The sequence below is a fragment of the Shinella sp. 838 genome (assembly GCF_029623935.1).
Lineage (GTDB): Bacteria > Pseudomonadota > Alphaproteobacteria > Rhizobiales > Rhizobiaceae > Shinella.
The window spans coordinates 113626-171296 of record NZ_JARSBQ010000009.1 but is presented as its reverse complement, the minus strand read 5'-3'; the positions used below and the strand labels follow the sequence as shown (position 1 = coordinate 171296).

At 62.8% G+C, this 57671-nt stretch carries 49 protein-coding genes and 1 tRNA gene; 19 read left to right on the top strand and 31 right to left on the bottom strand.

Annotated features, from left to right (window positions below; translation table 11 throughout):
• Positions 1–439: 439 nt before the first annotated feature.
• The 11 genes from P9A16_RS23880 to P9A16_RS23830 all read right to left on the bottom strand — a co-directional run bounded on the left by P9A16_RS23880 (position 440) and on the right by P9A16_RS23830 (position 12686).
• Positions 440–1138, bottom strand: coding sequence for an SDR family NAD(P)-dependent oxidoreductase (locus tag P9A16_RS23880; RefSeq protein WP_023513748.1), 699 nt, complete (start codon positions 1136–1138; stop codon positions 440–442).
• 4 nt (positions 1139–1142) lie between these two features.
• Positions 1143–2597 (bottom strand): NAD-dependent succinate-semialdehyde dehydrogenase, encoded by a 1455-nt coding sequence (locus P9A16_RS23875; protein ID WP_023513747.1) that lies wholly within the window; start codon positions 2595–2597, stop codon positions 1143–1145.
• Positions 2594–3898, bottom strand: coding sequence for a 4-aminobutyrate--2-oxoglutarate transaminase (gene gabT / locus P9A16_RS23870; protein WP_278025951.1), 1305 nt, complete (start codon positions 3896–3898; stop codon positions 2594–2596). The genes P9A16_RS23875 and gabT overlap by 4 nt, the downstream gene beginning before the upstream one ends.
• Positions 3899–3994: 96 nt before the next feature.
• Positions 3995–4186, bottom strand: a complete 192-nt coding sequence (locus P9A16_RS23865) for a hypothetical protein (RefSeq protein ID WP_023513745.1) — start codon at positions 4184–4186, stop codon at positions 3995–3997.
• A gap of 4 nt (positions 4187–4190) precedes the next feature.
• Positions 4191–5888 carry a hydantoinase B/oxoprolinase family protein gene (locus tag P9A16_RS23860; protein WP_024269909.1) on the bottom strand — a complete coding sequence of 566 codons (1698 nt, stop codon included), beginning with the start codon at positions 5886–5888 and terminating at the stop codon, positions 4191–4193.
• A gap of 11 nt (positions 5889–5899) precedes the next feature.
• Positions 5900–7930, bottom strand: a complete 2031-nt coding sequence (locus P9A16_RS23855) for a hydantoinase/oxoprolinase family protein (RefSeq protein WP_023514952.1) — start codon at positions 7928–7930, stop codon at positions 5900–5902.
• 25 nt (positions 7931–7955) lie between these two features.
• Positions 7956–8660 carry a GntR family transcriptional regulator gene (locus P9A16_RS23850; protein WP_023514951.1) on the bottom strand — a complete coding sequence of 235 codons (705 nt, stop codon included), beginning with the start codon at positions 8658–8660 and terminating at the stop codon, positions 7956–7958.
• A complete protein-coding gene (locus tag P9A16_RS23845) occupies positions 8653–9711 on the bottom strand; it encodes a branched-chain amino acid ABC transporter permease (RefSeq protein ID WP_023514950.1) in 1059 nt (352 codons plus the stop codon). The genes P9A16_RS23850 and P9A16_RS23845 overlap by 8 nt, the downstream gene beginning before the upstream one ends.
• Complete coding sequence (locus P9A16_RS23840; protein WP_023514949.1) at positions 9711–10625, bottom strand: branched-chain amino acid ABC transporter permease; 915 nt, start codon at positions 10623–10625, stop codon at positions 9711–9713. The genes P9A16_RS23845 and P9A16_RS23840 overlap by 1 nt, the downstream gene beginning before the upstream one ends.
• A gap of 12 nt (positions 10626–10637) precedes the next feature.
• Positions 10638–11393: an ABC transporter ATP-binding protein gene (locus tag P9A16_RS23835; RefSeq protein ID WP_023514948.1), complete on the bottom strand. Its 756-nt coding sequence runs from the start codon at positions 11391–11393 to the stop codon at positions 10638–10640.
• Positions 11394–11489: 96 nt separating this feature from the next.
• Entirely contained in the window at positions 11490–12686 is a 1197-nt protein-coding gene (locus tag P9A16_RS23830) for an ABC transporter substrate-binding protein (RefSeq protein ID WP_023514947.1), read from the bottom strand.
• A gap of 163 nt (positions 12687–12849) precedes the next feature.
• Here P9A16_RS23830 and P9A16_RS23825 point away from each other — a divergent pair, with 163 nt between their 5' ends.
• The gene (locus tag P9A16_RS23825) at positions 12850–13578 is read left to right on the top strand and encodes an ABC transporter ATP-binding protein (protein ID WP_024269908.1); all 729 of its coding nucleotides are present in this window, start codon (positions 12850–12852) and stop codon (positions 13576–13578) included.
• Positions 13579–13665: 87 nt separating this feature from the next.
• Positions 13666–14850, top strand: a complete 1185-nt coding sequence (gene lhgO, locus P9A16_RS23820) for an L-2-hydroxyglutarate oxidase (RefSeq protein ID WP_197032856.1) — start codon at positions 13666–13668, stop codon at positions 14848–14850.
• Between the two features lie 182 nt (positions 14851–15032).
• On the opposite strand, the gene P9A16_RS23815 is transcribed toward lhgO, so the two are convergent.
• The 7 genes from P9A16_RS23815 to P9A16_RS23785 are packed head-to-tail and all read right to left on the bottom strand — an operon-like array spanning position 15033 to position 22106.
• The gene (locus P9A16_RS23815) at positions 15033–16349 is read right to left on the bottom strand and encodes a M20 family metallopeptidase (protein ID WP_023514394.1); all 1317 of its coding nucleotides are present in this window, start codon (positions 16347–16349) and stop codon (positions 15033–15035) included.
• Positions 16350–16351: 2 nt separating this feature from the next.
• Positions 16352–17308: an ABC transporter permease gene (locus tag P9A16_RS23810; RefSeq protein ID WP_023514395.1), complete on the bottom strand. Its 957-nt coding sequence runs from the start codon at positions 17306–17308 to the stop codon at positions 16352–16354.
• The gene (locus P9A16_RS23805; RefSeq protein WP_278025950.1) at positions 17305–18282 is read right to left on the bottom strand and encodes an ABC transporter permease; all 978 of its coding nucleotides are present in this window, start codon (positions 18280–18282) and stop codon (positions 17305–17307) included. The genes P9A16_RS23810 and P9A16_RS23805 overlap by 4 nt, the downstream gene beginning before the upstream one ends.
• An 18-nt stretch (positions 18283–18300) precedes the next feature.
• Positions 18301–19287, bottom strand: a complete 987-nt coding sequence (locus P9A16_RS23800; protein ID WP_023514397.1) for an autoinducer 2 ABC transporter substrate-binding protein — start codon at positions 19285–19287, stop codon at positions 18301–18303.
• A 31-nt stretch (positions 19288–19318) separates the two neighbouring features.
• Positions 19319–20092, bottom strand: a complete 774-nt coding sequence (locus tag P9A16_RS23795; RefSeq protein WP_023514398.1) for an ATP-binding cassette domain-containing protein — start codon at positions 20090–20092, stop codon at positions 19319–19321.
• A 21-nt stretch (positions 20093–20113) separates the two neighbouring features.
• On the bottom strand, positions 20114–20887 hold the full coding sequence (locus P9A16_RS23790) for a glutamine amidotransferase (protein WP_023514399.1): 774 nt from the start codon (positions 20885–20887) through the stop codon (positions 20114–20116).
• A gap of 40 nt (positions 20888–20927) precedes the next feature.
• Positions 20928–22106 (bottom strand): carbohydrate kinase family protein, encoded by a 1179-nt coding sequence (locus P9A16_RS23785; RefSeq protein ID WP_023514400.1) that lies wholly within the window; start codon positions 22104–22106, stop codon positions 20928–20930.
• Positions 22107–22523: 417 nt separating this feature from the next.
• On the opposite strand from P9A16_RS23785, the gene P9A16_RS23780 reads away from it, so the two are divergent.
• Positions 22524–24020 (top strand): methyl-accepting chemotaxis protein, encoded by a 1497-nt coding sequence (locus P9A16_RS23780; RefSeq protein ID WP_023514104.1) that lies wholly within the window; start codon positions 22524–22526, stop codon positions 24018–24020.
• Positions 24021–24073: 53 nt separating this feature from the next.
• On the opposite strand, the gene P9A16_RS23775 is transcribed toward P9A16_RS23780, so the two are convergent.
• On the bottom strand, positions 24074–24754 hold the full coding sequence (locus tag P9A16_RS23775; RefSeq protein WP_024269905.1) for a Crp/Fnr family transcriptional regulator: 681 nt from the start codon (positions 24752–24754) through the stop codon (positions 24074–24076).
• A gap of 143 nt (positions 24755–24897) precedes the next feature.
• Here P9A16_RS23775 and P9A16_RS23770 point away from each other — a divergent pair, with 143 nt between their 5' ends.
• Complete coding sequence (locus P9A16_RS23770) at positions 24898–27186, top strand: putative bifunctional diguanylate cyclase/phosphodiesterase (protein ID WP_278025949.1); 2289 nt, start codon at positions 24898–24900, stop codon at positions 27184–27186.
• 152 nt (positions 27187–27338) lie between these two features.
• Here P9A16_RS23770 and selD read toward each other — a convergent pair whose 3' ends face one another.
• Entirely contained in the window at positions 27339–28394 is a 1056-nt protein-coding gene (selD, locus tag P9A16_RS23765) for a selenide, water dikinase SelD (RefSeq protein ID WP_023513824.1), read from the bottom strand.
• A gap of 171 nt (positions 28395–28565) precedes the next feature.
• Here selD and fdnG point away from each other — a divergent pair, with 171 nt between their 5' ends.
• The 7 genes from fdnG (at position 28566) to P9A16_RS23730 (ending at position 37692) form a co-directional block, all read left to right on the top strand.
• Positions 28566–31649 carry a formate dehydrogenase-N subunit alpha gene (gene fdnG, locus P9A16_RS23760; protein ID WP_278025948.1) on the top strand — a complete coding sequence of 1028 codons (3084 nt, stop codon included), beginning with the start codon at positions 28566–28568 and terminating at the stop codon, positions 31647–31649.
• Positions 31646–32632 (top strand): formate dehydrogenase subunit beta, encoded by a 987-nt coding sequence (gene fdxH / locus P9A16_RS23755; protein WP_024269902.1) that lies wholly within the window; start codon positions 31646–31648, stop codon positions 32630–32632. Before fdnG ends, fdxH begins: the two co-directional genes overlap by 4 nt.
• Positions 32632–33321, top strand: a complete 690-nt coding sequence (locus P9A16_RS23750) for a formate dehydrogenase subunit gamma (protein ID WP_023512732.1) — start codon at positions 32632–32634, stop codon at positions 33319–33321. The genes fdxH and P9A16_RS23750 overlap by 1 nt, the downstream gene beginning before the upstream one ends.
• Before the next feature lie 31 nt (positions 33322–33352).
• Positions 33353–34264 carry a formate dehydrogenase accessory protein FdhE gene (gene fdhE / locus P9A16_RS23745; RefSeq protein ID WP_023512733.1) on the top strand — a complete coding sequence of 304 codons (912 nt, stop codon included), beginning with the start codon at positions 33353–33355 and terminating at the stop codon, positions 34262–34264.
• Complete coding sequence (gene selA / locus P9A16_RS23740) at positions 34264–35640, top strand: L-seryl-tRNA(Sec) selenium transferase (RefSeq protein WP_023512734.1); 1377 nt, start codon at positions 34264–34266, stop codon at positions 35638–35640. The genes fdhE and selA overlap by 1 nt, the downstream gene beginning before the upstream one ends.
• Positions 35637–37541 carry a selenocysteine-specific translation elongation factor gene (gene selB / locus P9A16_RS23735; protein ID WP_023512735.1) on the top strand — a complete coding sequence of 635 codons (1905 nt, stop codon included), beginning with the start codon at positions 35637–35639 and terminating at the stop codon, positions 37539–37541. The genes selA and selB overlap by 4 nt, the downstream gene beginning before the upstream one ends.
• Positions 37542–37596: 55 nt before the next feature.
• Positions 37597–37692 (top strand) — tRNA-Sec (locus tag P9A16_RS23730).
• On the opposite strand, the gene P9A16_RS23725 is transcribed toward P9A16_RS23730, so the two are convergent.
• From P9A16_RS23725 to P9A16_RS23690, 8 genes are all read right to left on the bottom strand, one after another.
• Complete coding sequence (locus P9A16_RS23725) at positions 37693–38691, bottom strand: ROK family protein (protein ID WP_050746047.1); 999 nt, start codon at positions 38689–38691, stop codon at positions 37693–37695.
• Positions 38692–38705: 14 nt separating this feature from the next.
• Positions 38706–39407 (bottom strand): ribulose-phosphate 3-epimerase, encoded by a 702-nt coding sequence (locus P9A16_RS23720; RefSeq protein ID WP_023512737.1) that lies wholly within the window; start codon positions 39405–39407, stop codon positions 38706–38708.
• Between the two features lie 3 nt (positions 39408–39410).
• Positions 39411–40214, bottom strand: coding sequence for an alpha/beta fold hydrolase (locus tag P9A16_RS23715; protein WP_023512738.1), 804 nt, complete (start codon positions 40212–40214; stop codon positions 39411–39413).
• Entirely contained in the window at positions 40211–41044 is an 834-nt protein-coding gene (locus tag P9A16_RS23710; protein WP_023512739.1) for a sugar phosphate isomerase/epimerase family protein, read from the bottom strand. The genes P9A16_RS23715 and P9A16_RS23710 overlap by 4 nt, the downstream gene beginning before the upstream one ends.
• Positions 41044–42120, bottom strand: coding sequence for a Gfo/Idh/MocA family protein (locus P9A16_RS23705; protein WP_023512740.1), 1077 nt, complete (start codon positions 42118–42120; stop codon positions 41044–41046). Before P9A16_RS23705 ends, P9A16_RS23710 begins: the two co-directional genes overlap by 1 nt.
• Positions 42121–42206: 86 nt before the next feature.
• Positions 42207–43352, bottom strand: coding sequence for an ABC transporter ATP-binding protein (locus P9A16_RS23700; protein WP_037404728.1), 1146 nt, complete (start codon positions 43350–43352; stop codon positions 42207–42209).
• A 326-nt stretch (positions 43353–43678) separates the two neighbouring features.
• Entirely contained in the window at positions 43679–44608 is a 930-nt protein-coding gene (locus P9A16_RS23695; protein ID WP_023514339.1) for a PfkB family carbohydrate kinase, read from the bottom strand.
• 3 nt (positions 44609–44611) lie between these two features.
• The gene (locus P9A16_RS23690) at positions 44612–45412 is read right to left on the bottom strand and encodes a class I fructose-bisphosphate aldolase (protein ID WP_023514338.1); all 801 of its coding nucleotides are present in this window, start codon (positions 45410–45412) and stop codon (positions 44612–44614) included.
• Positions 45413–45615: 203 nt separating this feature from the next.
• Between P9A16_RS23690 and P9A16_RS23685 the strand changes: the two genes are divergently transcribed.
• On the top strand, positions 45616–46377 hold the full coding sequence (locus P9A16_RS23685; RefSeq protein ID WP_024269900.1) for a DeoR/GlpR family DNA-binding transcription regulator: 762 nt from the start codon (positions 45616–45618) through the stop codon (positions 46375–46377).
• 59 nt (positions 46378–46436) lie between these two features.
• On the opposite strand, the gene P9A16_RS23680 is transcribed toward P9A16_RS23685, so the two are convergent.
• Complete coding sequence (locus P9A16_RS23680; RefSeq protein ID WP_023515645.1) at positions 46437–47255, bottom strand: sugar phosphate isomerase/epimerase family protein; 819 nt, start codon at positions 47253–47255, stop codon at positions 46437–46439.
• Between the two features lie 261 nt (positions 47256–47516).
• On the opposite strand from P9A16_RS23680, the gene P9A16_RS23675 reads away from it, so the two are divergent.
• Complete coding sequence (locus P9A16_RS23675) at positions 47517–48665, top strand: Gfo/Idh/MocA family protein (protein ID WP_024269899.1); 1149 nt, start codon at positions 47517–47519, stop codon at positions 48663–48665.
• A complete protein-coding gene (locus P9A16_RS23670; RefSeq protein WP_023511987.1) occupies positions 48662–49597 on the top strand; it encodes an alpha/beta hydrolase in 936 nt (311 codons plus the stop codon). The genes P9A16_RS23675 and P9A16_RS23670 overlap by 4 nt, the downstream gene beginning before the upstream one ends.
• Positions 49598–49607: 10 nt before the next feature.
• Here the strand turns inward: P9A16_RS23670 and P9A16_RS23665 are convergent, their stop codons facing one another.
• The gene (locus P9A16_RS23665) at positions 49608–50642 is read right to left on the bottom strand and encodes a LacI family DNA-binding transcriptional regulator (RefSeq protein WP_024269898.1); all 1035 of its coding nucleotides are present in this window, start codon (positions 50640–50642) and stop codon (positions 49608–49610) included.
• Positions 50643–50969: 327 nt separating this feature from the next.
• On the opposite strand from P9A16_RS23665, the gene P9A16_RS23660 reads away from it, so the two are divergent.
• From P9A16_RS23660 to P9A16_RS23650, 3 genes are all read left to right on the top strand, one after another.
• A complete protein-coding gene (locus tag P9A16_RS23660; RefSeq protein ID WP_023517359.1) occupies positions 50970–52217 on the top strand; it encodes an ABC transporter substrate-binding protein in 1248 nt (415 codons plus the stop codon).
• Between the two features lie 83 nt (positions 52218–52300).
• Positions 52301–53239, top strand: a complete 939-nt coding sequence (locus tag P9A16_RS23655; protein ID WP_024269897.1) for a carbohydrate ABC transporter permease — start codon at positions 52301–52303, stop codon at positions 53237–53239.
• Positions 53240–53245: 6 nt separating this feature from the next.
• On the top strand, positions 53246–54091 hold the full coding sequence (locus tag P9A16_RS23650) for a carbohydrate ABC transporter permease (RefSeq protein ID WP_024269896.1): 846 nt from the start codon (positions 53246–53248) through the stop codon (positions 54089–54091).
• 55 nt (positions 54092–54146) lie between these two features.
• On the opposite strand, the gene P9A16_RS23645 is transcribed toward P9A16_RS23650, so the two are convergent.
• The gene (locus tag P9A16_RS23645) at positions 54147–55559 is read right to left on the bottom strand and encodes an MFS transporter (protein ID WP_156031754.1); all 1413 of its coding nucleotides are present in this window, start codon (positions 55557–55559) and stop codon (positions 54147–54149) included.
• Positions 55560–55766: 207 nt separating this feature from the next.
• On the opposite strand from P9A16_RS23645, the gene P9A16_RS23640 reads away from it, so the two are divergent.
• The gene (locus tag P9A16_RS23640; RefSeq protein ID WP_023515914.1) at positions 55767–56588 is read left to right on the top strand and encodes an SDR family NAD(P)-dependent oxidoreductase; all 822 of its coding nucleotides are present in this window, start codon (positions 55767–55769) and stop codon (positions 56586–56588) included.
• A gap of 82 nt (positions 56589–56670) precedes the next feature.
• A complete protein-coding gene (locus P9A16_RS23635) occupies positions 56671–57621 on the top strand; it encodes a GlxA family transcriptional regulator (RefSeq protein WP_024269894.1) in 951 nt (316 codons plus the stop codon).
• Positions 57622–57671 lie beyond the last annotated feature (50 nt).

The window sequence follows — 57671 nt, the reverse complement described above, 5'->3', positions numbered from 1 at the left end:
TTGGATTCCGGCAACGCGGCAACGTAACCATGCTGCCGGAATTCTTAGAGCGCTCCGGCTTGCCGTCGTCACCGGGATTTTTACGAACGCGGCGCCTACCGTGCCACCCTTGCTTCCCGCAGAGGCAGCCGCACTTGGCAATTGCAGTGTATTGTCATCCGCCGTGGTGCTTCGAACGGCGATTGGGATCTCGGCTGAGCCGTTCTTCGGGTATCCATGATTTCAATATTCGCTGGCGCAGGGTTCAAGCCGAAAAAGCCTGTGGGTCCACCGCTCCTTGCAGTCTTTTCTTCCAGGAGCCTCCGCTACAAACCGTTGCGGATCCCGTAGGCGACCCCGCCCGCCACCCACGGCAAAGGCAAATCACCTGGCAAGATCTCCAGCGAAGAACCCAACTCTCAGGTCGTACAAACGCGCAGGATCCGCCCCTCGGAACTTGCTACCAAGCCACGATCTTGTTGTTGAAATCGACAAAATGCACCCCGCCCGTGCCTGCGCGAGCGACCAGGGTCTCGACGATACCAGCCGCACTGGTTTCGATGTCCAAAGGCGCAGCGTCGCCACCCATATCGGTGCGCACCCAGCCGGGCGAAACGGCAAGATAGGTCCGGCCATCGGTGTGGCGGGCGGCAAAGCTTTTCATCAACTGATTGAGAGCCGCCTTGCTGGCGCGGTAGATCTCCCAGGCGCCGCCGGCATTGCCGCTGACGCTGCCCATGCTGGACGACATGGCGGCCACCACGCCTGCCGGTTTCACCTGATCGTGCAGTGCAGCGATGACGCGTAGCGGCGCGAGTGCATTGGTGAGCATCACGTCGATGAAGTCCTCGACGGGCGCATCCTCGACGGCTGCAGCCGGATCCCGGGCAATACCGGCATTCATGAAAAGCACATCCAGCACTCGCCCGTCGAGTTCGCGTCGCACCCGCGCGATATCGTCGGCGACCATGATATCGAGCATCAGGATCGACAACCGATCCCCGGCCGCCAAAGCATCGAGCGCCAAGCGGCCGCGAGCGTCGCGCACGGTCGCAACGACGTCCCAGCCCTTGGCAAGAAAGGCTTTCGCCAGGCCCAACCCAAGGCCGCGCGAGGCTCCGACGATCAATGCGACCTTGCGATCCACTACTTCCGACATCTGGCTATGCCCTCTTCAGCCCGCCAAAGCAGGCATATTTCAGCTCCACATATTCCTCGATACCATATTTGGAGCCTTCGCGACCAAAACCGCTTTCCTTGATGCCGCCGAAGGGAGCGAGTTCGGTGGAGATCAGGCCTTCGTTGATGCCGACCATGCCGAATTGCAGCTCTTCGAGCACATGCCAGATGCGGTTGACGTCGCGCGCGTAGAAATACGCCATCAGGCCGTAGCGCGTGTCGTTGGCGAGGCGGATGACTTCGGCTTCCTCCTTGAAGCGGAAGACTGGGGCGACCGGGCCGAAAGCTTCTTCCTGCGCGAGCCGCATCGAGGCCTGCATGCCGCTCAGCACCGTCGGCTCGAACCAGGTGCCGCCGAGTGCATGCGGCTTGCCGCCGGTTTCGACACGGGCGCCATGGCCGACGGCGTCACCGATCAGTTCCGCCACCTTCGCGACGGCCTTGGTATTGATGAGCGGCCCCTGCACCACCTCCGGCGCAGCACCGTCTCCCACCTTCAGCTTCGCGACTTCTTCCGTCAGCTTCGCCACGAAGGCATCGTGGATGCCATCCTGCACATAGATGCGGTTGGTGCAGACGCAGGTTTGGCCGGAATTGCGGAACTTTGACGCGATGGCGCCGGCAACGGCGAGGTCAAGGTCGGCGTCGTCGAAGACGATGAAGGGCGCATTGCCGCCGAGTTCCAGCGACAGCTTTTTGAGCGTGTCAGAGCACTGCCGCATCAACAACTTGCCGACGGCGGTTGAACCGGTGAAGGAGAGTTTTCGGATGACCGGATGCTCGCAGAGCAGGCGGCCGATGCCCGCAGAATCTTTCGACGGCACGATGTTGAGCACGCCGGCCGGAATGCCGGAATGCCGGGCAAGCTCGGCCATGGCCAACGCCGTCAGCGGCGTTTCCTCGGAAGGTTTGACGACCATGGTGCAGCCGGCCGCAAGCGCTGCCGCCGCCTTGCGGGTGATCATCGCCAGCGGAAAATTCCAGGGCGTGATGGCGGCGCAGACGCCGATCGGCTGTTTCAGCACCACGAAACGCCGGTCACGACCGGCCGAGGGGATGACGTCGCCATAGACGCGCTTGGCCTCTTCGGAAAACCAGTCGACGAAGGAGGCGCCGAACGCCACCTCGCCCCGCGCCTCGTAGAGCGGCTTGCCCTGCTCGGCGGTGATCAGCCGGGCAAGGTCTTCGGTGTGGGTGGTGATAAGGTCGAACCAGGCGCGCAGCAGTTTTGCGCGTTCCTTGGCCGGGCGGTCGCGCCAGTCGACCTGCGCGCGCTCGGCGGCAAGGATGGCGCGCTCGACGTCGGACGCCGCGAGGTCGGCGACGCGGGCGAGAACCTCGCCCGTCGCCGGATTGCGCACCTCGAAGGTCGCGCCCGTCTCCGCCCCGGCCCAGGCGCCGTCGATGAAGGCCAGGTCGTGCAGCAGCGCGAGCGTCATTGCCCGGCCTCCACCTTTTCCAGCGCCGCCCGCAGGCTGTCCTTGAGGATGGCGATGCCTTCGTCGAGATGGTCGAAGGGGATGGTCAGCGGTGTGAGCACACGCACGACATTGCTATGCACGCCGCAGGAGAGCAGCAGCAGACCCTTTTCGGCGGCGGTGTGCGTGATGGCCTTCACCAGTTCCGGCCAGGGCTGGCGCGTCTCGCGGTCGCGCACGAACTCGATCGCCACCATGGCGCCGAGGCCGCGCACCTCGCCGATGCAAGCAAACTCGTTGCCCTCCTGCCAGTCCTCGAAGACCGCCTTCAGCCGGCTGCCGACCTCGTTGGCGCGGTCGATCAGCTTTTCGTCCTCGATGATCTCCATCACGGCGAGCGAGGCCGCACAGGAAAGCGGATTGCCGGCGAAGGTGGAGCCGACGCCGCCCATCGGGATCTTATCCATGACATCGGCGCGGCCGGTGACGGCAGCGATCGGGAAACCGCCGCCGAGGCCCTTGGCCATGGTGACGATATCGGCGGCGACGCCGGCATGTTCCATCGCGAACATTTTGCCGGTGCGGGCAAAACCCGTCTGGATTTCGTCGGCGATCAGCAGGATGCCGTGTTTGTCGCAGATCTCGCGCAGCGTGCGCAGGAAGGTGACGGGCGCCGGATAGAACCCGCCCTCGCCCTGCACCGGCTCAACGAAAATGCCGGCAACGCGGGTCGGATCGACCTCGGAGCGGAAGAAGCGATCAAGGGCCGTCAGCGATTCCTGCTCGGAAATGCCGTGATAGGGAATCGGGAACGGCAGGTGGAAGACGTCAGGCACCAGCGGACCGAAGCCGGCCTTGTAGGGCGTGGTCTTGCCGGTCAGCGTCATCGCCATCAGCGTGCGGCCGTGGAAGGCGCCGGAAAAGGCCACGAAGGCCGAGCGGCCGGTCGCGGCGCGGGCGATCTTGGCAGCGTTCTCGATGGCTTCAGCGCCGGTGGAGACGAGAAACGTCTTCTTCGGGAAATCGCCCGGCACCAGGTCGTTCAGCTTCTCGCAGGCCGCGACATAATCGATATAGGGCGTGGTCTGGAACGAGGTGTGCGTGACCTTGTCGAGCTGGTTGCGCACACGCTCGACCACCTTCGGATGGCGGTGGCCGGTGTTGTTGACGGCGATGCCGGCGGCAAAGTCTATGTAGCGCTTGCCCTCGACGTCCCACAGTTCGGCGTTCTCCGCCTTCTCGATATAGACGTCGAGATGTTTCGACAGGCCAGCCGGAATAGCGGCAGCGCGCCGCGCCGTGAAGGCAGCGTTCGTGGACATGGATGTCTCCTTGGACAGTTTGTTATGGCGCGGCGCTATCGCGGCGCTTCAAGTTGGCCGGCCCCATTCTCTCGGACGGGGCCGGCGCATCAATTCCTAGACGGCCGCCTTGGCGCGGCGGGCGTCCCGGGCAAGCTTCCAGTCGACGCATTCCTCGGAGCAATAAATGCTCCCGTCATGCACCTTCTTGCGGGCGGAATCCTCGGCCGAGGCCTCGTAGATCAGCACGCCGCAATTGGCGCATTTCGTGTAGCTTTCGATGTAAAGCCCGTTCAGCGAAAACTTCATGGTCTCAGGCCTCCTGGTAGCCGTAATGTTTCTGGGCGGCCGCCTTGGAGACGTAGCCCTCGCGGACATCCTCTGCGACCGCTGCCGGGTCACGCTTTGCCGGTTCGCCGTAACCGCCACCGCCGGGCGTGACGAGCCGCACGCGGTCGCCGCGGCGGATCGAGACGTTGGAATAGCGGCTGGTCGAGGCCTTGCCATAGGCTTCGCGCATCGTCTGCCAGTCCTCGCGGCCGTTCTTCATGACCAGCGTCGCGCCGACGCCGCCTTCCGTGCCGCCGTTGAGGCCCCAGGGGGCGAGCAGGTGGCGATCGGTCATCTGCGAGCAGATGATCTCGTCGTTGAGGCACAGCATCTGCTTGGAATAGCCGACGCCGCCGCGGTATTCGCCGGCACCGCCGGCATCGACGTTGAAGGCGAGGCTTTCGATGCGCCAGGGGAAGCGCGTCTCGTAGACTTCGACCGGCGTGATGCGGCAATTGCCGTTGATCGAGTCGACGCCGTCATTGCCATCCGCAAAGGCACGCCCGCCCCAGCCGACCGCTTCGAGATCGTAGCAGGCGAAATACTCGCCCGTATCGGCATCGACGCCGCCGAAGACGAAGTTGCAGTGTGTCGCCCCTTCCGCCGCCATCACCCGGTTGGGCACGGCCGGCGCCATGGCGCCGAGGATCGTGCCGACGATGCGCGGATGCGTTTCGGTGTTGCCACCGACTTCCGGTGCCGGGAAATCGACATTGACGATGGTGCCGGGCGGCGCCATCACGCGGATCGGCCGGAAGCAGCCGGAGTTGCGCGGGATGGTCGGGTCGGTCATGTGCAGCACGGCGTTGTAGGCAGCCGAGGTGGCGACGCCGAGCGTGGCGTTGATCGGGCCGGAGGCCTGCGGCGAGGAGCCGTGATAGTCGACGATGATCTCGCCGCCGCGCTTGTGCACTTCCACGGCGACCGTGTAGGTGCGGTCGGCATCGATGCCGTCGCTCTCGATCGTATCCGAGAAGGCGTAGATGCCGTCGGGGATCGCCTCCAGCTCTGCGCGCATGCGGCGTTCCGAATAGAGCAGCAGATCGTTGACGGTCTCCTTGATCTTCTCCTTGCCGTACTTCTTGTAGATTTGCGTCATCTGCTTTTCGCCGAGATCGACGGCGGCGATGAGGGCGCGCAGATCCCCGTAGTTGACGCGCGGTGTGCGCACGTTGGCGAGCAGCAGCTTCCAGACCTCGATATTGTCCTTGCCGCGTTTCTTGATCTTCACCGGCGGAATGCGAAGGCCTTCCTGAAAAATTTCCGTCGCCTCGCCGCAGAAGCCACCCGGCGCCATGCCCCCGACCTCGGCGATATGGCCGATGGCGACCGCAAAGCCCATGATCTCGCCGTCGACGAAGATCGGCTTGAAGAAGGTGTGCTCCGGCGTGTGCAGGCCGCCGCGGTAGGGGTCGTTGTGGAGGATGACGTCGCCCTCCTCGATCTCGCCGATCGGGATTTCCTTGAGGCACGACTTGACGAGCAGCGGCATGCCGCCGATCTGCGCCGGGCAATAGTCAGCGACGGCGATCATGTCGCCGTTCATGTCTGCAAGGCCGCAGGTGAAATCGAGCGCCTCGTTGAAGATCGTCGAATAGGACGTCTTCATCAGCACGATCCCCATCTCCTTGCAGAGCGAGACCATGCTGGATTCCAGGATGTTCATCGTAACGAAGTCCATGACGGTACTCCTCAGGCCGAAATGATCAGATTGCCGAGCCGGTCGACGCGGAGCGTCTGTTTCGGCTGCAGGATGGTGACGGAGGCGCTTTCCTCGATGATGGCGGGACCGGCGACAGTCTGGCCCTGCTTGAAGGTGCCGCGGTCGTAGGTCTTCACCTCGTGCCAGCCGTCCTCGAAGCGCACCTTGCGGCTGCCGGAAGAGGCAGGCGTGCCCTCGCCCTTTTCGAGCTCCCGCATCTGCGGTTTTTCGGAAACGGCAACGGCCACGACCTTGAGATTGACCGTCTCGATGGTTTCACCGGGGATGGAGAAGCCGAAGCGGTTCTGGTGCTCTTCGTGGAACCGCTCCCAGAGGTCGGCAATCGTTTCCTCCGTGAATTGGTTGGCGGGAAAACTCAGTTCCAGCTCGTGGTTCTGGCCGAAATAGCGGGCCTCGATGGAACGGTAGATCTCCACCTTTTGCTGGTAGCCCTGGGAAACCAGCTCGGCGATCGCGCCATCCACCAGTTCCGTCATCGCCGCCGTGGCGCGGGCACCGTCGAAATATTTCGAGATCTGCTGCACGGTGCGATGCCGGTCGACGCGGGCATCGGTCATGATGAAACCGAAGGCCGAGAACTGGCCGGGATAGTTCGGCACGATGCCCTGCGGAATGCCGGAAATATCCATCAGGTCGCAGATATGCACCGGACCCGCGCCGCCCGAGGCGACGAGCGAGAAATCGCGCGGATCGAGACCGCGCTGCAAAAGGACGGCACGCAGCGCGCCCAGCATGTTGTTGTTGGCGATCTGCACCATGGCGAAGGCCGCCGCATCGACCTCAAGGCCGAGCTGGTCGGCGATCGCCTTGACCGCACGATGCGCCGCCTCGGCGTCGAGCTTCATCTTGCCGCCGAGGAAGTAGTCGGGGTTGATGCGGCCGAGCACGACGTTCGCATCGGTCACGGTGGCATTCTCGCCGCCGCGGCCGTAGCAGGCGGGTCCCGGTGCGGCGCCGGCCGATTGCGGGCCCATGCGCAGCATGCCACCCTTGTCGATCCAGGCGATGGAGCCGCCGCCGGCGCCGATCGTGTGGATGTCGATCATCGGGATTTGGATCGGCAGGCCCCATTCGATTTCGAAATTGGTCGTGACATGCTCCATGCCGTCGACGACGGTCGAGCAATCGGTCGAAGTGCCGCCCATGTCGAAGGTGACGAGGTTCTTGATGCCGGTGAGTTCGGAGAGAACGCGGGTGGCGACGACCGCGCCGGTCGGGCCGGACAGCGTCATCTGCACCGGCGCTTCGGCGGCACCCTTCAGAGTGGATTCACCGCCGTTCGACTTGATCACGCCGATCCTGTCGCCGATGCCGATGGCGTCGAGGCGCTTCTGCATGCGGTGGAAATTGTCGGAGACGATGGGCTTCAGGTAGGCGTCGGCGATGGTGGTCGAGGCGCGGTCGTATTCCTTCCACTTCGGCAGCACGTCATAGGAAATCGAGATCGGCATGCCGGGCAGGTCTTCCGCAAGGATATCGCGGATGCGCTGCTCGTGGCTCGGGTCGATATAGGAGAACAGGGTGCAAATGGCGATGGCTTCGATCGTGCCGTCCGCCTTGATTGTCGCGGCGAGTTCGCGGACAGCGGCTTCGTCAAGCGGCGTGACCTGCTCGCCCTTGGCGCTGAAACGGCCGCCGATCTCGTAGGTGTCGGCGCGCTTCATCAGCGGCTTGGTCTTGATCCAGGTGATGTCGTAGTGGCTGCGGCGGTCGCCGCGCTGGATGAAGGGAACATCGCGAAAGCCCGTCGTGGTGACATAGGCGACCTTGGCGCCGCGGCGCGTCAGGAGTGCATTGGTGGCGATCGTCGTGCCGAGGCGGATCTTGTCGACACTGGCGACGTCTTCCACCTGCCCGAGGCCTTGGAGCACGCCTTCGATCGGTTCGGAGGGCGTCGTCAGGTTCTTCCAGTTTTCGATTGTGCCCGTCGCCGCATCGTAGGAGACGAAGTCGGTGAACGTCCCCCCGATGTCGATGCCGATGATTTTGTTGTCAGGCATTGTTCCCTCTTTTCTCATGGATGGATCAGGACGAGCGGGGTTTTTCCCGCTCGTAAGCTTCAAGCAGATGGCGCCAGGAATCGCGGATGTGATCGCGAATGGCGTCCATCGCCTTTTCGGAATTGCGGCTGCGCAGCGCCTCGACGACCGGCCAGTGATCGACCGCCGCCGCCATCTGGCTCTCGAACTGGCGCTCGGCGATGGTGATCAGCATCTGCACTTCGGCCTGGATGTTGGTAAAGGCGTGCAGCGTCTGGCGGTTCTTCGAGAGCTTGCAGATCTCGAGATGGAAGGCGAGGTCGTTTTCGACGAGGGCGATTTCGTCATTCGTTTTGGCCGCCGCGACCATGGCGTCGACGAAGCCGGCGATGCGGTTGATGTCGGCATCCGTCATCTGCGGCAGCGCCTGCTCCACGGCAAAACGCTCGACCACGACGCGGAAGGAAAAGATCTCGTCAATATCGTTGCGCAGGAAGGTGCGCACGAAGGTACCCTTGCGGGGGACCGCGACGAGCAGGCCGCGCTCTTCCAGCCGGCGGATCGCTTCGCGGATGGGATTGCGGCTGATACCGAGCTGGCGGGCCAGCTCCGCCTCGTTGATGCGTTGGCCGGGCTGAAGACGACCGAAGATCAGTTCGCGCACGAGAAAGGTCGAAACCTGGTCGGAGAGCATGCGGTTGTCGATGATGCCGACCGGTTCGTCCGTATTGAAGAGGAGGTTGTTAGCCATTGATGAGCCCTTTCTCGCGTTTTTCCTGCCCCGGCAGGGTCATTTCTCGCCCTGCCATGATTCCGTCTTTGCGGAAGACCAGTATCAACAGCATAAAGGCCGCGATGATAAGCTCCTGCGTTCCGGCCGGCAGCGACCACTGCTCGCCGCCGATCGAAATCCCGCCTTCAAGCCGACGGAAGATATCGACCATCGCCGTGATGACGACGACGCCGACCACAGCACCCGCAAGGCTGCCCATGCCGCCGACGATGAGCATGGCAAGCGCCAGGAAGGTGAAACTCAGGAAGAAACTGTTGATCGAGACAGTCCCGAGATAGTGGGCCTGCAACACCCCGCCGAGGCCGACCATGAAACCCGAGAGCGTGAAGGCGATCAGCCGCGACCAGTAGAGCGAGATGCCGGATGCCGCCGCCGCCACCTCGTCTTCGCGCGTCGCCCGGATCGCCAGGCCGAAGGCGGAGGCCTGGTAGAGATAGGCGACGATGATGGCGAACACCGCGCAGCCGAGTGCCAGCCAGGCCGTCACATAGGTCGGCAGGCCGACGATCGAGGCCGAGCCCATCGTGACGCTGTCCCAGTTGGAATAGACAACGTTCAGGATGAACAGCACGGCGAGCGTGGAGATCGAGGCTGCCAGACCGGTGAGCCGCATGATGACGAGGCCGGTGAGGAAGGCCGCACCGCCGGCAAGCAACACCGAAACCACGGCGGACGGCAGCAGCGGAATGCTCTGGTCGCGCAGGAACGGCGGCAGGCCGGACATGGTGATCGGCTTCAGCATCTCGCAGCAGGTCTGCCAGGCCGAGGCGTAGGCGGCGATGGCCATGAAGGTGGCATGTCCGAAGGAGATGATGCCGGAATTGCCGACGAAGACGTAGAGCCCGACGACGATGACAATGCTGATCAGCATTTCGATGACGGTGCGCTGGATGGAGAGGCCGCCGAACTGGCCTGTCACCACCACGATGATCGCAAGCGGTAAGACGAGGGCAAGCACCGGAAACCAGAAGCGGCCGATCGTTGCGAAGGACATGGTATCGCTCTTCATTATACGCGCTCCTTCGCGGCGCTGGTGACGATCAGGCCCTGCGGGCGCACGAGGAGGATCAAGATGACCATCATGAACACGCCTGCATCACGGAAGGGGCGCAGGTCCGCCGGCAGATAGGTTTGCAGAAGCACGCTGGCGACGCCGACCAGGAACCCGCCAAGTGCCGCGCCCGGCAGCGAGCCCATGCCGCCGATGACGGTGGCGAAGAAGGCGTAGACGACGGGCATCAGGCCCATGCGCAGGTCGAGTGTGCCGGTCTGGATCGTCAGGAGCAGCGATACGGCGCCGCCGAGCAGGCCGGAAATGGCGAAGGCGAGTGCGATCACCCGGTTTGCCGGCATGCCGAGCAGGCGGGCCATCTGGAAATTTTCCGCCGCCGCCCGCATCTGGATGCCGAGCGGCGTCTTCTTGAGGAAGAGCACGAGCGCGACGAGCAGGCCGGCAGTGACGACCATGGTGAGGAGCTGGATGCCGGGAACGCGCACGCCGCCAATCTCCACCGCATTGGCCAACCCCTGCCCGATGCCGACCGATTTCGGCCGGCCGGTGTGGATGAGCATGACGAGGTTCTGCAGGAAATAGCTGACGGCGAAGGAGGAGATCAGCAGCGTCGACGGATTGGAATTGCGCAACGGCCGGAAGGCGACGCGCTCGGTGAGGAGCGCCAGCACGACGACCACGAACAGCACGCCTCCGATCATCAGCGCTGCGGGCAGCGCACCAAGCAGCAGCGGCGGTGTGACGCTCGCCGTCGGCACGACCAGCGCATAGGCGCCGATGGTGATGTAGTCGGCCTGGGCGAAATTGACGAGCCGCATGACGCCGAAGACGAGGCCGATCGCCAGGGCGACGAGGGCATAGAGGCTGCCCAGCGCGATGGCATCGACGAGAACCTGAACGATATTGGCCATGGCGTCCTGTTCCTAGATCGCAAGCGTGCTGTCTGTCGCCTTCTCGCCCAGATAGGCGCGGCGGACGGCGGGGTTTTTCTGGATGTCCTGGGGCGAGCCCTCGGCGAGGCTCTGGCCGCCGTCGAGCACATGGATGCGCTGGCACACGCCCATGATCACCTTCATATTGTGTTCGATCAGCAACACGCCGCAGCCGAAGCGCGCCGGCAGCTCGGCAATCACCTCCATCAGCGCCTCGCATTCCGTGTCGTTCATGCCGGAGGCCGGCTCGTCGAGCAGCGCGAAGGACGGCTGCAAGGCGAGCGCCCGGGCAATGCTGACACGGCGCTCATCGCCATAGGAAAGGCTGTCGCAGCGGTGCTCGGCCTTTTTCGCAAGGCCCATCCAGTCGAGGATTTCGCGCGCCCGCTCTAGGGCCGCCTTGCGTGAAAGCCCGCTGCCAATCGCGGCGACCGAAAGGTTCTGCTCCACCGTCATCGCCCGAAAGAGACGCGCCGCCTGGAAACTGCGGCCGACGCCGGCCTGGGCGATCTTGCGGGCGGTGAGCTTGGAAACGTCGATGCCGTCGAGGCTGATGCTGCCGCTGGTCGGGCGCTGGAAGCCGCTCAGGACATTGACCATGGTCGTCTTGCCGGCGCCGTTCGGGCCGATCAGGCCGAGCACTTCGCCGCGCCGGATCTCCAGGTCGACCCCGCTCAAGGCCCGGATACCGCCAAAGGCGACGGCAACGCCGCGGGCTTCCAGCCGTTCTTTCGATGGACGTGACATATCGGGCGAGACCTATTCGTAAGCTCGGCTATGAATTTGCTTGGAGATTTTGGTGCCGTCGGCTGCACCGCCATGCAGCCGACGGATCGCTGCCGGTTACTGACCGACGCGGAACAGGAGCTTCATGTCCGGCTTGAACGAATTCCGGTAGACTTCCACGGCGCGGAAGGAGTCATTCTCGACCTTCATGATCAGCCAGGGACGGTCGACCTGGATATGAAGCTGATCGGTGAAGGATGTCGGGCCGGCGGTGAACGGCTGGTCCTTGAAGGTGTTCATGACGCCGACCACGGCTTCGGACTCGGTCGTCTTCGCCTCACCCACCGCAAAGGCCCACTGTTCGATGAGGCTGTAGCCGAGCACCGAATAGGAGGAGACCGGCGGCTCGCCGTAACGCGCCTTGTGGCTTTCGAGGAACGTGTTCATTTCCGGCCGCGGGTCGTCACCGTAGAGCGACATGAAGGCGGGCAGGTAGAAGTCCTTGAGGCCCGGCACGGCGTTCAGCCAGTAGTTGTCGACCATCGCCGTGTTGGCGAGGATCGGCAGATCGATGCCGGCAGCGCGAAGCTGGCGCACGGCGGACGCCCCGCCCGGCGTGAACGAGCAGACGAAGACCGCATCTGGCTGCGTTGCCAGGCCCTTGAGACGGGTGATCTGCGAGGCGATCGACGGGTCGTCGTTCTTGAACGTGTCGTTGCCGAGGATCGTTTCCTCGCCGCCACCGGCCGCCCAGGCCGCGCGGAAACCGGCACAGGCCGACTTGTTGTATTCGATCGTCAGGTCTTCCAGCACGTAGACCGACTTCAGGTTCATCTTCTTCTGGCCGTATTCGGCAATGGCGATGCCTTCCGATTGCGCCGCGCTGTTGGCGGTGAAGGCGAGCGGGCCAACGCCCTGCACGCCCATCTTCGGATCGGCCGCGCACAGGCTAAAGGCGATCTTGCCCGCCTGTTTGGCGGCAAGCGCCGCCGGTGCGCCGAAATCGTAGTCGCAGGAGACGACCAGCATATCGATGCCGCCATCGACGAGCTGTGCGCCGACGGTTGCGGCGCGGGCCTGCTCCGTCTTGGTGTCCATGACGGAATATTCGATCTGGCGACCCAGCAGGCCGCCGGCCTTGTTGATTTCCTCGATCTTCATGACGGCGGCCTTGAAAGGCGCGCTGTCATAGTTCGAAAGCCAGCCGGATTCCGCGATGGCAAAGCCGATCTTGATCGGCTCTTCGGCCTGAACGCTGGTCACCGGCAACAGGAGGGCGATTGCGGCCGAGGCGGCCACAGCAACAGATTTCATCGTCGTTCCCCTTCAGCCGTGGCGTTGCCCGGCCTGATTTTTTGCACATAGTCCTCTGTGGACAGAAGACAGAATGCGGGTTAGATTTTTTTTGTCAACGGCAAAAAACGGTGTGGTCCTGCGATTTCCATCCGAGATCACAACCGCGCCAAAGGGGAACGACATGCTTGAAATCTGCGGCCTCACCGCCGGCTACGGCCGGCTTGCTGCCTTGAAATCCGTCGATCTTGAGGTTCGAAAGGACGAGATCGTCTTCGTCGTCGGCCCCAACGGGGCCGGCAAGTCCACGCTTCTGAAGACGATTTCCGGACTCATGGCGCCGACCGGCGGCACGCTTACCTTCAGGGGCGAAAGCGTATCCGGCCAACCGCCGGAAAAACTGTGCCGCAAGGGGCTCGCACTCGTGCCAGAGGGCCGGAGCATTTTCCGCACTTTGACGGTGCAGGAGAACCTCTTGCTCGGTGGTATGATCCGCAAGGACAAGGCAGAAGCGGCGGTCGACCTGGAACGTGTGCTCACCATTTTCCCGATTCTGAGGAACCGCTATCGCGGCATTGCCGGCCATCTGTCTGGCGGTGAGCAGCAGCAGCTCGCCATCGCACGCGCCATTCTGCAACGGCCCTCACTGATGATGATCGACGAGCCATCGCTTGGCCTCGCCCCCCTCGTCATCGATCAGGTCTACGACAGCCTGCGCCAGCTCAATGCCGACGGCTTGACGCTTCTCGTCGTCGAACAATCCACCGCCCGCATTCTCGACCTTGCTTCGCGCATCTATGTGCTGCGCAATGGGCATGTGGCGCTGGAGGGGACGGCAAGCGATCTTGCAGACGGCCACGCGTTGGAAGAAGCTTACTTCGGCTACAGCAATCACGAAGCAGCACGCGGATAGGCAGGCGGACGCTTCGTTTACACCCAATTCCAGGCAGGAAATTGCGACGCGCTTTCGCGAAAAATTGCCTCAAGGACACGACATATGATCTTCGACTACTGCATTGTCGGCGGCGGCATCGTTGGATTGGCAACGGCAATGCGCCTTCTCGAAAACAAGCCGGGCAGCAGCCTCATCCTCATCGAAAAGGAGGACGCGCTCGGCAAGCATCAGACCGGCCACAACAGCGGCGTCATCCACGCCGGCATCTACTATCCGCCCGGCAGTCTCAAGGCGGAACTCTGCCGCAAGGGCGCTGAAGCCACCAAGGCCTTCTGCAGCGAAAACGGCATCCGGTTTGAGGTCTGCGGAAAGCTGCTCGTCGCCACCTCCGATCTTGAGATACAACGCATGGACGCTCTTTATGAGCGATCAAAGCAGAACACGATCGAGGTGCATCGCGTCAGCGAAGGCGAACTGCGGGAGCGCGAACCGCATATTCGCGGTCGCGGGGCGCTCTTCGTCCCTTCGACCGGGATCGTCAGCTATGCCGAGGTCTGCCAGGCGATGGGACGGCGCATCAAGGCACTCGGCGGCAATATCCGCCTTTCGACACGCATCACGGGCATCCGCGAGACGATCGATGTCGTCGATATCACCTCCGACGGGCAGACATGGCAGGCGAAAAAACTGGTCGCCTGCGCCGGCCTGCAATCAGATCGGCTTGCGGTGCTTGCCGGCCTTTCGATCGAGCACCGCATCGTGCCGTTTCGGGGGGAATATTTTCGCCTGCCTGCCGACAAGAACGACATCGTCCGCCACCTCATTTACCCCATCCCGGATCCCGATTTGCCCTTCCTCGGCGTGCATCTCACACGCATGATCGACGGCAGCGTGACGGTCGGGCCCAATGCCGTCATCGGTTTCGCGCGCGAGGGCTATCCGCGCCTTTCCATCAACCTTGCCGACATGGCCGACTACGCCTTGTTCCCCGGCTTCTGGAAAACCGTGTTCGCCAACCGGAAATCGGCCGTGACGGAACTGCTCAACTCGCTCTGGAAACCGGGCTATCTGGCGGAGTGCAAAAAATACTGCCCGAGCCTGACGCTTTCGGACCTTCTGCCCTATGAAGCCGGCATACGTGCCCAGGCCGTGCGCAAGGACGGCACGCTCATTCACGACTTCCTCTTCGCGGAAACGGACCGCATGCTGCACGTCTGCAACGCTCCCTCACCCGCAGCCACCTCGGCCATCCCGATTGCGGAGATGATCGTGGGCCGGCTTGGAAACTAGGCAGGCCTGGTCGATGCGGCCTTGAAAAGGCCGGAACGGCAGGCTGCCGAACGGGAACGAGCAAAGGAGTGCCCTCGCCCCGACAACGGGACGGGGGCACATTGAACATGTCGCATTTTCCGGGCGGCCGTGGGAATCACTCGCAAATTGCGGACCGGAAGCGGACTTCGGGGGAATGCCCTTCAATTGCACCATTTTTGAACGGCAAGGGCGATCGCCTTGGTGCAGTCGACAAGGTCGCGCACGGAGACACGTTCATTTGGCTGGTGCGCCTGCGCCGGATCGCCAGGACCGAAATTTACCGTCGGCGTGTTGCCGAGCCCTGTCGGAAGACCGATGTCGCTGTGGGCGCCGAAACCTGACAGAACCGGTGACAGATCGGCAGTCGCGACCGCCTCCTGGAAGATCGAGACGAATGGGCTGTCGGCCGGGATTTCCGCACAATCGGCATCGAGGATCCACTCGACACGGGCAGGATGCGCCCGCAGATAGGGGTCGGCCTGGCAGACATGGCGGACGTGCTCCTCGATCTCGCGCTTCACATGACCGCCGAGACCGAATTCGTCCTTCTCGCTCGGCAGGTATTGCGCGTCGATGATGATCTCGGCACGGCCGGCCATCGAGGACGGGTGTTCGCCGGCACTCATCTGCGTAACGATGATCTGGTTCGGCAGGTCCATCAGCGGGTGGTTCTTCTTCGGGTCGAACATCCAGCGGCGGTTCAGGATATCGATACCGTCGAGCATTTGGCGGCAGAGCTGCACGGCATCGACCGGTCCGCTCGTATACCAGGCATTCGGCGTCAGCTCGGCATGACCACCGATCCCATCAATGATGATCCTGCCCCAGAGAATACCGTGGCAAAGCGGCGCGATGCGGTTTGCCGTCGGCTCGGTCATGATGCCGGCATCAGCCTTGAAACCACGATCGACCATCGCAAGTGAGCCCATGCCGCCGATCTCCTCGTCCACCACCGTGGTGAAGACGACATCGCCTTTCAGCTCAAGTCCCATTTCCTTGAGAATTTCGACCGCCATCAGCATGCAGGCGACGCCGCCCTTCATGTCGACGGTGCCGCGGCCGTGCAGGAAGCCATCCTTCAAGACGGGGGTGAACGGATCGGTCGTCCAATGCTCGGCCGCACCCGGCGGCACAACGTCGATATGCCCGGTCAGCATGATCGAGCGACCACCACCGGTTCCCTTCAGAACGCCGCCGAGATTCGGACGCCCCTCGAAGGTACGACCCTTGTTGGCGCCGGGGCGCCCCTGGTACTTGGCATAGAGCGCCGGGCCGTCCGGGTCCCAGAGGTCGGTCGCAAAGCCGAGTGCCTGCAGCCGCTTCTGCAGATAGAGCTGGCAGTCGCGCTCACCAGGTCCCGCCTCCTTTGGGTTCGACTTCACGATCGACGCGAAGGAGACGAGATCGCTCAGTGTCCTGACGATGCGCTCTTCGGCGGCCTCGACGCGATCGGCGATCTGCTGTTCGATGGATGACATGCTTAACTCCAGCGTTTTGAAAGACGGTCGACCAGCAGCACGGCGATCAGGAGTGACCCGACGATGCCGACCTGCCAGACGGTGTTGACGTTAAGTTGCAGAAGCCCGGTCTTCAGCGTGACAAGCAGGATAACCGCGGCGATAACCCCGCCGACCCCGCCCACGCCACCGGTGATGGCGACACCGCCCAGCATGACGGCCGTCAGCGATTCAAGCTCCAGGTTCTGCCCGATATTGGGTCGCGCGCTTCCGAGCCAGGCAAGAGAAACCAACCCCGCCACACCCCCGAAGAAGCCGCTCAGTCCGTAGACGAGGAGACGGGCGCGATCGACGGGAATGCCGACGAGGCGCGCCGATCGCTCGTTGAAGCCCATGGCGAACAGCCACCGTCCCCAGGCGCTGTAGAGCAGCAGCACCGCGGCGATTGCGAAGACGGGCAAGACCAGCGTGACGAAGGGCATCGGCAGCGTGAACACCATGCCGCGGCCCCAGGGAAGCAGCCAGGCAGGTACGCCGGCTTGCGCCGCCCCTCCGGTCAGCGCAAGCGCGAGGCCGGAATAGACGAAGAGTGTGCCGAGCGTCGCAATCAGCGGCAGGATCCTCAGGCGGGTGACGAGAAAGCCGTTCACCAGGCCAAGCAGCAGGCCGGTGACGACGCAGGCGACCGGCAGAAACACCGGTGGCAGCCCCGCCTTGACCGCGAGCATGGCGAGCACGACCGACAGTGAGACGATACCGCCGACCGACAAGTCGATACCGGCACCGCCAGCAAGGATGACAAGGCACTGGCCGAGCGAAACGAGCGCCAGGATGGTGGAGAACTGCAGGACCGTCGTTACCGTGGACGCGCTGAACATCGTCGGCTTGAGGGCCGCAAAAAGCACGATGACGATGCCCCAAAGAACGGTGAGCAGAAGGAGGATACGGCTGGAGGCGGCCGGTTTGAGAAGGCTCTTCATCGCGGCATCCACTTCGTCTTCATCTCGCCGAGGCGCGACACCGGCACCTCAAGCGCAAGCACACCGATCAGCAGCGCGCCGGTCACAACCGGTTGCCAGAGCGAAGGCACGCCGACCAGCAGAAGGCCGTTCTGCAAGACACGCAGCAGGATGACACCGAGCGCCGTGCCAAGAAGACTACAGCGCCCACCCAGGATGCTCGTGCCGCCGAGTACGACGGCCGCGATGGCGTCGAGCGCCAGTGTGCTGCCGATCGCCATTTCGACGTTCCGGTAATTCGCCACGTAGAAACTGGCGGCAAGGCCCGTCAGCGCGCCACTGACCACGAAGGTGGCGACCCTGACCTTGTTCACCGGCACGCCCGACAGACGCGCCTTCTCTTCGGCATTGCCGATCGAGAGCAGATGGGGCCCATAGGCGGTGCGCCGCAGTGCCAGCCAGACCGCAAGATAGGCGAGCCCGATGACGAAGACAGAGAGCGGGATGCCGAACAACGCCCTCGACAGCAGCTCCATCAGGCCCGCAGGCAGGCCGGACAACCACTGGCCGCCGAGAAGCACGAAGACCCCCATGCGGTAAACGCCGAGCAGGCCGAGTGTGCCGACGATGGCCGGCACACGGCCGAGGACGACGACGAGCGCCGTCACCATGCCGAGGCCTGCGCCTGTCACCGGGCCGACCAGCAAGGCCAGCGCCGGCGCCACCGACGCCAGCAGGGCATGGGAGACAGCGATGGCGGCAAGCCCCATGAGGATGCCGATCGACACGTCGATACTTCCCATCGCGAGCAGCAGGGTCATGCCGAGACCAGCCAGCATCAGCTCTGTGCTGTTGCGGACGATGGTCGCTGCATTGCCTGCCGTCGCGAAGTAGGGCGAGGCGACAGAAAAGACGATCGAGGCGAGAATGACGGCGCCGAGCAGCGCCCATTCACGTCCGCCGATGGCGAAAAGACGGAGACTTGACGGTCGCATCGCAGAAACGACCCGGCCTTAGAAGTCGAACTTGTCGACGTTGTCAGCGGTAAAGACGGCCGGCGGGCCAAGCAGCAGTACACCGCTGTCGGCATTGTAGGTGACCGGCGAGGCAAAACCCGGCACGGTGTTCTCAGCCTCAAAGGCCTTGCCGTCGATCAGCTGCTTGCCGGCCCAGACTGTCAGGTAGCCGAGCTGGGCGGGATCCCAAAGCACAGAGAAGCCGAAGGAACCGCTCTTGATGTAGGCGCGCGCGGTGTTCGGGCTGCAGTAGCCGGTCCCCACGACAGCACCGATCTTGCCGGCCGTTTCGATCGCCTGGGCGACGCCCGGGCAAGTCGAGGAAGCAACCGCGATGATGCCCTTCAGATCGGGATTGGCGGTCATCAGATCACCGGCGATCTGTGCCGCACGCTGGGCCGTGCCGCCGGCATATTGCGGCTCGAGCAGCGTCAACTTCGGATATTTCTCCTTCGCCTGTTTCTGCATGAAGCCGATCCAGGCATTGAGGTTGGAGGCCGTCGCCTCGCCCGAGACGATGCCGATCTTGGCATCGTCGCCCACGCGCTTGACCAGTTCGTCGATGATCGTGGCACCCAGCCCCTCGTCTGTGGCCTGTGCGACATAGACCGCGCGACCGCTGTCCGGCGCATCGCTGTCGCTGGTGAAGAGCTTGACGCCCTTTGCATTCGCCGCCTCGACCACTGGTGCGATGGCGGAGGCATCGAGCACGCTGACGGAAACGGCATTGACGCCCTGGTCAATGAGATTCTGCACGATCTGCAGCTGATCGACCGGGTTGGTATCGACGGGACCCGAATAGATGAATTCGACCCCCAGCTCTTCCGCCGCGCGCTTGCCGCCGGCCTCCATGGCATTGAAATACGGAATGCCGATCAGCTGCGGCACGAAGGCGACCTTCGGCTTGTCTTGCGCAAAAGCGGTGGCGCCGATGGCAAGCGTCAATGCGGAAGCGGCGAGAACCTGCTTGAATTTCGGGAACATCTGGAACCTCTCTGGAACGGTTGGACGCGCTTTATCGATTGTTTTGTTCAAGCGCCCGCACGTCGGGATGGGCGCCTGTGATGAGGGAAACGATCTCTTCGGGGGTGGTTTCCTCTTTCCTCCGCTCGGCGACCTTTCGGCCCCGGCGGAAGACGACCATGCGGTCGGCAACCTCGAAGACATCGGCTATGTTGTGGCTGATCAGGACCACGGCGCAGCCGCGACCGGCGAGCCGGCGGGTGAGCTGCAGCACCTTGCGCGTTTCGGCGACGGCAAGCGCCGCGGTCGGCTCGTCCATGATGACGAGCCTGGCATTGAGATTGAGCGCCCGGCAGATGGCAACCGCCTGGCGCTGGCCGCCCGAGAGACTGCCGACAGGCGCCTCCGGGTCGGAAATATGAGCGTCGAGCTCGTGGAGCAGGCCGTCCACCCGGTCCCGCATTGCCTTGCGCCGCAGGAACGGAATGCCGAGAACCGAGTGTTTGAGTTCTCGCCCGAGAAAGACGTTCTCGGAGATCGACAGGTTTTCTGACAGGGCGAGCTCCTGAAAGATCGTCGCAATACCGGAGTTCGCAGCGTCTTTCGGCGAGGCGAACTGGACCGACTGGCCTTCGACCAGCAAATCCCCGTCACTTTGCGGATGTGCGCCGGCGAGAATCTTGATGAAGGTTGATTTGCCGGCGCCGTTGTCACCGAGAAGCGCCAGGACCTCGCCGCCGTTGATGTCGAGATCGACATCCTTCAGCGCGGTGAGCGCGCCGAAGCGTTTGGTAATTCCCGTTGCGCGGAGAAATGGAACGGTCATCGAACTATCCCCTGCGATGGATCACTTGGCGCCACTGGCCCAGCGAAGAATGTTCTTCCAGATCGCCGCGTACCCGGGCCAGGCGACAAACTCGTTCGGCACCCAGTGCGGTCCGATGTCCGAAGTCCAGGCGACGGTGCGGCCCCTGCCATAGTTGCCGGTCACGAGAAGCGGGTGACCGCCCTCCTCTTCAGGCAGTCGGGCGAGTACTTCGACGCCGTCGTCGTCCTTGGCGGCCACCTCGTTCGCACCGAGGAGCAGCGGCCATTCACCTTCGATACCGTCGAGGATCGGATGGTTCTTCGGGCCTGTGACGACAGCCTTGAACCCGTCCGGGATTTCCAACCGGTCGTCATAGGGAAGGCAGGTGACAGGCAGTGCCTCCTCTACCGGCGTGCGGCGCCAGCGGGCCTTGCCGTCGATGCCCTGGAACGAGAAGTAGCCACCCGCCATCACCAGGCCACCGCCGGCCGCAGTCCACTCGCGAATGATCTTCAGCCGATTGGGAACCGCCTTGCCGTGCAGCCAGACGGACGGGGGCAGGAGCAGCGAATTGGCGCCGATATCGGACAGCAGGATGACCTGATAGGCGGAAAGCCCTTCCAGCGTGAAGGGGAACTTTTCGACGCAGTCATGCGCCGTCATATAGGTGACGTCGAATTCCTCACCTTGAAGCGCGGCGACCAGCGGCTCGGCACCCAGATGGAAGGTCACGCTGCCGAACTGGTCGAACCCCTTGTAATGGGTCGCCGAGCTGACCCAGCTCTCTCCCACCAGCAAAACCTTCGTCACCATGTCGCTCTCCTTATCTTTGCGTTCCGTATTGTCTTGAAAATCAAACAGCCTTCGCCTCCACGGCGGAAAGCAACGCCTCAAGTTCGCCTGCGCTCGCCGGGTGTCCCTGCGCCCCTTCCGCCGTCGTCGTCAGGCTGGCACCGACAGCGGCGTGGCGCGCTGCGTCCACCAGAGGGCGGCCATGCAGCCAAAGGCTCAGGAATATTCCGGCAAAAGCGTCGCCTGCGCCCGTCGCATCGACCCGGCTGACCGGCAGGGCAGGAACTTCGATCGGCGGACCACCGCTCTTGCGGAAGACGACGGCGCCGAATTCACCAAGCGTCAGCACGACGTCGCCGCGCGGCTTTACCCGTGCGATCGTGCGTCCGGCTTCCTCGATCATCGAGGCGAGCGGCGTGCGGATGGCGAAAACCTCGCGCAGTGTGTCGTCGTTGATGAAAGTCAGGTCCACCTGGCTGATCATGCGGGCAAAAGCGTCCGGATTGCGCGATCCCTCCGGCAGGCCCGCCGTATGCAGGCTGACATTCCAGCCCGCATCGTGAAACCGGCTGATCGACGGCATCATCCGCTCGTAATGAAACCCTTCGATATGCAGGCAGGAACGCACCGCACCGGGCGTGATGTCGAGATTGGCGGTGAGGTCGACCTCGCTGAGCTCGAAGGTCTCGTGAATGATCGTCCGGCCGCCATTGGCTTCGATGATCACCATAGCGCGTGGCAAGCGCCCACTGGCCGGCCGACGGATCGGCAACACGTTCACGCCTCGCGCCAGAAGCTCGGCCATCGCCCACTCGCTGTCGGCGTCGTCGCCAACAGCGGTGGCGAGATCGATCTGCAATCCATAGGGATCACCGACGGCAGCAGCGGCGACGGCGAGGTTTGCAGCCGGGCCGCCGAGCGCCTTGTCGATATGGCTTGCCGCGACCCGGTCATCGCGGTGCGGCAATACCGGCACCCGGCAGAGATAGTCGACGCAGATATGACCGACGACCAGGAGGCGCGGATGCCCCTCGGCCTTCTGCACCGCCCGCGCGGACATCATCGGCAACGAGCGGGCAAACACACTCGGACGGTAGGCAAGCTTCTGAACCGCCTCCTGGATCTTTTCGGCGGTCTCCGCTTTGACGGGAACCGTTCCATTCAGAAAATTGGACACCGTGCCGACGGAAACCCCGGCAGCGCGAGCAACATCCGTAATGGTGGGACGTCCTTTTTTCATCACTTCCCCGCCAATTGAAACGCTTCAAAGCGTAGGAGCGGTTCAAGCAAGCGTCAAAGCAATTTTATTCCAAGTTTTTTTGTATAAATTCACCATCGCGCAGTAAATTTTATGTATCAAAGTATTTCATACTCAAAACCGCCTGGATTGAATTTATTTCAATCCACTTTTCGTTGCCGAGGCATGATGCTCCCAGCAGGCACACAGATCCAGCAGACCACGCATCCCGTTGAACTGGTCCTGAGTGGCGCGCCAGTGGCTTCGGGCACCCGCATGTTCCACTGGAGAAGACCAATACTCGGCCGGACCAAGGCAGACACCACCTGCTACAACCCAAAATAGGTAACGTAACGTTAACCTTCAGAAATGTACGGTATCGTACGTACGGAATCGTTCATTGAACCTGAGGGGAGGACAATGGCCAAAGACGATGCAGCGGGTGGGGAATTGCAGGAAAGGCTTGATTTCATCGGGCTTGGACCGCGTGAGCGGCAGTTGCTCAAAGCGGTTGCCGACCGCGTCATGAAGGAAACACGGCCAGCACTGGATATCTTCTACGACAAGGTTCGCGCGACGCCGCAGACACTTCGGTTTTTCGCCGGCAACGAGAAGATGGCAGAGGCGGGTAAGCGCCAGGAAGGCCACTGGGCCCTTATCCTGAGCGGCGGTTACACGCCCGAATATCTCGATGCCGTCCGGGCGATCGGCTCGGTCCACGCTCGTATCGGCCTTGCGCCCCAATGGTATATAGGCGGCTACGCACTGGTTCTCGACCATCTCGTCAAGGCGCTTCTCGCCCCGACGGCCCTTCCCAGCAAGCGCAAGCTCTTCTCGCGTCGGCCGGGCGCTGTGACGACCGGCCTTGGCGAAGAAGTCGCCGTCGTGGTGAAGGCGGCCCTCCTCGACATGGAACTGGCCATCTCTGTGTATCTCGACAAGCTGGAGGAGCGCCGGCAGGCGGCCGAGCAGCAGGAAGAGGAAACGCTGGGCCGGGTTGCCGCTGCCTTGCAGCAGCTCGCCCAAGGAGATCTGGGCGTTTCCATCGATGTCGCCGCTTCGGCGCGGTCAGGGCATCTGGTCGAAAACTTCAACGACATGGTGGACGATCTTCGCGCGATCATCCTTTCGGTGCGGGACGCCTCCGGAAACATCAGAAACGGCACAACCGAGATCGCCAGCGCCTCGGAAACGGCAAGCCGTCAGTGCGAGCGGCAGGCAGCCGCGCTGGAGCAGATTGCGACGGCAATTGCCGAACTGGCCACCGGCAGCCAGATGACGACGGACAGCGCCGCAGGAGCCTCGCGCGCCGTCGCCGAAATTCGCGGCCAATCGGAAGCCAGCACCGTGTTGGCCGGCAAGACCGTCGCAGCCATCGGGGAGATCGACGCGTCGTCGCGCAAGGTGTCCCAGATCGTCAAGGTCATCGACGAAATCGCGTTCCAGACCAATCTTCTTGCACTCAATGCCGGCGTTGAAGCGGCGCGTGCCGGTGAAGCCGGAAAGGGCTTTGCCGTCGTCGCGCAGGAGGTACGCGCCCTTGCCCAGCGGTCGGCGGATGCCGCCAGGGAAATAGCCGCGCTGATCAAATCGAGCTCCGATCAGGTCGCCGAGGGCGTGAAACTTGTCGGCGAAACACGGGAATGGCTGACCGGCATCACCAACGCCGTCCAGAAGATGGACGAACTCGTTGGCGGCATCGCCACCTCAACGCAGACACAGGCCAACGGAATCCGCGAGATTTCCACGGCGATCGCACAGATCGACGAGGCAACACAGCAAAATGCGGCGATGATCGAGGAAAACAGTTCTGCCAGTCGCGCCCTCGCGCGCGAGGCAGAAGGGCTCGCAAGCGTTGTCGACCGGTTCCGCACCTCTCGCGAGGCCATCATTCCGCCGCTGGCGATGACGGCATGACAATCCGCGCGACCGTCACCCCCACGCGCCGAAAAGGCGCTTTCCACACAGCCTTACAGCGATGCAAGACGGATGCGCTCGTAGCACTCGCAGGCTCGCTCGTGCAGGACTGCCCGGTTGGTCACCCGCAGCGATCCGCGATGGTAGGAGATCGCGCCGGCATTCATGAGGTCGGTACAGATGGCATTGACCGTCGCCCGACGCAGCGCAAGCAACATGGCGATCGCCTCCTGGGTCACGCTGTAGGTATCGCCCTCGACCCTGTCATGCGCATGCAGCAACCAGCGGGCAACGCGCTGTTCGGCGGTGTGCAGGCTGTTGCAGGCAACGGACTCCATCAGTTGCACCGTGTGCGACTTGGCGTATCGCAGCATGATTTCGCGGACGCACTGGAATTCTTCGAGCGCAACGTCGAGATCGGCAATCGTCACCCAGGAGGCCTGGCCGGGCACCTGCACGACCGAGCGGCCGAGCGAGCTGCCGCCGCCCATGATCAGGCTGAAGCCAAGGAATCCCTCAGGGCCGATCGAGGATTTCTCGACGCTTCTGCCGTTGCTCATCTCTGCGATGATCGACACGACGCCTTCATGGGGGAAGACGACATGCGTGACAGGCGCGCCATCTTCGAAAATGACGTCGCCGGTGTTCATCGGCTTGATGTCTGCATGCGTTCGAAAGAATTCCTGCGCCTGCGGCCGGATGGAGTCGAGGATCCTGTTACGCAGTGGGCCCATAGAATTGTCTTTTTCTTTCAATGGGTCAGCCCCGAATTTACCTGTCAAAATTCCTTAATAACCCAATAACCTAAATCAATCCCTAATATAACATGGTGCCCGCACCGGCATGATGTGCGGCCTGTTCCCTGCTGGAGCCGTCAATGGAAGATCTGCCATTGCATGAATTGTCAGAATACATGCAGCCATCCGACATATTCGAGCACCAATCCGAGCGCGACGAGATTTTGAAGGGGAGCGGAATCATCGGCATGCTACAGCAAAACGCCAGCGCCCGCACAGATGACAAGGGAAGCGGCCTGACAAAGCTGCTGGGCGCCTATCAGGCGGCGCTTGATCGGCACGCCATCGTCGCCGTCACGGACCGGCGCAGCAGGATCCTCTCCGCCAACAGGCAATTCTGCGCAGTAAGCGGCTACCGGGAAGACGAGCTTATCGGGCAACCGCACCGTCTCGTCAATTCCGGGCACCACCCGAAGGCGTTTTTCGAGGGCATGTGGAGAACGATCGCCTATGGTCAGGTCTGGCACGGAGAGATCTGCAACCGTGCCAAGGATGGCAATCTTTATTGGGTGGATACAACCATCGTGCCACTGGTCGGTTCCGATGGACGGGTAGAGGCCTATATCTCGATCCGCTACGATATCACCAAGCGCAAAGCCGCCGAACAGGCCTTGCACGAGGAGGTCGAACGGCGACGCGGTACCGAGGCGTTGCTTGTCGATGTCATGGAAACGGTGCCAGACGGGATTGCCGCCTTTGATGCGAACGACCGCCTCGTGCTCTTCAATCGCTCCTATGCAAACCTTCACATGCATCCTGCAGAAGCGATCCGGATCGGCGCGAGCTTTGAATCGATCCTGCAGCACGGCCTGGCGAAGGGGCAGTACGTTCTGCCGCGCAATACGGGCGAGTCCCATCAGGCCTGGCTTCGCGCGCGGCTGCGCGCGCATCGCAATCCCGGCCGAAGCACGGTACAGGAGCTTGCCGACGGCCGGTGGATACAGATCCGTGAGCGCCGCTCCACCTCAGGCCACATCGTCGGAACACGTACCGACATTACCGAATTGAAGCGGTCGGAATCGGCCATCAAGTTCCTGGCCGAACACGATCCGCTTACCGGGCTCCTGAACAGATCGGTACTCTCCCAGAGGCTCGAAGAGGCGGTCACGGCCTGTCGGCGCAATCAAACCAGCGGCCTGCTCGTGGTCATGGACCTCGACGGTTTCAAGCAGATCAACGACTCCATGGGGCACGCAGCCGGCGACGCGTTGCTCAAGACCATTGCACAGCGGTTGACGGAAGCCTTCCGCCGCTCGGACACGGTCGTGCGGCTCGGTGGTGACGAGTTCGCCGTCGTCGTGCCGCAGCTCGGCAGGCGTGACAGTATCGACGCCCTCGCGCAGCGGCTGCTGGCCGCGGTCCAGCGCCCGGCAATGGTCCAGCGCCGTAGCCTTGCCCCGCGGCTCAGTCTCGGCATCGCACGGTTCCCCCAAGACGGCCACGCGCTGGAGGTTTTGCTGCGCAAGGCCGACATGGCCCTCTATCGTGCCAAGGCTGAGGGTCGCGGGACCTATCGCATCTTCACCCGTGCCATGCGCGCCCATGTCGAGCAGCGCCGCCGCCTTACCGCAGCGCTGACCAGCGCGGTGGCGCGCGGCGCGATTGACGTCGCGCTGCAGCCGCAATTTACGCTCTCCGATCACAGGCTCACCGGCTTCGAGGCGTTGGCGCGCTGGACGAACGAAGGGCGCGCGGTCAGCCCTTCCGACTTCATCGCCATCGCCGAAGAAAGCGGTCTGATCGGCGATCTCGGCAATCTGGTCCTGAACAAGGCCCTGGAGGCGATCGGCAGCCTACGGCAAAACGGCATGGAGACAGGCCCGGTCGCCATCAACATCGCCTCCGCACAAATACGGCAGGTCGGCTTTGTGCCTATGCTGCAGGCCGCCGTTCATCGCCATGGCCTGACGCCGGGCGACGTCGAAATCGAATTGACCGAGAACATCCTGCTCGATGAAGCCGGTGATGAGATCGCCCGGAGGCTGAAGACCCTGCGCACCGCCGGTTTCTCCATTGCCCTTGACGACTTTGGAACCGGCTATGCCTCGCTCTCCCACCTCGGCCGCTTTCCCATCGACCGCATCAAGATCGACCGCGGCTTTGTGTCCCGCATGAGCAGCGCGCAGGACACCTGTACGATCGTTCGCGCAATCATCGGTCTTGCCCACGCGCTTGGCATGACGGTGGTCGCAGAAGGTATCGAAACGCAGGCGCAGCTGGAACAGTTGCTGGCCTATGGCTGCGATTTTGGCCAGGGCTACCTGTTTTCTCCGCCTCTTGCGCCAGAGCAGCTGATGGCCCGCCTCGGCGACGGGCTGGATTTCAAACTGGCGCGCGGCCTTTGCGAACCTGACCAACCGCCCCGATAGACCGCCACAGGCTCCTTTGGCTAACCGTACTGGCCGCCGGAAGCGGTGGCACTTCAAAACTTGTTCATCGGCACGAGGCAAGCATCGCCGCCGCCGTCCCAACGATCTGGTACTGCTGCCATCACGGCGTAGGCTGCTGATTGGGTGAGGCTTCAGACGATCGAGAGCCCGGCCTTTCCCTGCACGGCTTCGCCGATGGCCACCGCGCTAAAGCCGTGCTGGGCAAAGATATCGAGAACCGCCGCGGTCCCAGCCGCGTCACAGGCAACGAGCAGGCCGCCGCTCGTCTGGGGGTCGCAGAGAAGAGCCTGATCAATGGTGGTCATGTCACGAACGAAGGCCACATCCGCGGCGTAGCTTGCCCAGTTGCGCCCGGACGCGCCGGTGACAAACCCCTTGCCGGCAAGTTCACGAGCGCCTTCAAGAAGTGGCACGCTGGACCATTCTATCCGCAACTGGCAACCCGCCCCGCGCGCCATTTCGAGAGCATGGCCGGCAAGACCGAACCCGGTCACATCCGTCATCGCGTGCACGCCGTCGAGCAACGCAAGGTCCGGCCCCGGCGTGTTGAGACGCGTCGTCGTCTCCATCATGCGTGCATAACCGGCCGCGTCGAGCGCGCCCTTCTTCAATGCCGCCGAGAAAATGCCGACACCGAGCGGTTTACCAAGGATCAGCACATCACCCGGCCGCGCACCGGCATTGCCTTTCATCCGGGCCGGGTCAACAAGGCCAAGCGCGACAAGACCGTAGATCGGCTCGACGGAATCGATCGTATGCCCCCCCGCAATGGGAATACCCGCCGCCCGGCAGGCGACGGCACCCCCGTCGAGGATGGCACCGATCGTTGCAGTGGACAACGTGTTGACCGGCATACCGACCAGCGCCAGCGCGAAGAGCGGCCTGGCGCCCATGGCATAGACATCGCTGATTGCATTGGTCGCAGCGATCCGGCCGAAATCATGCGGATCATCGACGATCGGCATGAAAAAATCGGTCGTCGCGACGATAGCCTGGCTGTCGTTAAGGCGGTAGACGGCCGCATCGTCAGACGTTTCTATCCCCACCAGCAGATCCGGCGGTACTGGCAGAGCCGCCCGGCCGCGCAGAATCTCCGAGAGCACGCCAGGCGCAATCTTGCAGCCGCACCCCCCGCCATGGGCAAGCGACGTGAGGCGGGGCTCGTCAGGAACGACCGTGTCGGACATCGGCAGGAACTCCTTCTCCGCGCAGGCAGCAGCAGGCGTCGTCACCGCGATCATGGCCCATCGTTGCTCCCAAGACCATGGCTTTCATCCGAAGTCCTACCTTGACAGGTCCGGCAGCAAGGCAGACGATCAAGCTTCGACCGATCCGCAAGGCAGGTACGAGGACAGCGAATGAACATCGATCTTTCCCGCCGCAGCTTCCTGAAGCTCGCCGGCGCGGGAGCGGCGGCAACCTCGCTCGGAGCCATGGGCTTCGGGGCCGCGGAGGCCGCGACAGCCGCTCATGTCCGCGCGTTCAAACTGGCGACGACCACTGAAACCCGCAATGTGTGCACCTACTGTTCGGTCGCCTGCGGGATTCTGATGTACTCCAAGGGCGACCTCAGTGCCGGAGAGACGGCCGAGCTGATCCACATCGAGGGTGACGCCGACCATCCTACCAACCGCGGAACGCTCTGTCCGAAGGGCGCGGCGCTCAAGGACTTCGTGAAGTCCGAGACCCGCGCCACGAAGCCGCGCCGCCGGGCACCCGGCGCTGACCGCTGGGAGGACATCTCCTGGGAGGAGGCCTTCGACAAGATCGCCCGGGCGATCAAGGACGACCGCGACGCGAACTTCATCGAGAAGAACGCGGCCGGCGTCACAGTCAACCGCTGGACGACCATGGGCTTCCTCGCCGCCTCGGGCGGCACCAACGAGACCGGATGGCTGACCTACAAGACCGTCCGGTCCATGGGTGTCGTCGGCTTCGATAACCAGGCACGCGTCTGACACGGCCCCACGGTAGCCAGTTTGGCTCCAACTTTTGGCCGCGGCGCAATGACGAACGCCTGGACCGACATCAAGAACACTGACCTTGTCATCGTCATGGGTGGCAATGCGGCGGAAGCGCATCCTTGCGGCTTCAAATGGGTGACGGAGGCAAAACACCATCGCGGCGCCCGGCTGATCGTCGTCGATCCGCGCTTTAACCGCACGGCCTCGGTCGCTGACGTCTATGCGCCGATCCGTCCCGGTTCCGACATCGCATTCCTGATGGGCGCCATCCGCTACTGTATCGAGAAGGACAAGGTGCAGTGGGACTATGTGAAGGCCTATACCAACGCCACCTACCTGGTGCGCGAGGATTTCGCCTGGGCTGACGGCCTCTTCACCGGCTATGATGCGGAAAAACGCGACTACGATCGCACCGCCTGGGAATATCAGATGAACGCGGACGGGACGGTGAAGGCCGACCCGACGCTCTCCGACCCACGCTGCGTCTGGAACCTGTTGAAGCAGCATGTCGCCGTCTATACGCCTGAATTTGTGGAGAACATCTGCGGCACGCCGAAGGATCGCTATCTGAAGATCTGCGAGATGATCGGCGCGACCGCGGCGCGCGACAAGGTGATGACCTCGCTCTACGCGCTCGGCTGGACCCAGCATTCCAAAGGGGCGCAGAACATCCGCGGCATGGCTATGCTGCAACTGATCCTCGGCAATGTCGGCCTGCCGGGCGGCGGGGTGAACGCACTGCGCGGCCACTCCAACATCCAGGGCCTCACCGATATCGGCCTGCTCTCCAACACCCTGCCGGGTTACATGAACCTGGCAACGGAGAAGGAGCCGGACTACGCAACCTACATGTCGACGCGCGGCAACAAGCCGCTCGTTCCCGGCCAGACGAGCTATTGGCAAAACACGCCGAAATTCATGGTCAGCTTCCTGAAGGCCATGTGGGGCGAGGCCGCGACGAAGGAGAACGACTGGGGCTTCGACTGGCTGCCGAAGCTCGACGTACCCTACTACGACATCCTGCGCATGTTCGACATGATGAGCCGCGGCGAGGTGAACCTCTACTTTTGCCAGGGCTTCAACCCGCTGCTCTCCTTCCCCAATCGGGCGAAGCTGACGGAGGGCCTGTCGAAGCTGAAGCTGCTCGTCACCATCGACCCGCTGGAGACCGAGACAGCGCATTTCTGGGAAAACCACGGCATCTACAACGACGTGGACTCCTCGAAGATCATGACCGAGGTGTTGCAGCTACCCGCCACCTGCTTTGCCGAGGACGAGGGGGCGACGGTCAATTCGGGCCGCTGGCTGCAATGGCACTGGCCGGGCGCGACGCCTCCGGGCGAGGCCAAGCACGACACCTGGATTCTGGCGAACATCTTCCTCAGGGTGCGTGAACTCTACCGCAGAGAGGGTGGGGTCTGTCCCGAACCGATCCTGAACCTTTCCTGGGACTACAAGGATCCCTACGACCCTGAGCCCGCGGAGCTGGCGCAGGACATGAACGGGCGGGCGCTCCAGACCCTCACTGATCCCGCCGATCCGGAAAAAGTGCTGGTCCAGGCTGGCAAGCTCCTGCCGAATTTTGCCGTGATGCGCGACGACGGCTCCACCATGTCCGGTTGCTGGATCTATGCCGGCTCCTGGACGGAGGAGGGCAACATGATGGCGCGGCGCGACAACAGCGATCCGGGCGATATTGGTACTTTTCTCAACTGGACCTTCGCCTGGCCGGCAAACCGCCGCATCCTCTACAACCGCGCCTCCTGCGATCTTGCAGGCAAGCCGTGGGACGAGAGCCGCAAGCTGATTGAATGGACCGGTGAGAAATGGGCCGGCTTCGACGTGCCGGATATCGCGGTGACGGCCAAACCCGAAACGGTGATGCCGTTCATCATGACGCCGGAAGGCACCGCCCGGCTGTTTGCGCGCAAGCTGATGCGCGACGGCCCCTTCCCCATCCACATGGAGCCCTTCGAAAGCCCGGTCGAGAACCCGTTCAACGCGAAGCTGCGTGGCAACCCGGTCGCCCGGATCTTCCCGAACGACGTGGAGCAGCTCGGCACCAGTGCCGACTATCCCTTCGTCGCTACCTCCTACCGCCTGACCGAGCACTTCCATTACTGGACGAAGCACAACCGCGTGAACGCCGTGCTGCAGCCGGAATTCTTCGTGGAGATCAGCGAGGAGCTGGCGGCCGAGCGCGGCATCGTCAAGGGCGGGCGCGTACGGGTCTGGAGCAAGCGCGGCGAGGTCTGGGCGAAAGCCGTGGTCACGAAGCGCATCCGCCCACTGATGTGCGGCGGCAAGACGGTGCATGTGGTCGGCATTCCCTTGCATTGGGGTTTCATGGGCGCAGCGCGCAAGGGGTTCGGGCCGAACAGCCTCACCCCCTTCGTCGGCGATGCCAACATAGACACGCCGGAGTTCAAGGCCTTCCTTGTCAATATCGAGCCGGCGGCAGAGGAGGCCTCGTCATGAGCGAACGCGCACCGGAACCTCTGACGGCAGCGGCCAACCCGCCACTCCAGCCCTTGCCGTCGAACCTCCTGCCTGGAGACGTCATCAAAGCTTCGGCGACGAGCGACCTGCCTGCGCCCGAACGACAGCTCACCCAAGTCGCCAAGCTGATCGACGTGTCGAAGTGCATCGGCTGCAAGGCCTGCCAGTCGGCCTGCATCGAGTGGAACGACACTCATCCGGACGTGGAGGAGAATGTCGGGGTTTACGAGAACCCGCATGATCTGACGCCCGACATGTTCACCCTCATGCGGTTTACGGAATACGAGAACCCGAAGACCAACGAGCTGGAATGGCTGATCCGCAAGGATGGCTGCATGCATTGCGCCGATCCGGGTTGCCTCAAGGCGTGCCCTGCCCCTGGCGCGATCGTGCAGTACTCCAACGGCATCGTCGATTTCATCTCCGACAACTGCATCGGCTGCGGATATTGCGTGGCGGGCTGTCCCTTCAACATCCCGCGCATCTCCAAGACGGCACACGTCTCGAAGAAATGCACACTCTGTTCGGATCGCGTCGCCGTCGGTCAGGGCCCGGCCTGTGCCAAGGCGTGCCCCACAAATGCGATCACCTTCGGCACCAAGGAGAGCATGATCGCGCTTGCCGAGGAGCGCGTCGAGGATCTGAAATCGCGCGGTTACGACAATGCCGGCCTCTACGATCCGCAAGGCGTCGGCGGCACCCATGTCATGTATGTGCTGCACCACGCCGACCAGCCCTCGCTCTATGCTGGTCTGCCCGACGATCCGCAGATATCACCCGTGGTGCGCGGCTGGAAGGGGCCGGCCAAGACGGTTGGCCTTGCCGTGGCGGGCATTGCCGCAGCCGGCGCGCTGCTGCACGGCCTTTTCGCCCGGGCGAACGAGGTGACGGAGCACGAGGAGGAGGAGGCAGAGGACCTCGTCGACGATGCCGGCCAGATGCCTGGCGGCAGGGAGGTTTGATGACCGAGAAACGGATCTATTCGGCCCCCGGCGACAAGATCGAAACGAAGCACCCGGTCCTGGTGAGCCGCTATCGCGGCATTACGCGGCTCAATCACTGGGTCACCGCGCTCTGCATGATCCTGCTCCTCCTTTCCGGCTTCTCCTTCTTCCACCCATCCCTGTTCTGGCTGACCGGCCTCTTTGGCGGCGGGCAGACAACGCGCTGGCTGCATCCCATCGTCGGCCTGGTGCTGGTGGCAAGTTTCCTCCTGCTCTTCGTGCAGATGTGGAAGCTCAACCTGCCGCGACGCGAGGACGTGGAATGGAGCCTGAAGATCGGCGACATGCTCAAGGGCGACGAAGACAAGTTGCCCGAGCTCGGCAAGTACAATGCGGGACAGAAGCTGGTATTTTGGGGCATGTCCGCGCTGATCATCGTGCTCGTCACGACGGGCATCATGATCTGGGAGCAGTATTTCCCGCACCTCGTTTCCATCCCTGTGCGCCGCGTCGCCGTCGCCGTGCATGCGCTGGCCGCGGTCGGAGCGATCCTTATCTTCATCGTTCATGTCTATGCGGCGATCTGGACGCGCGGCACGATCCGCGCGATGACGCGCGGTACCGTCACCGGCGGCTGGGCCTTCCGCCACCATCGCAAATGGCTGCGCGAACTGGCTGGACGCCAGCACACCGACCCGTCAAAATAGCCTGCCAAGACAAAGCATCGCCGGAGGCTTCATGGCGCAGAACCTAGAGCCCGATCCCACGCTCATCGGCGGCGTGCCCAAACCTCCGCTCGCCTTCCTGCCCGAGCCGGTGAAGCTCTTCCAGACACGCGCTCGCCGCTTCGCCTTCCTCGCTGAAAGCAATCCTTTGGCGCCTTACCTTGCGTTCCTCGCCGAACTCTCGCGTCTGCAGGCCCGGCTTGCCGCAACACTGCCGCCGGTGACCGCCATCGCGCCGATGCGCATCACCGAGGCCTCCCGCAGCGCCATGCCACCCATCGACCGGCTGAGGATCTCCGCCGATCCCGCCCTCGGGGTCACGCTGGACGCCTTTGTCGAAGGGGCCGCCGGGCTCTCCATGCCCGACCCCGCCCGCCTGGCGCTTGATGCCGTGCGCGCAGCCGAGCCGGCGGACCGCATCTGGCTCCTGTCAAACATCCTGTCGGACCGGATTCCTGACGACAGCGCCGCTCCGCATCTCTTCGCCGCCGCTGCGGTGCAGGTTCACCTGGCAAGGCTCGCCGCTACGCTTGATGCCGGCGCACTGGTCCCTGTCGGAACCGGTCTCTGTCCCGCCTGCGGCGGACGCCCCGCCACCACATCGGTCATGGGCACACAGGGCATCGAGAATGTGCGCTACGCCGCCTGCGCCTGCTGCGCCACCTGCTGGAATGAAGTCAGGGTGAAATGCCTTTGCTGCGGTTCGACAAAGGGGATCAGCTATCGTTCGGTCGAGACCACGGAGGCCACGGTGAAGGCCGAGACCTGCAAGGAATGCCATTCCTGGATCAAGATCTTCTATACGACGAAGAACCCCAGCCTCGATCCCGTTGCCGATGATGTCGGCAGTCTGGGCCTCGATATCCTGATGAAGGAGACCGATTTCCGCCGCGGCGGCTTCAACCCCTATCTGGCAGGCTATTGATGCAGGGATTTCGCGCGCTTCCCTCCGTAGACCAGATACTCACGTCGACAGAGGGACTGGCACTGGCCGAAGCGTACGGTCGGCTTGCCGTTGTCACCGCGATCCGCGCGCGGCTTGAAATCGCCAGGGAGAAGATCCGCGGCGGCGCGGATGGCGCGACCCTTGCTGCCGATCTGCCGGGTCGGGTCGCCGGGGATCTCGTGGCTGCAGCGCGCTCCACCCTGCGCCCGGTGCTGAACCTCACGGGCACGGTGCTGCACACCAATCTCGGCCGCGCAATCCTCGCCGATGACGCGATCCGGGCTGCGACGACTGCCATGGCCCACCCGCTGGCGCTGGAGTTCGACCTTACCGGCGGTGGGCGCGGACAGCGTGATGATCATCTGCGCGGACTTCTCAGGGAGCTTTCCGGCGCGGAAGACGCCACTATCGTCAACAACAATGCCGCCGCGGTGCTGATCACGCTCAACACCTTCGCAGCCGGGCGCGAGGCCATCGTTTCACGCGGCGAGCTGATCGAGATCGGCGGCGCCTTCCGCATGCCCGACATTATGGCCCGCGCCGGAGCCCGACTGGTCGAGATCGGCACCACCAACCGCACCCACCCGCGCGACTACGAAGAGGCGATCCGCCCTGAAACCGGCATCATCCTGAAGGTCCACACCTCAAACTACCGTATTGAGGGCTTCACGGCCGAAGTGCCCGCACCGAAACTGGCGGGCATTGCCGGAAAGGCTGGCGTGCCGCTGCTGAACGACCTTGGCTCGGGCTCGCTCGTCGACCTCTCTGCGTTCGGTCTGCGGCGCGAGCCGACGGTCGCAGAAGCAGTCGCCGAGGGTGCAGACCTCGTCACCTTCTCCGGCGACAAGCTGCTCGGGGGGCCGCAGGCCGGCTTCATTGTCGGCAGGCGCGATCTCGTCGCCGCGATCAACCGCAACCCGTTGAAGCGCGCCGTACGGCTGGACAAAATCCGTATCGCCGCACTTGAGGCAACGCTGAAACTCTACCGCGACCCCGACCGCCTCGGCGAGCGCCTGCCGACCCTTCGCTTCCTCGCCCGCCCGGAGGCTGAGATTGCAGCGCAGGCCAACCGCCTCGCGCCTGCGGTCGCTACGCTGCTTGCCCCGTACGGTTTTTCCGCGACCCACTGTTCCTGCAGAAGCCAGGTCGGGTCCGGTGCCCTGCCGGTCGACACGATCGCAAGCGCCGGTCTCCGGCTGACGGGTGCCGGTGGCGATGCGCCCGACCGTCTTTCCGCCCGGTTGCGCGTCCTCCCTACCCCTATCATCGGCCATATCCGCGACGGTGCGCTGATCCTCGATCTGCGCTGCCTTGAGCGCGACGACGATCTGCTGGAGGCGCTTGCAGCCCTATGATTGTCGGGACGGCAGGGCATATCGACCATGGCAAGACCGCGCTCATCAAGGCGCTGACCGGCACGGACCCCGATCGCCTTGCCGAGGAGAAAGCCCGTGGCATCACCATCGACCTCGGCTTTGCGTATGCCGATCTCGGCGGCGGCACGATTACCGGCTTCGTTGACGTTCCCGGCCATGAACGCTTGCTCCACACCATGCTTGCCGGCGCCGGTGGTATCGACTTCGCACTGTTGGTCGTCGCCGCAAACGACGGCATCATGCCACAGACGTGCGAGCATCTCGCGGTCCTCGACCTGCTCGGGATAACCAGGGGTGTCGTTGCCCTCACCAAGATCGACCTTGTTGACCCGCAGCGCCGAACCGAGGTGACGGCGAGGATCCGCACGACCCTTGCGGGCACCGGACTTGGCACAGCCCCGATCATCCCGGTTTCCGCGCAGAGCGGCGAAGGCATCCCAGCCCTGCGCAGCGCGCTCGCCGAAGCCGAATCGGAAAGCACGGCACGCGACCACGCCGGCCTTCTGCGTTTTTCCGTCGATCGAAGTTTCACACTGCCAGGCGCAGGAACAGTGGTCACGGGGATGATGCTGTCCGGGCAGGTGAGACTGGACGACGTCGTTACCGTCAGCCCCTCCGGCCTGACGGCCCGCGTGCGCGGCATCCACGCGCAGAACCGCAAGGCTACCGAAGGGCTTGCCGGCCAGCGCTGCGCACTGAACCTTGCCGGTGATCGGGTGACAAAGGATGCTCTCCGACGTGGTGACATCGTGCTTTCCCCGCCTCTTCATGCACCCTCGGACCGGATCGATGCAGTGCTTTGCGTGCTGGCATCGGAGACCAAGGCCATCGGAACATGGTTTCCAGCCCGGCTGCACAGCCACGCAGCGGAGGTCGGCGCGCGGGTCGTGCCGCTCGACGGCCCGGTTTCGCCCGGCGGCGAGGGCTTTGTGCAACTGGTTCTCGATCGCCCGGTCGCGGCAGCCATCGGCGACCGATTCATCCTGCGCGACACCTCCGCCAGCCGCACGATCGGCGGCGGCCGATTCCTCGACCTCCGCCCACCGGCCCGCAAGCGCGGCACGCCGGAGCGATTGGCTTGCCTCTCCGCCGCCCGCAGCACCGAACCTGCCGTGGCTCTTTCCGGGCTCGCCGCCATAGCTCCGGTCGATCTTGCCGTCTTTCTCCGCGACCGCGGCCTTGCGGAAAGCGCCCAGCCCGGCATCCTCGACGCCGCGAACGCCGAAACGGTCGGAGCCTTTGCCCTTTCCTCGAAAGCCCTCGGCCGCCTGCAGGCCGATCTTGTCGAACATCTGGCGGCGTTCCATGCGGACAATCCCGACCTCGCCGGGATCGGCCGCGAGAGATTGCGCCTCGCCCTTCCTCTCCGCCTGCCCAAGGACACGTTCCTCACCTTTCTGAAAACGGAGGCAGCGGCGGGTTGCGTGGTTCTCGATGGCGCGTTCCTGCGCCTGCCCGGGCACGCGGCGCGGCTCTCAGCCGCAGATGAAGGTCTCTGGGACCGTGTCAAACCGCATCTGTTGGGTGAAGGCCGCTTCCGGCCGCCGCGTGTACGCGATTTCGCAGAAAGCTTCGGCATGGACGAGCGTGCGGTGCGGCGCATGTTGAAACTCACGCAGAAGCTTGGACGGACAGACCAGATTGCCCATGACCATTTCTTCGCCCGTGAGGTTGTAAAGGAGATGGCAGCGATCGTGCATGGTGTCGCCGCACAGGCTGAGGACGGCTGGTTCACCGCGCCCGCCTTTCGCGACAGGGTTCATAACGGCCGCAAGGTCGCCATCGAGATCCTCGACTTCTTCGACCGTCTCGGCCTGACCTTGCGCAAAGGCGACTTGCGCCGCATAAATCCTCATCGCAGCGACCTGTTCGATCTCTAGGTTCTGCAATCCGTCGGTCCGGCAAAGCCGCTTTGCCCTTGCAGGCACGGCTTCAGGAAGGGAATCGTCTCCGGTGGGACGGCCGGACTTCAAATCCGGTTGGGGCAGCGAGCCTGTCCCGGGTGGGTTCGACCCCCACTCCCCTCCGCCATCACATGGGGAAGGACTTGGCCGCTTGTGAAGAAGAGAGTTGCCTGTCGTTTTGCATGTCTGCCGCAAGGAATGCCAGGGCGGCCGCGCCGATAAGCCCGGAATTCTGGCCGAGGGCAGCGCACACCACGCGCACATCCTTGAAGGCGGGCATAGCCCATTCGGCGATGTAGCGCTGGATGCCGGGATGCAAACGCTCGAATTCGTGCGAGAGACCGCCGCCCATGATGATGACATCAGGGCTGAAGATGTGCAGGAGGCTCGTGAAACCCCGGCCGAGGATTTCCGCCTCCTCGTCGATCAATGTATTTGCCAGGGCGTCCCCGGATCTGGCGGCGGCGAACACGGCGCGACTGTCGATGGCGGCGCCCTCAGCCCCCAAACGGGTTTCCGTGCACGCAAAAGCCCGGTCCCGCGCGCGCCGCGTGAAGGCCGTACCGGATCCGTAGGCCTCGAAGCATCCCCGGTTGCCGCAAAGGCAGAGCGCGCCATCCGGCATGACGGACATGTGACCGATATGCCCTGCCATCCCCTTGCGGCCGCGCAGCACGCGCCCATCAGCAATCACGCCGCCGCCAAGGCCCGTGCTGACCGTAACATAGACAAGGTTTTCCAGCCCCCTGCCTGCGCCGAACTGCCATTCACCAATGGCGGCGGCAATGCCGTCGTTTTCGAGGCTGACGCGAACGCCGAACCGCTTCTGCAACTCAGCCTTCAGAGGAAAATCGGCAAATCCGGCAAGCGTCGGGATATCCCGCGCTATGCCCGAGATCGTGTCGATCGGCCCCGGCGTCGAGATACCGATGCCAACCACCCTGGCGGTCCCCACATCAGCGGTCAGACCATCGGCAAGCGCTCCGATCTGGTCAAGCACACGATCCGGCCCGGCCATTGCATCCGTCCGCTCCTCGGCGCGCGCGATGACCTCTCCCCGCGCGCCGACGAGCGCGGCGCGAACCTGCGTGCCTCCAAGATCGATGCCGATGGCGATCTCATGCATGGTCGGATGCACCTTCAGAGGGAATGAAGCCACGCCATGCGCTCCTCGAGCGAAGGCGCATTAAAGGCAAGCGAACCGAGTACGACCGTCTGCGCACCTGCCCCACGCAAAATCGGCACGGTGTGCTCTCGGATACCGCCATCGGCCGCAAGCACGATGCGATGCTCCGCCCCGCACGCGGCGATGATGCCTTTTGCCTCCTGCAGGCGTGCGCCCGCACGCTCATCAAGGCCCTGCCCTTTCACACCGATTGCAGTTCCAAGCAGTGTGATGAACTGCAGCCGAGCAGCGTAGCGGCGGATGCGCTCGACGGGAGTTTCCACCCGCAGCACCATACCGGCAGCGATGCCGCGGCGTTCAAGCAGGTCGAGGGCTGCGTCTGCGACACGTTCGTTTTCGACGTGAAGGCTGATGAGATCACTGCCTGCATCGGCGAATTGCTCGATCTGCGAGAGGAGGATGTCGTCGGAGACCATGAGATGAACGTGGATCGGCCGCCCGGAAACCTTGCGAACACCCGCCACCAGATCGGGAAAGAACAGCATCGCCGGCGCAAAATGGCCGTCGGCGACGTCGATGTGCAGGATATCGACATGGGGCTCGACGCGGGCGAGATCATCGGCCAGCCGCATAAGATCGGCTGACCAGACGGAGAATTCGGCAATCAGACGATCCTTGGGAAGGTCGGCGATCCAGTTTCTGGCGGTGATGTTCATACGTCAGAGATCCTTCAGGAAGACAGCCATGGCACGGCGGAAATCGGCGACGTACTGCACCTTGTCCTCCGCCTTTGGCGTGATTTGAATGAAGCGTGCCGTGCGGATTTGTTCCGCCAGCGCACGCGCATAGGCAATGGGATGAATGAGATCCCGTTCATGACCGATGACGAGGGTCGGCGCGGCAATGCCGCCAAGATCTGCCTCCGTCACGCCTGGGCCGTCCTTCGCAATGGCGGTCAGAAGCGCGCCGGTGACCTCCACAGGTTCGCGCGAGAAGAAACCGGTGAGGGAGGCCAGGTTGTCCGGCGCTTCAGCGGCAAGACGCCGGCCGGTCGATCCTGCCAAGAAAGCAGCTTTTGCGGCCGGGGACGGTAAATGCGCGAGCAGATGGCCAACTTCGGCATTCGGCGCCATGTTCTCCGGCGCCGCGGCCGTTCGCCAGGCAGGTCGGGCAAGGACAAGCGCACGGACGAGTTCCGGCCGTCGCACCGCAAGGCGAAGAGAAATCGCAGCTCCCATAGAGATGCCGCTGACGACAACCGGCGCCTCCAGGGCGGACTCGATATAGTCGGCGACATCATCTGCGAAGGTCGAGATCGAAAGCTTGCCGAAGGCTCCGGCTTGCGAGCGGCCATGGCCGCGGGCCTCGATGGTGATGCGGCGAAATCCGGTATCAGTCGGAAACACCTCCGCGGTCTGGCCCGAATCGCCGCAGAGACCGTGCAGGAAGACGACCGGTATGCCCTCTCCTGCCGTATCGACATTCAGCCGCGTGCCATCGCTTGCCTCGAATGCAGCACTCATCGCCGCGCCCCGGAGAGCTTTTCCGACAGGAAACGGGCAACACCCTCGGCTTCGGCCGCGGTTAGCCCGTGGGTGATCAGGCCGCCGGCAAAACCAATCGCCTTCAGTCCATCGAGATAGTGCGTATAGTCGAGCACACCCTTGCCGGCCGTCGCAAAGCTGCCGTCCGCGTTCCTGTCCTTGGCATGGGCCATGACGATGCGGTCGGCGAGAAGATCGATGGCGGCTGAGATGGTCGCGCGCTGCGCATCGAGCGCTGCTCGTTCGAAGAGATTGGCGGGATCGAGCACGATCTTGAGGCGCGGGCTCTGCATCTCGTCGATCAGCCGGCGGGCCTTTTCCGCCGAATTGATCACATTGGCCAGTTCCGGCTCGATGCCGAGATCGATGTCATGGCGGTCGGCGATATCGATTGCCGTTTCCATGGCCTCCACCAGGTCCCGCCAGGCTTCCGGTGTGTCGTTGTCCGGGTGTGCCTTCCATTGGTCGAGCGGATCGCGCGTGCCGGTGCAGAGCGTGATCAGGCGCGTGGACATCGCACGGCTGCACGCCGCCAGCACGGCAAGCCGGCGGTGGCCCGCCTCACGTACGACCCGGTCTGGATGGATCATGTTGTAGGTGCCGGAGACGGCGGCGATTTCGATGCCGGCGTCTTTCGCCGCAGCGGCGACCGCACCCGCCTCTCCCTCATCGATCGAATCCGGCATGGAGGCGAGACCCGAGCAGGCCATGTTGTATTGCGCCGAGGCAAAGCCGGCCGCAGCTGCCGCATCGAGCACCGCCCTGGGCTGCGCGCCTTCAAACGTCTTGGCAAAGATCCCAAGTTTCATCAGACACCACCCGTCACATCGGAGAGCCTGACCGCCCTGCCGCTTTCGACTGAGCGGGCGATGGCGACCATGGCGCGGACGGAGGCAAGACCGTCATCGATATCGGCACCTTCCATCGGAGAGCCATCGAGGATGGTGCGGGCAAAACCTTCGACCTGACGACGATAGAAATGGCCATCCGCACCAAGGACGCGATGGGTTGCGCCGTCAGCCTCGCGGAAGATGTCGACCTCGCTCGTCTTGTAGTACCAGGGGTTATAGGTTTTGCCGAGGACGCTCCCGTTCCTGCCATAGATCTGGAAGCCCTCATGCCAGTCCATGCGGACCTGGACCGTCAGATCAAGGTGGCCAAGCGTGCCGGAAGCGAATTCCACATCCACGAACCAGCACCAGATGCCTGCCCGCTCGGAAAGCCGCGCCTGGACCGAAACGATGTCGCCGGCGAAATAGCGCGCTGTGTCGATCAGATGGCAGCCGTGTGCCAGCATGTAGTAGCGGCGCAAGTCGGCCTTCGGGTTGGCCGAAGGCCTCTTCGCATTGGCGCTGGTGACGATCAGCGGCTGCACGGCATCGGTCATCGGATAGCGGTGGGTGCTGTCGCAGTACCAGGCCTTGAGCGCAACCATCTCGCCCATCTCATCGGCAATGAAGGACTTTGCCGCCTGCAGGCCGGCATCGAAACGCTTCATGTGCCCGACCTGAAACACCCTGCCGTATTTTTCGACGGCCGCCTTGAGCGTGAGGCATTCCTCGACCGTCACACCGACCGGCTTCTCGCAGAGCACATGCTTGCCGGCTTCGAGCGCACGCAGCGAGGCCGGAACGTGGAATGCATCGGCGGTCGCGATGATCACGGCATCGAGATCCGGATCCGCAAGCATCGCATCATAGTCGTTGTAGGTCTTCTCAGCGCCGTGGGTGATCGCCATGCGCTCGCGAAGATCATCGGCGACATCGCAGATCGCATAGAGATCGGCGTTGGCCGCCTTGGTGCAGCTTTCGAAGTGGGCGGCCTGGGCGATCTGCCCCGCGCCGAGTACGCCCACGCGAAGGCGCCGTTCCTGTTTTGCTGGCATTGCTGCCCCCTTCAAGTTTCATCGTTCGCCGCGGACGTCGAGCCTGGTGTCCCGGAGATCACGGCAGCCAAGCCCGGATCTGGCACCTAGAGAGCCGCATGGGTCTGCACATCGAAGAAGTGCAGCTTTGCCGGGTCGATAGCGAGATCGATCTGCTCTCCGGCCTTGACCATGCTGGTGGCCGCAAACCGTGCCACCGTGTTGGCCGCGCCGCTCAGATCCTCGACGGCATCCGGATCACCGGAATCGACACGGGCCGCCTCGACTTTCAGGTGCACGATCAGCTCGGAACCAAGCTCCTCGGTCGTTCTGACCAATGCCGGGATGGTCGGATAGGCCGCGCCCGACGGCAGGCGGCTGTCATGGAGATCTTCAGGACGGATTCCAAAAACGACAGGCTTGCCGTCGAAAGCCGCAAGACCGGGAACACGCTCGCGGACACTTGCCGGCAACGGGATCGAAAAGCCCGGGAGCCGGATCGATCCACCTTCCAGGCGCCCCTCGAACAGGTTCATTGAAGGCGAGCCGATGAACCCCGCAACGAACGCGTTGACCGGCTTGTGATAGAGTGCCCTTGGCGTATCCACCTGCTGCAACACGCCACTCTTCAACACCGCGACGCGGTCGCCCATGGTCATCGCCTCCGTCTGGTCGTGGGTGACATAGATGGTCGTCACGCCCAGCTGGCGCTGCAGGCTGGCGATCTCGGCGCGCATCTGGACACGCAGCTTTGCATCGAGATTGGACAGGGGCTCATCCATCAGGAAGGCCGCAGGTTCGCGCACCATCGCCCGACCCATCGCCACGCGCTGGCGTTGACCGCCGGAGAGCTGCGCCGGCTTGTTCTGCAGCAGCGTTTCGAGCTGCAGGATTTTGGCGATCTCGTTTACCCGTTTGGCGCGCTCCGCCTTGCTCTTCCCCGCCAGCTTCATCGAAAAGGCGATGTTGTCGAAAACGGTCATGTGCGGATAGAGAGCGTAGCTCTGGAACACCATGGCAATGTCGCGGTCTTTCGGCGGCAGGTCTGCCACGTCCTGGTCACCGATGCTCAGCGTGCCGCTCGTGATTTCCTCAAGGCCGGCGATCATCCGCAGGGCCGTCGATTTTCCGCAACCCGATGGCCCCACGAGGATCAGAAACTCACCATCGTGGATCGTCAGGCTCAAATCCTTGATCGCATGATAGTTGTTTCCATAGGTCTTGCAGATCCTGTCCAGCACAACCTCAGCCACGTCGCATCCTCCCTGCACCGTCCCGAACACCGACCGGCAGCCTCCACCGCTGCTATCGATTTTCGACAGAAGGCTCAGGAGTGACCAACAAAGTCAAGGTGAAAAAATACACCTGAAAGCCACGACAAGAATAAGAAACAAGCTCATCACATTGATAACAAACATGTTTTTTAGTTCAAAAAATGATATGCGTGATATTTTATTTTTTAACGCGCGTAATTTTTTATCTAAGGCATGCACTTGATGCCGAGCGCGCAGCATCATGCATATGCCGGCGCGCTTCAGCGCACCGGCGGCTGGGATATCACGTTGAGGACGGGAGGGGTCTAACTGCGTAGGGGAACAGGGACGGGCGCGTGTGCCCCGGCCATCCAGGATAGACATGCGGCCCTATCCGGCAGCCCCAGGCGACCGCCATGCGCCGTCACCGATATGGCCGCTGCGGCGGCCGCAAAAGCCGCGCAATCAAGTGGGCGGCCGCCCTCGGCCAGCGCCAGCGCGTAGGCGCCATGGAAACAATCTCCTGCGCCGGTCGTATCCACGGCCCGGACCATATAGGCCGGGAGGTGCCAAGAGACCGGATCGCCCCGCTGCCGGACATAGCTGCCACGGTCGCCATCGGTGAGAACCACCGCCGCTCGATCCGGCGACCAAAGCGCCTCCAGGAGTGCCCGCGGATCATCCTGTTCCAGATGGGACCTGGCAAAGGCGATCGGCAGCACGAGATGATCGGCAAGCGACAGGATTCGGTCGCTTGCAGAGCCGGCGGTCCACTCGATATCGGCGACGATGGAAAGGCCAAGCGCGTGCGCCCGCACGACAGCGGCCTCCGAATGGATGGCGTAGCCATCGATGAGGAGAACCGGTGCCTTGCTGAACACGACGTCCGGCAAATCTGGTGCCGTGCCGTGCAACACATCGTCATCATAGGCGATGAAGCGATCACCATCCGGCCCGACGGTGATGATGGACCGGATGGGAGCCGCATCGGCATGGCGAGGCGCGCAAGCGGTGTCGACGCCCTCGCGCTCCAGTTCGCGCCCGCCAATATCCTGCGCGGGTTCGCCCAGCCATCCGACGAAAGCAGCCCGCCCCCCGAGGCGGGCGACGGCGACGAGCGCAGTGGCGACATTGCCGCCATGGTCGCGGACACGTTTCGTCACCTTTCCCTTGCCGGCAGAAAGGGGACGGTCGACATAAACGATGTCGTCGACCGCCAGGGCGCCAAAGCCGATGACGTCAAAGGCGCGGGCCATGGTTCACGCGCCGGCCGCAGCGAGCGCCTCTTCCGGCGCCAAGCCATCGTGAATGACCAGTTTGAAGGCACGGGCGGCCTTTGTCGTATCGCCGTGTCCCCAGAGGTTGCGCCCCACGACCGCACCCCGCGCGCCAGCGCGCAGGGCATCCGAAGTCTGCTGCAGCGCGCCGAGCAGCGTTTCCGTCTTCGGGCCGCCGGCAATAACGATCGGGATCGGGCAGGTGGCGACGGTCTCACGGAAGGAATCGAAATCGCCGGTGTAGCCAACCTTGACCACATCGACGCCCGTTTCGTAGCCGATCCGGACCGCGTAGGCGATTTCATCCGGCGTGAAAACGATCTTGCCGCCATCGGAAAAATCGCGTGGATAGACATGGGCAATGACCGGCATCTCAAAGCGCGCGGCAGCGTTCACCGTATCGGTCAACCAGCGAATGTATTCGCCTTCCGTGTTGCCGCGCACGGGAATGGCAACGGCCAGCGCATCCGCTCCGTAACGCACAGCATCTTCCGGGGTGGCGATGAGCTGGCGGATCCGGTCGTCGGCCGTGAAGCAGCCGGCCTGGATGACAAGAGCCGCCTTGCCCGCATAGTCGGACCAAAGATGCCGCGCGGCACCAGGCTGGATGCTGACATAGTCAGGCCCGCCGGCCATGACCCGGCTCAATGCGCCTGGCAGGTCTGCTAGGCCACCTTCACGCACATTGCCGTAGCCAACGAAGTGGTCAACCGCGCCGCCAAAAAGATTGCCCGAAGCGTTCGAGAAGAGGCGTGACAGTCGAATTTTGGTACCGAGACCCATGAAAAACTCCTCCGTGTTTTCTGGCCTGACCCTAACTCGAAAGAAAAAGAACATTCAATCTTTCGATTCCTTTCATTTAACGCTTCTCATACGATTTCTTCCCGTGCTATCCTCAATGGGGCACGAGGTGCGCGACGCTTTACAGCGAAGGATGAGAAATTCCTTTCGAAATTCGAAACCCGGTGAGTAGGCAGCGAAGCCCTATGCTTGCAGAACAAAGACGCCAGCAGATCCTGATCGAACTTCAGCGGATTGGTCAGGCTCGCACGCGCCAGCTCGCGGACCTGTTCGATGTTTCAGAAGTGACGATCCGCTCCGACCTCGACATTATGGACGGGAAGAAGCTGCTCATCAAAACCCACGGCGGCGCCATAGCCCTGCCCGCGGATTCACCGGCAGCTGCCTTCGAGGAGCGCATGCAGCGCAACTTCGACGCCAAGAGACGCATCGCCCAGATGGCCGCGCGCCAGATCATCGACAATCAATCGATCGTCTTCGACAGCGGCTCTACGCTGCTCCAACTCGCCATGCAGATGCCGCCAGTAAAAAATGTCGTTGTGGCGACCACCGCCATGAACATCGCCCAGCACCTCATGTATCGCCCAGGCCTTGATGTTCACATGATCGGCGGCCGCGTGTTTCCGAGCACGGTCAGCACGATCGTTTCCGATTCCGACAAGGCTCTCGGCGGCCTCGTCGCGCATCAGGCCTTCGTCAGCGCGCACGCGATCGACTCGTCCTTCGACGTGGTCGATGTCTCCGAGGACATCGCCCGGACCAAACGCAATCTTGTGCGCATGGCGCGCCGCGTCGTTCTGGTCGCCGATTCCAGCAAATGGGACATCGGTGCGTCCTCGAAGGCATTCTCCCTCTCGCGCGTCGATCTCATCATCACCGACAGCAACATGCCGCACGGTATCCGGCACCGCCTGGAAAAGCTCGGCGTCGAAGTCCGCTACGCCTGAAAGCGTTCACGGCCGGGGTGCCTGCAGCCGAAGCGGCATCGCCCGGCGCGGGCCTGCGGCTAGTATCCGAGTTTGCGCAACGTCTGACGGTTGATGCGGACTGCGGAAGCAGGGTCTTCGCCCGCCACGGTGGACTCTTCCTCGACGACGATCCAGCCATTGAAGAGGGGCGCGGCACGAACGGCTTCGATCACCGCCGGCACATCGCACACGCCCGCCCCCAGCATGGCCCAGTCGCCCTCGGCATCAACGTCCTTAAGGTGCACATAGCGGATGCGCGGGTGGAACGCCGCAAGCGTGTCACCCATGACCTGTCCGCCACGCAGGATATGGCCCGTATCCGGCACCCAACCCACCTGCGGATCGAGAAGCGCGAAGAGCGCATCATAGTCCTCCCGGGTAAACAGCAGCGTGTTGTGATGCGAGGACGGATGAACCGCGACGGCCACCCCTGCGGATCTGCCGATCTCGCTTGCGCGGTTGTAGCACTCGGCTGCAACCGAGAATTTATCCGCGCGTGCACCCTCGGACACCACCGTTGCCGAGCCCATGGAAACGAGAGCACCAGGGAAATGCGCTGCAAAATCCACCCAGCGCCGCGCCGCTTCGAGGTCGGACGCGATCCCATCCGGCAGCGTAAAGCCGCTGGACGAACCGAAGGCAAAAGAAACGAGGCGCAGCCCGGCATCCGCGAGTGTGCGGGCGAAGGCATCAGGCTTGCCGGCATAGCCGCCGATCATGGTGTCGGTGATCTCGATCCCCGAATAGCCGCCGGCCGCAATGGCCCGAACCAGATCGTCAGGGCCGCCGGCCCAGGCTTTCCCCAGCATCTCCCAGGTAAATGTCTGGCAGCCGATTTGCAGTTCTGCAGTCTTCATAGGCTAAGTCCCGAGCTGTCGGTTGATCGTCACATCGACACACGGAGGCAATCTCAGCTCCAGGCGGACAACCACGAATCCGCATGCAGAAGCGACCGTGAAAATCCCCGATGAAGGCGACTGGTGACGCCTCCCAGGCATCTTGTCATTACGTAAGATAAAATGTTACCGTGCGTCAACTTAATTTGTTCTTTAAGTGCTTAATGTGGCACGGAAAGACGAAGATTTTATCAACGATGACAGATAGATAAGGCTTACAAGATGACACAGAAGAGCGACAAGAAACTCAGGATCGGTGTTGTCGGCTGCGGCAACATCTCGCTCACCTACATGCGCAACGCCCCGCTTTTTCGCGATGTCGAGATCGTCGCATGCGCAGACCTCAACAGCCAGGCCGCCCAACACCGTGCCGAGGAATTCGGGCTGCGCGTCACCGACGTCGACACGCTTCTTGAAGCCAGCGACATCGACCTGATCCTCAACCTGACCATCCCCGCAGCGCATTTCGACATTTCAATGCGCGCACTCTCCGCGGGCAAGCATGTCTTTACCGAAAAGCCGCTGGGCGTGACGGCCGATGAAGGTCGCCGACTGGTCGATACCGCAGATACCCAGGGGCTTGTCATCGGTTCAGCACCGGACACCTTCCTTGGAGCTGCCGGGCGGCATGCACGCCGCCTGATGGAAGCAGGCATCATCGGCAAGCCCGTCACCGGCACCGCCTTCATGATGGGGCGCGGCATGGAGCATTGGCATCCGGATCCGAGCTTCTACTACCAGCCTGGCGCAGGCCCGCTCATGGACATGGGCCCGTACTACCTCACCATGATGGTCAACCTACTGGGGCCGGTGCGCCGCGTCCAGGCAATCGCAACCAGCGGGCAGGAAGAGCGCCTCATCACAGCCGACGGCCCCAAGAAGGGCACGACTTTCAAGGTCGGCACACCGACCAGCGTGCTCTCACTGCTGGAATTTGCCTGCGGTGCGACCATCACCTTCGGCACCTCCTGGGATGTTTTCCGCCACTCCAACCATCCGATCGAGCTGCACGGCACCCAGGGCTCGCTGCGCCTGCCCGATCCGGACAATTTCGGTGGGGTGATCGCCGTGTCACGACAGGGCGCACCCTGGGAGGAAACGGATACGGCCAACGCCCTGTTCGGGGCCGTCAACTGGCCGATCACCGCGCCGGACCGCGCCAATTACCGCATGCTGGGCCTTGCGGATCTTGCCCGTTCGATAACTGAGGGGCGCAAGCCTCGCGCCTCCGGGAGCCTGGCGCTGCACGTCCTCGAAATCATGGAGGCGATCCTGCGGGCCGGCGAAATCGGCGCAGCACAGATTGTGGCCGACAAGACGGAGCAGCCGAAAGCGCTACACGAGGACGAAGCGCGGAGCCTGCTCGCATGACCAAGCTCGACCCATCCGCCGAACGGGCCCTCGCCTGGCCGGGCGAACCGGAAAAGCCCGTCGAAGAATGCACACCAGCAGAGGCCCGCAGACAGTATCTCGACGGTTTTGCCAGCAAACAATGGCCGCTGGAGCCAGTCGAAAGCGTGGAAGAGCTCGACATTCAGGGCATCCGTATCAAGGTCTGGCGTGGCCTTGGCGCAGCGCCTTGCGATGCCCCCGCCCTGCTCTATCTGCATGGCGGCGGCTGGGTGATCGGCGCGCCGGAAACCCATGAGGATATCTGCCGCACTCTCGCCAACGACGCCGGCGCCGTTGTTGTCGCTCCAGACTACCGGCTCGCACCGGAGCATCCCTTCCCGGCAGCCATCGAGGATTGCGCCGCCACCCTCGCCTGGATGGAGGAGCAGGCTACCGCTCTTGGCATCAATGCGAACCGCATCCTCGTCGCAGGCGACAGTGCCGGCGGCAACCTCGCCGCGGTCATCGCCCTCCTTGCCAGGGACGGCCAAGCTCCAGCCATCCTCGGCCAGGTGCTGATCTATCCCGTAACGGATCAGCAGCAAACCTCCGGCAGTTATCGCCGCTATGCAACCGATTTCGGCCTCACCACGCAGGCCATGCACTGGTTTCGCGATCACTATCTGCCGGACGAAACCAGCCGCCTGGACTGGCGCGCCTCACCGCTCCATGCATCCTCGCTGAAGGGCACCGCAGCGGCCGTCGTCATCCTTGCCGGCCACGACGTTCTCTTTGATGAAGGGCGCGCCTATGCGGAACGCCTGGAAGCGGAAGCAGACGTCCGGTGCCACACCTGGCCGGGACAGATCCACGGCTTTCTCTCGATGGGCCGTGCCATTCCCGAGGCCCGTGAAGCGCTCGACACGATCCTCGCGGCTTGGCGCAGCCTGGACCCTCGCGTCAGGACGTAGAGCGGGAGCCTCAGGCGGACTCGCGCATGACGAGGGTCGCCTCGAGGATCACGCGGGACGGTGCCACCTTGCGGTCGGCCTCCTCGTCCTCGATGCTTTTCAGCAGAAGCTCGACGGCCCTGGCCGCGATTTCGGATGCGTTCTGAGCCATCGTCGTCAGCGAAGGGCATGTGTACCGACTGAGCGGATGGTCGTCGTGGCCGGCAATGCGGATATCGCACCCATCCGCCCGCCCGATCTTCAGCCCCGAGGCGAAGGCGGCCGCCATGGCGCCAAAGGCGAAGCGATCGTTGGCGCACAACAGCGTCTTTCCCGGCAGGCCGCCTCTTGCCAGCATTCGCTCCACCTGCTCGTAGCCAAGTCGCTCGAACTCCCACGAGGGGAGCGATTCGCACGCGATCACGAGCGGTTCGTGGCCTTCGCGCTGCATCGTGACGCGGTAGCTGTCCGTCCGCTCGTTGGTATTGGCCATCATATGCGGCACGTCGAGGAAAATCGGCGGTTCGCCGGAGCGACACAGATACTGCACGATCGCCGCAATGCTCTGCGTGTTGTCGTTACCCACAAAGGGAAGATCGAAGGCCGAGGGGCTGTCGAAACAGACGACCGGAATCGCATCGGTGAGGCGCCCAAGTGCCGAACGCCGGGAGCCCGTGCCCAGCGGGGCCACGATCGCCCCCGCAACCTTGAGCGAAAGGAGCGTGCGGACCGCTTCCTCCTCGAGTTCGGGCCGGGTATGCGAAGAAAGCTGCACGGGCCAGAACCCCTTGGCGCGCAGCTCCAGCTCGATCAGCGAAACCACCTGCACGTAGAACGGGTCGGACATGCTCGGAACGAGGATGCCGATGTTCTTCGTCCGCTTGCGGTTCAGATGCCTGGCGAAGAGGTTCGGCTCGAAGTTCGATTTCTTCAGCGCCGCCTCGATACGCTTGCGCGTCACCTCCTTGACCTGTGTCGGATCGTCAAAATATTTCGACAATGTCGGCCGCGACACGCCGCAGGCGGCGGCAAAGTCGTCCATGGATCTGTAAGTCTTTTTAGCCATTCCAATCCTCATCGCGGGGGCGACACTCTACAATCTCACATCGCAGGCTGAAAGGGCTGCCAGCACTGGGAATGGGGATGCAGCGACGAACTTTCGTTTGTTTACGAAAGTAAAGAAAAAACACATCACAAGCAACAGAAACCTCACCAAAAAATTCACGCGCGCAAATTTTTTTTATTACTTTAAATCAAATACTTGATGTGACATTCGACAATAAAATCATTCAACTTGCAATCGTCCCAGTTGACAGTCGGATCGTTCCGGCAGCTACTCATGTCACGATCTTGGGAGAGGATCGCTCACCTGAAAGTCCAATGGGAGGCAGATATGGATTTCAAAAAACTCAGCCACACTCTGAAGACCGCCGCAGCGGTCTGGGCCCTCTGCGCCACGTCGGCCTTTGCCGACACCACCATCGAGTTCATCCAGTGGTGGGAACCGGAAATGCCCGCCGGCGCGCTGCGCGGCATCATGGATGATTTCGAGGCCAAGAATCCCGGCATCAAGGTGACGCTCGTCAGCGGCCCCTATGCCACGACCCGTGACCAGATCGTCGTCGGCGCGGCCTCCGGCACGCTCAGCGATGTTGTCGGCCTTGACGGGGCATGGGTCAACGGCCTCTCGAAGCAGGGCGCCATCGCATCGATGGACGAACTGATGGAGAAGGCCAACTACGACAAGAGCCAGATCGCCGACATCGTCAAGGTCGATGGCAAGAGCGTCATGTTCCCGCTGGCGTCCTTTGTCTATCCCGTCTTCGTCAATCTGGATATCGCCAAGGCATCGGGCGTCGAAACGATGCCCTCGACCCGTAGCGAATTCGCCGAAGCCGCCAAGAAGATGACGGACGCCGCGAAGAACCAGTACGGCTGGGTTCTGCCGCTTTCGCTGCAGTCGCCGAGCGGCATTCAGAACGACGTCATGTCCTGGGTCTGGTCGTCCGGCGCCTCGATGATGAAGGACGGCAAGCCGGACCTCGAAAACGAGGCTGTCGTCGGCACGCTGGAATACATCGAGCAGCTGAACAAGGACGGTGTGATTTCGCCCGGCATCTTTGCCAAGAAGGAACAGGACAAAGTCGAGGAGTTCGTCAACGGCCGCGTCGGCATGATGGTCGATACGCTCGCCCATGTGAACCTGATCCGCGAGCGCAATCCGAAGCTGAACTTCGGCATATCCGCCCTGCCCGCCGCCGACGGCTATACCGGCAAGCGCGGCATGCCCTATGCATCCTGGGGCATCGGCATCAGCGAAGGCAGCGCCCACAAGGAAGAAGCCTGGAAGCTCGTGGAATTCCTGATGAGCCCTGAGATCAACGGGCGGCTTGTCTCCATCGCCAACGCCTTCCCGGGCAACGTTCATGCCAAGCCCGATTTCGTGACCTCCGATCCGATCTTCGCGGAAGCCTTCAAGATCTACCAGAGTGGCTACCCGGCCAACGAATTCGTTGGCCTGCCGGTCGCCGAGGAACTGATGCGCAACATGAACGTCGAGGTGCAGAAGATGTTCGATGGCGGCCAAAGTGCCAAGGATGCCGCTGCAAACACACAGAAGGCCTGGCTCGCCAAGTTCTAAGCCGGCACACTCAACAGCACCGGCAGCGTCGATCATGGCCTGCCGGTGTCGTCGTCAATCCCGGCAAATCGGACAGTCCCGCGATGAACCACTCCATGACGGCCCAGGCCGCAGCACCGCCGAAGGCACACAAGAAGGGCAAGCTTAGCTACAAGACGCTGCGCAAGCTGGTGCCATATCTCTACGTGACGCCGGCCACGCTCCTGCTGGTCCTCCTGATGCTCTTTCCGATGGTAATGGTTCTGCGCTACTCGCTGATGGACGGCGCCATCATGAAGCCGGACGCCGCCTTCGCGGGGCTCCAGAACTACATCGCCATCTTCCAGAACCCGGTCTTCTGGCAGTCCTTGTACCAGACGATCTACTTCACCGTGATGAGCGTGGTCTTCCACTTCATCCTCGGCCTTGCTTTCGCACTGCTGCTCAACACCGATCGTGTCGATCCGCTGATCCGCAGCATCCTGCGCGTGCTCTTCATTCTTCCCTGGCTGTTCACCGCCGTGATCATCGCCATCATCTGGCGCCTGCTGCTCGATCCGAACGGTGTCGTCAACAGCGTGCTGATGGCGCTGCGGATCATCGACTTCAAGGTGGAGTGGTTTTCCTCGACCAGCACGGCCATTCACGCGCTGACATTCGCAAACATCTGGGCAGGATACCCGCTCTTCATGGTCAGCCTGCTCGCCGGCCTCCAGGGCATTCCAAAGGAACTTTACGAGGCGGCCGGCATCGATGGCGCCAATGAATTGCAGAAGTTCTGGTACATCACCATTCCGCAGCTGATGCCCATCATCATCAGCATCTCGTTGCTCGATTTCATCTGGACCATGCAGGTCTTCCCGCTTGTCTGGATGACCACCGGCGGCGGCCCGATCTATGCGACGGAAATGCTGTCCACCTTCACCTACAAGCTGGCCTTCGCCCAATATGAATTCTCACTGGCCTCGGCGAGTGCCATCGTCATCCTCCTCATCTCGATGAGCGTGACGTATTTTTACATCAAGCACCAGCAGCGCAGGTAGTCGGTCATGGCAAAGCGTTCCTTCAAAAACTCGATCCTGCCGACGGCCCTCACCTATCTCGGCCTTGCGGTCGGCCTGGTCTTCGCCGCCTTCCCGATCGTCTGGATGTTCTTCAGTTCGCTGAAATCCAACACGGAGATTTTCGCCCTGCCGCCACGGTTGCTGCCGGACGACTTCACGATTTCGGCCTACCTGACGATCTTCAATGATCCGACGAAGGTGCGCTTCTTCATCAACAGCTACTTCGTTGCCGGTGTCGTGACGGCTCTGACGCTCTTCATCGCGATCCTTACCGCCTACGCCTTCAGCCGCTACTCGTTCCGTTTCAAGAGCACCCTGAACATCTTCATCATCAGCACGCAGACCGTGCCGCCGATTACCCTCCTCATCCCCTATTTCGGCATGGTGGTCGCCTTCCGGATCTTCGACACCTATCTTGCACTGATCCTGACCTATCTGGTCTTCACGCTTCCCTATGCGGTCCTGCTCATGACAGGCTATCTGAACACCTTGCCCAAGGAACTCGACGAAGCCGTTCTGGTTGACGGCGGCTCCAGTTGGACGGCGCTGTGGCGGGTGATCGTTCCTGTGTCGATCCCCGGTATCGTGGCGACGGCAGTCTATACGTTCCTGCTTGCATGGAACGAGTTTCTCTTCGCGCTCACCCTGACCAAGTCCATGGATTTGCGCACCGTACCGATCGGGATCCAACTCCTCATGGGGCAGCACGCCTTCGAGTGGAACGAGATGATGGCCATGAGCGTGCTCGGATCACTCCCGCTGCTCGTGCTGTATCTGGTTGCCCAGCGCTACTTCCTCGCGGGCATGACGGCAGGCTCCGTCAAGAGCTGAGGCCTGCGCAAACAACGGGAAGACCGGAGCTTCAACGCGGCGCAGAAATCGCGCGTCACGATGCTGCTCCCGGCCGCCGCAGGAAAATGGCGAGAACGATGAGAGCGGCGGCCGACACAAGCGCAACGATATAGATCTGCTGGAACGAGCCGCTTTCGTCCTTGAGGACGCCGCCGAGAAAATTCCCGGTCATGGCACCCAGCCCGAGCATGACATTTCCCATGCCAAAAATCAGGGCTGTGGCCCTGGTCGGATAGGCCAGGCTCACATAGGCGGGAATGAGGCCGAAAATCGCGTTGAAGGCCAGCCCGAACAGGGCGGCCCCCAGATAGATCACCACAAGGCTCCGGTGATCGGCAAAGGCTGCGAAAGAGACGCCCAGCAGAAGATAGGCAAGGACCAGGGCTTTCTTCACCGTTATCTTGTCCGCAAGGATACCCATGAGGAATCCGCCGAACATGCCGATGAAACCGATCACCTTCCAGACGTCTCCTGCCGCGTCGATGCCATGGCCAAGCTCATCGCGAACGAAGGCGACAAGATAGTTCTGCGCCGGCATGCAAGAAAAGCCGTTCAGAAACATCATGGCGGGAACCGTGAGATAGGCAGGCTGCGCCAGCGTGCGCAAATCCATGCGCTCCATGGCGCTTCCGGCGGCGCCACGCATCCCGGCAGTCTTTTCCAACCCTGCCAGACGATACCAGCCCCACACGAACAGCAGGCCTGTGAGGGCTGCGACAAAAAACCAGACCGACTGCCAGCCATAGGCCGGCAGCAGGACTGGGATGGCAGACCCGTTGACGAAGACACCGTAGGCCGTACCCGACGACATGAGACCGAGGGCTTTTCCCTGATGTGCTTCCGGAATGAGGGCCTTGGCGACCACGACCATCGGCACCCAGACCGAAGCCGACGCCGCACCGGTAAAGAACAAAGCGACCGCCAGGGCGGTAAAGCCTTCCGTGAGCGGCACGAGCAGCAGGCACAGCGTGCAACAGGCCATCGAGAGAAGAATGAGGCGAGAGGCGCCGATCCTGTTCGTCAGAATTCCGCTGATGAGCGCAGCAATCAGAAAGCCGGCCTGCGATGCCGCCATGATGGTACCGGCGTGCCCGTAATTCAGAGAGAGCGCCGCCAGCATGTCCGGCATGACGGCCGGGAAAAGATAGACCCCGAAGCCGTAGGCCGCCGCAATAAAACCGGTGAACAGGAAGGTCAGGCCAACGGCCCCTGATTTGCGCGCTGGCGGAACGGCTTGATCTGTTGTGGTCACACCACGGCTCCCGGAGGTGCAAAGGGAAGGACAATGGGTCTTGCGGGCCGGCCCGCAATCCATCGGCGGCGGGATCGAGGGACCTGCAGTCCCTTCATTCCGCCCGCGACGCCTATTATCCACATCGCCAAACGGATGGGTATCGCGCGCGCGACGAGCCTCGATCTTATCGCGAATGACCTCTCTTTCACTCAAGCCTCTCTCGCCTGGTCCTTTCCCACAATCCGATCCGTATCAATGGCCGTCGTGGAACCCTGCGCCGATCTCGACCCGAGTCAGCCTCAGGAAGCGTGCCACAATCAATGTCGCCAGAGTGTCCCAAATCGACGGATATATGACATTTGAGACGCCTGAATTTCGTCCTACCATCAGGCAATACATTCCAACCTGATGGAGATTGTCATGACCGAGAATTCGAAAGGCACCGCGCTGATCACCGGCGCATCCTCCGGCATAGGCGCGGTTTATGCCGACCGCCTGTCGCGCCGAGGCTACGACCTCATCCTTGTGGCCCGCAACAGGGCGCGCCTCATGGATCCGGCCAAGCACCTTGCCGATGAAACCGGCCGCGCAGTCGAGGTTATCGCTGCGGATCTCGGTCAAAAGGGTGGCCTTGCTGAAGTCGAGACCCTGCTGCGCGCCGACGCCGGCATAACGATGCTGGTCAACAATGCCGGTGTCGGTGCAACGGCCCCGCTGCTGGCATCAGATATCGACAAGATGGAAGAAATGCTGACGCTGAACGTCAACGCGCTGACGCGGTTGACCTATGCTGCCGCACCCGGCTTCGTGGCCCGTGGCGCGGGGACCGTCATCAACATTGCCTCGATCGCCGGCGTCGCGCCGGAACGGTTGAACGGTGTGTATGGCGCCAGCAAGGCCTTCGTGCTTGCCTTCAGCCTGTCGCTCCAGAGCGAGTTGGTCGGCAAGGGTATCCGTGTGCAGGCCGTTCTGCCGGGGGCGACAGCAACCGACTTCTGGAGCATCGCCGGGACGCCATTGGAACATGTGCCGAGCGAGATCGTCATGTCGGCGGAGGATATGGTCGATGCTGCGCTGGCCGGTCTGGAGATAGGCGAACAGGTCACCATTCCGTCGCTTCCCGACATCGGTGACTGGGCAGCCTACGAGGCCGCCCGGCAGAAGCTCATGCCCAACCTGTCGCGCAGCGTGCCAGCCTCCCGCTACGGCGTCGAGCGCAAAAAGAGGCTATTGTCGGCATAGTCTCGGCCCTGGATGCGTATCAGATTTCTCGCCGTGGCATAAATCTGCTACATACGTCCTTATCAGACAGACGCGGTTCGCCATGCACACAGTCGGCTATGTCATTTTCCCCGGGTTCCAGCTCATGGGCTTTGCCGCGGTGACCGCCTTCGAGATGACTAACCTCCATCTTGGGGAAGCCGCCTACGGCATCGAACTCCTTTCCGAAGCCGGTGGCGAGGTCAGGTCGTCCGCCGGTTTCGGGGTCAATTCGAAAGCCTTCAATCCCCAGGCGAGCTACGACACGATCATGCTGGGCGCCGGCACGGCAATCGAGCCGGTGACGCCGGCGCTGATCAATTTTGCGCAGCACGCCCACCAGACCGCACGGCGGCTGGCCGCGCCCTGCACGGGAGCGTTCATCCTTGCTGAGGCCGGTTTGCTGGACGGCCGCCGTGCGACGACGCACTGGGCCTTCGCCCGACAGCTCAGGGAGCATTTCCCGGCCGTCAGGGTCGAGGAAGATCGAATCTTCATCGTCGACGGTACGGTTTGGACCTCGGCGGGGATGACGGCCGGCATCGATCTGGCACTTGCCATGATCGAGAAGGACCATGGCCAGGCCGTGGCGCGCGCCGTCGCGCGCAAGCTCGTGGTCTACCACCGGAGAGCAGGTGGCCAGTCCCAGTTTTCCGCCCTTCTCGAACTGGACGCGAAATCGGACCGGATCCAGAAATCCATCGGCTATGCCAAGGCCAACCTGCGCAGCCTCCTGTCGGTGGTTAAGCTTGCCGATGCAGCAGGTCTGAGTCCGCGCCAGTTCAGCCGAGCCTTCCGCTCGGAGACAGGGCAGTCGCCTGCCAAGGCTGTCGAGACCTTACGCGTGGAGGCGGCACGGCTGATGATGGAACAGGGGCGCCATTCCATGGACGTGATTGCCACGGAGACCGGCTTTGCAGACAGCGACCGGATGCGCCGGGCCTTCTTGCGAACGCTTGGCCAACCACCTCAGACAATCCGGCGCAATGCGCGGGAAAGCGCTTTGTCCCTATAACCAGCAAACAGGCGATATTCTATCCGCACACTACAGCGCTGCTGAGGGGT

Coding starts and splice junctions, on each gene's coding strand:
- P9A16_RS23670 (WP_023511987.1), top strand. CDS start 48,662: ATGACCAAGCTCGACCCATCCGCCGAACGGGCCCTCGCCTGGCCGGGC.
- P9A16_RS23650 (WP_024269896.1), top strand. CDS start 53,246: ATGGCAAAGCGTTCCTTCAAAAACTCGATCCTGCCGACGGCCCTCACC.
- P9A16_RS23865 (WP_023513745.1), bottom strand. CDS start 4,186: ATGAAGTTTTCGCTGAACGGGCTTTACATCGAAAGCTACACGAAATGC.
- P9A16_RS23725 (WP_050746047.1), bottom strand. CDS start 38,691: ATGCATGAGATCGCCATCGGCATCGATCTTGGAGGCACGCAGGTTCGC.
- P9A16_RS23655 (WP_024269897.1), top strand. CDS start 52,301: ATGAACCACTCCATGACGGCCCAGGCCGCAGCACCGCCGAAGGCACAC.
- P9A16_RS23710 (WP_023512739.1), bottom strand. CDS start 41,044: ATGAAACTTGGGATCTTTGCCAAGACGTTTGAAGGCGCGCAGCCCAGG.
- P9A16_RS23880 (WP_023513748.1), bottom strand. CDS start 1,138: ATGTCGGAAGTAGTGGATCGCAAGGTCGCATTGATCGTCGGAGCCTCG.
- P9A16_RS23750 (WP_023512732.1), top strand. CDS start 32,632: ATGACCGAGAAACGGATCTATTCGGCCCCCGGCGACAAGATCGAAACG.
- P9A16_RS23815 (WP_023514394.1), bottom strand. CDS start 16,349: ATGTCATCCATCGAACAGCAGATCGCCGATCGCGTCGAGGCCGCCGAA.
- P9A16_RS23875 (WP_023513747.1), bottom strand. CDS start 2,597: ATGACGCTCGCGCTGCTGCACGACCTGGCCTTCATCGACGGCGCCTGG.
- P9A16_RS23785 (WP_023514400.1), bottom strand. CDS start 22,106: ATGAAAAAAGGACGTCCCACCATTACGGATGTTGCTCGCGCTGCCGGG.
- P9A16_RS23795 (WP_023514398.1), bottom strand. CDS start 20,092: ATGACCGTTCCATTTCTCCGCGCAACGGGAATTACCAAACGCTTCGGC.
- P9A16_RS23800 (WP_023514397.1), bottom strand. CDS start 19,287: ATGTTCCCGAAATTCAAGCAGGTTCTCGCCGCTTCCGCATTGACGCTT.
- P9A16_RS23770 (WP_278025949.1), top strand. CDS start 24,898: ATGGAAGATCTGCCATTGCATGAATTGTCAGAATACATGCAGCCATCC.
- fdhE (WP_023512733.1), top strand. CDS start 33,353: ATGGCGCAGAACCTAGAGCCCGATCCCACGCTCATCGGCGGCGTGCCC.
- P9A16_RS23840 (WP_023514949.1), bottom strand. CDS start 10,625: ATGGCCAATATCGTTCAGGTTCTCGTCGATGCCATCGCGCTGGGCAGC.
- P9A16_RS23775 (WP_024269905.1), bottom strand. CDS start 24,754: ATGGGCCCACTGCGTAACAGGATCCTCGACTCCATCCGGCCGCAGGCG.
- selA (WP_023512734.1), top strand. CDS start 34,264: ATGCAGGGATTTCGCGCGCTTCCCTCCGTAGACCAGATACTCACGTCG.
- gabT (WP_278025951.1), bottom strand. CDS start 3,898: ATGTCCACGAACGCTGCCTTCACGGCGCGGCGCGCTGCCGCTATTCCG.
- P9A16_RS23850 (WP_023514951.1), bottom strand. CDS start 8,660: ATGGCTAACAACCTCCTCTTCAATACGGACGAACCGGTCGGCATCATC.
- P9A16_RS23845 (WP_023514950.1), bottom strand. CDS start 9,711: ATGAAGAGCGATACCATGTCCTTCGCAACGATCGGCCGCTTCTGGTTT.
- P9A16_RS23855 (WP_023514952.1), bottom strand. CDS start 7,930: ATGCCTGACAACAAAATCATCGGCATCGACATCGGGGGGACGTTCACC.
- P9A16_RS23780 (WP_023514104.1), top strand. CDS start 22,524: ATGGCCAAAGACGATGCAGCGGGTGGGGAATTGCAGGAAAGGCTTGAT.
- selD (WP_023513824.1), bottom strand. CDS start 28,394: ATGTCCGACACGGTCGTTCCTGACGAGCCCCGCCTCACGTCGCTTGCC.
- P9A16_RS23665 (WP_024269898.1), bottom strand. CDS start 50,642: ATGGCTAAAAAGACTTACAGATCCATGGACGACTTTGCCGCCGCCTGC.
- P9A16_RS23640 (WP_023515914.1), top strand. CDS start 55,767: ATGACCGAGAATTCGAAAGGCACCGCGCTGATCACCGGCGCATCCTCC.
- P9A16_RS23690 (WP_023514338.1), bottom strand. CDS start 45,412: ATGGGTCTCGGTACCAAAATTCGACTGTCACGCCTCTTCTCGAACGCT.
- P9A16_RS23705 (WP_023512740.1), bottom strand. CDS start 42,120: ATGCCAGCAAAACAGGAACGGCGCCTTCGCGTGGGCGTACTCGGCGCG.
- P9A16_RS23635 (WP_024269894.1), top strand. CDS start 56,671: ATGCACACAGTCGGCTATGTCATTTTCCCCGGGTTCCAGCTCATGGGC.
- P9A16_RS23805 (WP_278025950.1), bottom strand. CDS start 18,282: ATGCGACCGTCAAGTCTCCGTCTTTTCGCCATCGGCGGACGTGAATGG.
- P9A16_RS23790 (WP_023514399.1), bottom strand. CDS start 20,887: ATGGTGACGAAGGTTTTGCTGGTGGGAGAGAGCTGGGTCAGCTCGGCG.
- P9A16_RS23720 (WP_023512737.1), bottom strand. CDS start 39,407: ATGAACATCACCGCCAGAAACTGGATCGCCGACCTTCCCAAGGATCGT.
- P9A16_RS23860 (WP_024269909.1), bottom strand. CDS start 5,888: ATGGACTTCGTTACGATGAACATCCTGGAATCCAGCATGGTCTCGCTC.
- P9A16_RS23825 (WP_024269908.1), top strand. CDS start 12,850: ATGCTTGAAATCTGCGGCCTCACCGCCGGCTACGGCCGGCTTGCTGCC.
- P9A16_RS23830 (WP_023514947.1), bottom strand. CDS start 12,686: ATGAAATCTGTTGCTGTGGCCGCCTCGGCCGCAATCGCCCTCCTGTTG.
- P9A16_RS23675 (WP_024269899.1), top strand. CDS start 47,517: ATGACACAGAAGAGCGACAAGAAACTCAGGATCGGTGTTGTCGGCTGC.
- selB (WP_023512735.1), top strand. CDS start 35,637: ATGATTGTCGGGACGGCAGGGCATATCGACCATGGCAAGACCGCGCTC.
- P9A16_RS23695 (WP_023514339.1), bottom strand. CDS start 44,608: ATGGCCCGCGCCTTTGACGTCATCGGCTTTGGCGCCCTGGCGGTCGAC.
- P9A16_RS23660 (WP_023517359.1), top strand. CDS start 50,970: ATGGATTTCAAAAAACTCAGCCACACTCTGAAGACCGCCGCAGCGGTC.
- P9A16_RS23680 (WP_023515645.1), bottom strand. CDS start 47,255: ATGAAGACTGCAGAACTGCAAATCGGCTGCCAGACATTTACCTGGGAG.
- P9A16_RS23715 (WP_023512738.1), bottom strand. CDS start 40,214: ATGAGTGCTGCATTCGAGGCAAGCGATGGCACGCGGCTGAATGTCGAT.
- P9A16_RS23810 (WP_023514395.1), bottom strand. CDS start 17,308: ATGAAGAGCCTTCTCAAACCGGCCGCCTCCAGCCGTATCCTCCTTCTG.
- P9A16_RS23835 (WP_023514948.1), bottom strand. CDS start 11,393: ATGTCACGTCCATCGAAAGAACGGCTGGAAGCCCGCGGCGTTGCCGTC.
- fdxH (WP_024269902.1), top strand. CDS start 31,646: ATGAGCGAACGCGCACCGGAACCTCTGACGGCAGCGGCCAACCCGCCA.
- P9A16_RS23685 (WP_024269900.1), top strand. CDS start 45,616: ATGCTTGCAGAACAAAGACGCCAGCAGATCCTGATCGAACTTCAGCGG.